Below are 56919 nucleotides of genomic sequence, written 5' to 3'. Positions count from 1 at the left end.
GCCAATTGTCTCGAATGGCGACAACTATGATGGCTCCGAAATTCCTGATAATGAAACGCGTCCCGAGTTCGAGGCACCGACCCAATTCTATCCGTCGGGTTTTGGCGGCCTCTATCGGATGATGTCATGGATAAGCTGTCGAGCCGTCGGGTTTGCGTGTGATCTTGCGTTCCCAATGGATGTAGTCGTCCTTAGCCAGGACCTCTTCATCGATCTCGATGCCCCAGCCAGGGCGATTGGGTCGCAGCTCCATATGACCGTCCACTGGCATGTAGGGGTCAAGCGCCCAAGGCGCATGGACATGCGGCTTGAATTCGAGAATCTTGAAGTTCGGCTGCGCGGCGCAGAAATGAACGTTCACTGCGGTTGCCAGCGGCCCCATCGGATTGTGCGGCGCCACCGTCACATAATGCGCTTCGGCCAGGGCTGCGATGCGGCGCATCTCCGTCACGCCGCCAACCACGCAGATGTCCGGCTGGATGATATCGGCACCACGCGCCGAAAGAAGCGACAGGAATTCGAAGCGATTGTACAGCGACTCGCCGGTGGCCAGCGGAACCGTGACCTTCGACTTCAGCTCGGTCCATGCCGGGATATGCTCCGGCCGTATAGGCTCCTCATAGAACAACGGATCGTTGGGTGCGAGCGCCGCTGCCAGTTGCACCGCCTGATACGGCTCGAAGATCTTCGCATGGGCATCGAAGGCAAATTCGTAATGCGACGGGGTGATTTCGCGGATCTTGCCGAAGTAGTCGCCCGTTTCCTTGACCACTTCGCCCCAACGGCTCCCGTGCAAATCGCGACGGTAGGGGCTGAGCTTGAAGGCCGTGTAGCCATAGTCTTCATTGAGCTTCAGCGTCTGGTCGAGCGCGTGCTGCGGATCGGGCGCGGTATAGACGCCGCAATAGACCTTGACGCGGTCGCGCACATGGCCACCAAGCAGCATGTAGACCGGCAGGCCCGCTGCCTTTCCGGCAATGTCCCACAACGCGTGATCAATGGCCGAAATCGCCGCCAGTCCGAGCGCACCCGGCGGGAACCGGCATTGCTGGTTGAGTTTCAGCACGAGATATTCGACCCGGCGAGGATCCTCGCCCTCGATCTGATGAAACAGGTAGTCAAGCAGCGGCGGCAGTGCCCAGTCAGGGCCATGGTTGTAGCATTCGCCCCAGCCGGAAATGCCTTCGCTTGTCTCGATCTTCAAAAGCAGGCGCGGCCGATCATCGACACGCTGCATGTAGGTCTTGATGCCAGTGATATGCACGTCAGTTCTCCTCAGGCAGCGCGTTGCTCGGTGGTCACCCGATCGACGACACTGCGCAGAATTGCGCGCTCGGCGTCGTTCAGCGCGACGACGCCCGGGAGGCGAACGGGGCCGACATCATTGCCGAGCATGCCGAGGGCTTCCTTGACGACGGTGACATTGGCGCCATTGTTGTATTTCGTGCGCAGAGCCTCGAACTCGGCGATGCCGTCGATCAGCTGGCGGGCAGCGCTATAATTGCCCTCCTGCAATGCGGAGAGGATCGCATGAGACCGCTGCGGGAAGACATTGACCAGTCCCGACGTGAACCCACGCGCGCCCAGTGCATAGAACGCAGGCGCCCAGCCTTCGGCCAAACCGCATACCCAGATTGCCGGGGCATCATGCGTCGAACGAATGACTTCCGCGAGCAGCATCAGGTTGGACGAGGCGAACTTGATGCCGGCGATATTCGGGTGAAGAGCGAGTTTACGGAAATCGTCAACGGAAAACCCGTCACTGCGCACATAGGCGATCACCGGCACTGTGCAGAAATCGGCGAGTTCCAGAAAATAGCGGGCCTGGTAGGAGGGGCCGGCAAACGGGTCCATCGGATGATGACCCATGATCGCGTCGGCACCTTCGGCAATTGCGTCCTTGGCAAGCGACTTGGCGTCGGCAAGCGAACGTCCCACTGCGGCGCTGACCAGCGACTTGCCGGCCGCGGCCTTGATCGTCGTGCGATGCACCAGACGGATTTCATCCATGGTCAGCGTGAAAAATTCGCCGGTATTGCCAGCAGCCATCAAGTTGTGCACGCGGGCTGCGGCCATCTCCTTGATCAGGGCATCAAGCTTCCCGACGTCGATGCTTCCGTCCTTGTGATAGGGAGTGACCGGCACGCCCGAAATCCCAATAAGTGCCTTTCTAACGGTTTCAAGCTTTTCACTCACCTTAAACATCCTCTTTGTTTCCGAAAACGATCGACAGGTAGGTCTCACCGGAGCGGACCACGTGATCGCGCATCTGCTTCTCCGCGCGCTCGGCATCCCCGTCGATGATTGCCGCAGCGATCGCGCTGTGTTCGTGCAGCGCCTTTTCCCGCTCGGCCGGATCCGAATGGATGATCCGGCGAATGCTTGCGTCATAGAACTGCTGGCGCTCGATAAGCCGCACCAGGTACTGACAGCGCGAGGCTCGATGGATCTGGTCGTGAAAGGTCTCATTGAGAGCGATCAGTTCATCGGCATTGCCGCTGGCCGTCGCCGCCTCCATCAGACCGACGGTCGCCTTCAGCGTCGGCTTGCTGTCCTCCGACATGCGGCGCGCAGCCAGTCGGCCGATCATCGACTCGAGAGCAGCACGCGCCAGGATCATTTCCTCGGCCCAGTTGATATTGAAGCGGATGAGAATGCCCCGCCGCGGCAGAGACTGGACGAGACCCTCCGCCTCCAGAAGCCGCAACGCCTCTTTGACCGGGGTCGTGCTAACGCCGAACTGCTCGGCCAGCTGGCGTTCGTTGACCTTTTCATCCGGCGTGAACCGGCCAGCCAGAATGGCGCCGCGCAGAATGCGATGGACGTGATCGCGGACCGTCAGCTGCAGCTGAGGGTCAAGTTTTTCAATGCGCCCCACTCCGCTCGAGAGGTTTGGTTTATCAGCCATTGCTGCAAAATCCTGTTGACGATTCATTTGACTTGTGAGATCTGATATACCAGATTTCAGATCGATGTCGATATGAAAATTGGTGAAAACTAGAGGTTGAGGAGCCTCATCAGGAGGAACATACAAATGCTTGGACGCCATTTCCTGACGCTCGCCTGTGCGGTCGCGATCGCGATCGCTGCGCCCTACACAGTGACTGCCGCCACGCCGCCCGATCAATTGGTGATCGCGGTCAACATGTCGTCGATGCGCGGCCTGGATCCCCACGAACTGAACCAGTTCGAATCCGCCGAAGTCGTTGCTAACCTCTATGAACGGCTGATCGTCCTGCCTGCTGACAAGATCAACGAGCCGCAGCCGGGCCTTGCCGAAAGCTGGACGATCTCTGAAGACGGCAAGACCTTCACCTTCAAAATCCGCAGCGGCGTGACATTCCATTCCGGCAACGCGCTTACGGCAAAGGACGTGGAATGGTCCCTGCGCCGTCTGGTCAAGCATGGCCTCGCGCCGTCTACCGACCTGCGCCAGTGGGGCTTCTCCGCCGACAACGTCGATAGCCTGATCCGTGCGACTGACGACCAGACGCTCGTGCTGGAAACGCCGGAAGTCTGGAATGCCGACTTGATTCTGCTGTCGCTTGCCAGCTTCTCGACGTCTATCCTCGACAGCACCTTCCTCGCCGACAAGGCGAAAAACGACGACATGGGACGCGAGTTCCTGCAGACGGCCGATGCGGGGTCCGGCCCCTATTCGCTGCGCTCCTGGCGCGCCAATGAACTACTGATCGCAGAAGCCTATGCCGACTACTGGCAGGGCGAGCCGGCGATGCGTCGCGTCATTCTCCGTCACCTGCCGGAATCCTCGGCTCAGCGCCTCCAGATCGAGGCCGGCGACATGGATGTCGCAACCCGGCTGTCGTCTACCGATCTGTCGGCACTTGAGGCAGGCGGAAACGTACAGATCCAGAAAACGCCGGGCTTCGGCTTCTACTATCTGGCGCTGAACCAGAAGGACGAGATCCTGTCGAACCCGAAGGTCCGTGAAGCCTTCCGCTATTTGATCGATTATGACGGCCTTTCGAGCACCGTCATGAAGTACTACGGGATCAAGCAGCAGACCATCATTCCAGGCGGCCTGGCCGGTGCCAGCACCGAGAACCCCTATAAGCTGGACATCGACAAGGCCAAGCAACTGCTGACGGAAGCCGGCTATGCCGACGGGTTTTCCAAGATCTACTTCGCCACGCCGGTTACCCCGGAATATGAAGTCGCCCAATCGCTGCAGGCCAATGCGGCAAAGGCTGGCATCAAGCTCGACCTTCAGGGTGGAGACCATATCGGCAAGTTCCGCGAACGGGCCTTCGAGATCTTCTCGGCCCGTTCCGGTGAACGCCTGCCCGATCCCCATGCCGTGCTGGCTTCCTATGCCACCAACGCCAACAATGCCGACGATGCGAAGCTGACCGGCCTTCTGGCATGGCGCTCCGCATGGGATGTGCCGAAGGAGATTCAGGATATGGTTTTGGCGGCGGCGCATGAAACGGACAAGGCCAAGCGCAACGATCTCTATGCCAAGATCAACAAGGTCTATCTGGAATCGTCACCGGCATTGATCACCTCCTTCCAGAGAACGGATGCCAAGGCTGTTCGCAATGACGTGAAGGGTTACACGGGCCATTCGACCTGGCTGACCCGTTGGGACACTGTGACCAAAGGCGACTGACCGTCTTCAGCAAGGACATCTGACTTGACCTCCTCCCAAGCGACCGCCGCGAAGGGCCCGGGCAGCAGCAAGAAGCTGCTGTCCGGTGCCCGCAAGATTGCGACCTCATTCGCCGTCATCCTGACCACGCTGCTTGGTCTTCTCATCATTACGTTCGTGATCGGACGACTGGTGCCGGCGGATCCGGTGATTGCCGCCATCGGCGACCAGGCGGACCAGGCGACCTACGAGCGCGTTTACAAGGAGATGGGCCTCGACCGCCCGCTCTATGTTCAGTTCGGGCACTATCTGTCGGATGTTGTGAGACTTGATTTCGGTCAGTCGCACATCACGAAAAACAGCGTCTCGAGCGATCTCGCCCGTGTGTTTCCCGCCACGATCGAGCTCGCGACGTTGGCGACGCTGATCGGTGCAGGGTTCGGCGTACCACTCGGGGTCATCTCCGCCGTACGCAAGGGCACGTGGGTGGATCACCTTGGGCGGGTCGTCGGGTTGCTCGGTTATTCCACACCGATCTTCTGGCTCGGGACGATCGTCATCCTCGTCTTCTATGCCAAATTCGGATTGATCCCGGGTGGCGGGCGCATCGATATCTATAACGAAGGCCTTGTCGAGGGACCGACGGGATCGCTGCTGGTGGATTCGATCATCGCCGGCGAATGGGAAGTCTTCTGGAGCGCAATCCACCATGTGATCGCCCCGGCACTGATCCTCGGTTATGCCGCCATGGCTTATCTCAGCCGTATGAGCCGCAGCTTCATGCTGGAACAGCTGCGCCAGGAGTACATCCTGACGGCGAGAGCCAAGGGGCTCGGGCAACGTGCCGTCGTCTGGCGCCACGCCTTCCGCAATATCCGCGTTCAGCTTCTCACAGTGGTCGCGCTCGCCTATTGCGGCCTGCTCGACGGCACCGTGCTGATCGAAACGGTCTTTGCCTGGCCCGGCCTCGGCCAGTATCTCACCTCGGCTCTGTTTTTCGCCGACATGAATGCCGTTCTTGGAAGCGTCCTGCTGATCGGCATCATCTCCATCGCGATCAATCTCCTTTCGGACATTGTCTATCGCTTCATAGATCCAAGGACGCGGTGACAGTCATGACAAAACAAGGGTCCCTGACCACTCTGCACGACTGGCTGATCAACGAGGACTTTACCTCGACACGCCAGGCGCGGCTGCACAAGATATATGTCGCCTGGCTCAGCCTGCTCGCCAACCCGCTGGCCTTCACCGGCTTTCTCGTGGTCCTGTTTCTGATCATCGTCGCCATTCTGGCGCCCGCGATCACCAGCTACGATCCTTACGCGCAGGACCTCTCCAACGCGTTGCAGCCACTGTCATGGCACCACTGGTTCGGAACCGACGAATTCGGCCGCGACGTTTACACGCGGCTAGTCTTTGGCGCCCGCACGACGCTCTATATTAGCATTCTGGTGACGATCATCGTCGCGCCCATCGGGTTTGTCATCGGGGCGACGGCTGGCTATCTCGGTGGCTGGATCGACGTCATCCTGATGCGCATCACCGATATCTTCCTGTCTTTTCCGAGCCTGGTTCTCGCCCTCGCCTTCTCCGCGAGCCTGGGACCTGGCATCGAAAACGCCGTCATTGCCATCGCTCTCACAGTCTGGCCGCCGATTGCTCGTCTTGCCCGGGCAGAGACGCTGACCTTCCGCAACGCGGATTTCGTGATCGCCGCCGAATTGCAGGGCGCCGGCATGATCCGCATTCTCGTGCGCCATATCGTGCCGCTCTGCGCACCCTCTGTCGTCGTCCGCCTGACGCTCAACATGTCGAGCATCATCCTGACGGCAGCCGGTCTCGGCTTCCTTGGACTGGGCGCGCAACCACCAATGCCCGAATGGGGTGCGATGGCCGCTTCCGGCCGTCAGTACCTCCTGGACGCATGGTGGCTGACCACTATCCCCGGCATCGCGATCTTAACCGTGAGCCTCGCCTTCAACTTGCTCGGCGACGGCCTGCGCGACATTCTGGATCCTCGAAATGGATAAATTTTCAGACACAATTCTGACGGTCGAGAATATGTCGGTCGAGTTTCCGACCCTGTCCGGCGCGGTCATGGCCGTACGCGACGTGTCCTTCACGGTCGGTCGCGAAAAGGTGGGTATCATCGGCGAATCCGGATCGGGCAAGAGCACGACCGGCCGAGCGATCATGCGCCTCCAGCCTCCCAAGGCCAGGGTCCACGCGGAGCGTATGATTTTCGAGGACATCGATCTGATGAAGGCCAGCGAGCAGGACATGCTCTCCATTCGCGGCCGACGCATCGCCATGATCCTGCAGGACCCGAAATATTCGCTCAACCCGGTGATGAGTATCGGCGAGCAGATTGCCGAAACGGTTTTGCTGCACGAAGGCGTCTCCCGCAGGCAAGCCCATGCCCGGACGTTGGCCATGCTGGAACGCGTGCGCATCCGCGATCCGCAGCGGGTGTTCGACCTCTATCCGCACGAAGTCTCGGGCGGCATGGGCCAGCGCATTATGATCTCGATGATGCTGATCGCCTCGCCGTCGCTGATCATCGCCGACGAGCCGACCTCGGCTCTCGATGTTACAGTGCGCCAACAGGTTCTTTCGATCCTCGACGAGTTGGTCGTCGAACGAAATATCGGCCTGATCTTCATCTCTCACGATCTCAATCTGGTCCGCAGCTTCTGCGACCGCGTCATCATCATGTATGCCGGGCGCATTGTGGAGACCATCGCGGCTTCCGACCTGGACAACGCCCAGCACCCCTATACCCGTGGCCTGCTCAATGCGCTGCCCAGCCTCGACCATCCACGCGATCGGTTGGAAGTGTTGCGGCGCGACCCGGCCTGGCTGGAGAATATGTGATGTCGATGATCAAAGTCGAAAAACTCGCCGTTTCCTATGGCAAAGCCGACAACGAAGTGCGCGTGGTGAAGGATGTCTGCTTTGCCGTTGCGAAAGGCGAAGCCTTCGGGCTTGTCGGTGAAAGCGGTTGCGGCAAATCCACGATCCTCGGCGCCCTTGCCGGGCGCAACAAGCAGTGGACCGGCACCATTGAGGTTGATGGAGAGGCGATTGGCCAGAAACGCTCCAAGGCCCAGTTGGCGAAGCAACAGATGGTGTTCCAGGACCCGTTCGGTTCCATCCACCCGCGGCACACGATCGGTCGCACGCTTCTCGAGCCACTGGAGATCCATGGGCTGGATCGGCGCCAGGAACGGGTGCAAAAGGCACTCGAAGATGTTGGTTTGCCGCAGAATTTTCGATACCGATTCCCGCATCAGCTGTCCGGCGGCCAGCGCCAGCGCGTGGCCATTGCCCGGGCGCTTATCCTGTCACCCCGCATTCTACTGCTCGATGAACCAACGTCGGCGCTCGACGTGTCCATCCAGGCCGAGATACTGAACCTTTTGAAAGATCTGCGCGAGCGAGAAGGGCTGACATATATCCTCGTCAGCCACGATCTCGCCGTGGTCGCCCACCTGTGCGACCGCGTTGCCGTGATGCAGGATGGTGGCTTCGTCGAATTTGCGGAAAAGCGACAGCTGATCGAGCGGGCCGTTACCCACCCCTACACCCGCACCCTGATCAACGGCAGTCGTGGCTACGTTCCTCTGTGGCGATGATCTCATCGTTAGCCTGCCATGATTCTGCTTGCTTATAACTGGCGACGATTATCCAACCCCTGTCAGCTACAGGCGCCATCGTTTTCCACCATCTGTCACCGCCTACGCCATCTGGCCTTGTTACCGATTTCCGCTGAGTCTGCGCGCCTGGTGGAAGAAATGCTGCTGGAGCGTGAGAGTGCAGTTCCTATGAGATGATCCGCTGACGCGTTCAGATACATCATGACGCGCTTTTGCTCGGCTTGGGGTAAGGCTTGTTACCCTCCAAAATAGGCATGATGCACTTCGGTTAGGTTCTCCATAAGGGGAACATCATGTGAACCGGCAAAGCGGTGAATTGACCTGCGCCCGACCGGTCTCAAACCGGCATAAAAAGGGAATGCTTGCGTTTCCGATCACAGCCTCCAACACTTAGGTAAAGGAGGGTTGTTCTGGTTGATGGCCGCAACGGTGTTCCAGCGCCCAACCAAAGCCCCAATCAATGCGCCACCCAAACCGGCTAACGCAACCACGCCCGACTGGAGCAATTTATCCCACCAGGGACTCCCGGGCACCCTCTCCATTTCAGCTGCGTTGAGCTGCTCAACAGTCGCCCCTAGAGGCGCCGGCATAGTAGCCGGCTTACCGGGATCCTGCTCAGATTTCTTGACAGCTTCAGCTTGCACTGGCGCTGCGAGCGGCGCATTTTTGTCGGTATTCGGCGTCTGGGCGGACTGAGCGAATGTTGGCCCTGCCAGAGACAGCAAAGTCGCGAGGACCAGTGCTGTTAGTTTCATTCAAACTCCCCCTCAACCGAACCGTTGCGCCTTGCGACACAGCTAATCCATTTATCGGCATCGCGACGTGTAGGATCTTGTCCCGTTATCCGCAGGTGCAAGACAGCGAATCCCGCCTTTTCGAGCCGGACTCTCCATTCATTTTGCCCATAGTAGGTAAATAGCCGACCGTCGGCATCTCGAGAGCTACCCCGCCCCGCTTTGACAGAGCTGAAGAAAACCCGGAGCGGCCTTACAATCCGCGCCACTGGTGTCGAAGATGATCTCAAGTTTTTCGGGCATGGGGCTGTTCCTTCCTCTATTCCGAGGATGGTCCAGCCCGACGACGCAAGGCACAAAGGTAGCCGACGGCTACGGGGTCGGATATGCAGGAAGGGAGTAGAAAGGAAGAAGGGCATGGCTGACGAATTGAGCGCCCCTGAACCGATCATCGATCTCGTAAGGGAGCTGCACGCAGCCGAGATCGGGTCTGAGGATCATGAGAAGCTGCACGATATAGTCAGGCAGGCCAACGGCGTTCTATTTCGGATGTCTGCAAACAGGATCGCCGCAGATTTGCCACCCGGCGCGTTCGCGGACGAAGAGGACGAGCTGGAGGAGCCGATCGAGGGGCTGCCACCTATCGACTTTAGGATCGGACTACGCGGCAAAAAGAACCCCGCAGTGTGAGCCGCCGGGTTAAGGTAGAGATAGGAACGGAAGATGCCCGAGGGCTTCAAGGCCGTCTCTCGCGGCCTGTTGCATCCCGTGTTGCCGTCGGCGGAACCTGGCATAAGCCGAAATTTGCAGCCGACGGCCGAAAGCATTATGTTGAAGGCAGGAATAGGAGATCGACGATGCTCTTGCAGAAGTACCGCGAGAACAAGGAAGCCTTGAAGCAGATCGGCCGGGAAGCCCTTGCCGAGAGCCGTCGCATGGGCCTGACGATTTCCGCAAAGGATCGCCAGAACGAAGCCAAGGATCGGACGAAGCACGAGCGCAAGGATCACGCTCCGGCCACGGTAAGGTAGCGATCGCTGTATGCCGGAATTGTCGTGCATCCTCCTTGCCGGGCCAAACGGCTCCGGCAAGTCTTCCGCGTTCGCGAAGCTCGATCTCGAAGGTGTCTGGATCAACGCAGACGAAATCGCCAACGCGATGCCCGCGATCGGCGATGGCAAATCGACCGACATTCAAGCTGGTCGAGCTGCCCTCCGATACATTGCCGAGATGATCGAAACCCGGCAGTCTTTCATTTTCGAAACCACACTGAGCAGCCAGCAATCGATCCGATTGATGCGAGAAGCCAAAGCGGCCGGGTTTATGGTGGGCCTCTATTATGTCGCCCTGGATTCCGTTGAGAGGAATGTCGAGCGTGTCCGACAGCGCGTGTTGAAGGGCGGCCACAGCATCCCGGAAGAGAACATCCGCAGGCGGCATAAGGGATCGTTCGCGAACCTGACCGCAGCCTTGATGGTCGCGGATGAAGTCGTCCTGATCGATAATAGCGGCCTCGAGCCTCATGAGGCGTTCGTAATTAGCTCTGGCGAGATCCTGTCATTCGACATCGACGACAGCCAGGAGCTGCACGGCATATTCTCCGACAAGGTGTGCGAGGCCTACGATCTCGTGCGGACTGAGGACGGCTTCAGGAAGGCGCCTAAGCTGGCAGCTCGTCGAGGCGGCGACGGGGCTTCCACCCCGAAGCCGTCACCTGGACATGGGCCGAAGCCTCCGGTCATGAAGTGAGAGTGGCATGTTCGAACTGATCAACCTGCTCGAAACCGTGTACCGGACCAAAGCGCGACGTGTATCCGGCAATATTGATATTCAGCGATGTTGCGATATTGCTGAAGACCTTCGACGTAAGGTTGGATTCGGTATTGATCGCAGAGCCTAGCTGTAACCTTGCCGTATTCTCCAATTCCGACCGGATAAAATCGAAAGCGTCGATGTTTGCGAGAGACTGGCGAGATGCAGCCAGCGTTTGGAGCTTCGACTTCAGCCCAAATACGGAGAAACAGGACTTCAGCTCGCTGTATTTAAGTCCGCGGCTGTCCACAAATTTCAGGTACATTTCGGAGGAGGCTTTGATGAAGCCTTCCCAATGCGCGCGTATAGGAGAGCAACTCCGGCCCTGATAAAATATCGGCGCTCTGGGCCATTACCTTTCGATGCGACGCTGAGGTTGACCTTAACTGGATCTGGTGATTTACTGGTAATACCAGTGGAGACCAGCTGTGAATACGTTGATAAGTGCCGAGTCCGACTCAGTCGCCGGGACCGAAAGGGTCCTGTCGTTCTTTCGCGAACAATTGCTGTCCGGCGCCCTGAAGGAGGGCGACAGGCTACTCGGCGAGCGTGAGCTGTGCCTGGCTCTCGGGGTTTCGAGACCCGTGCTTCGGGAGGCGCTTCGGTCGCTCGCAAACTACGGTTTTCTAGATATTCGCCACGGCAAGGGCGCCTTCGTGCGCAAGGCCGATATTGCCGTCCTGGGTGATTTCCTGACCTTCTGCCTGGCCCAGCAGCCCGACATGGTCGACGATATCATGCAGGCGCGAATTGCCATCGAGTGCCAGGCAATCCGCCTGGCATGTAGCCGCGCAACCGACGGAGATCTCTCGCGGATCGGAGGTCTGCTTTCGACACTCATGGAAACGCTTGATGATGCCGAGGACGGCGGCGCTGCAGACTTCGCGTTCCACCTGGCGCTCGTGGAGGCTAGCCGCAGCCCGGCGCTGATCACGATCTATCACTCGATAGCCACCTTGCTGAAGCGCAGCCATGTCCAGCGGCGCATCGAAACCAGCGATACGACCGGCATCCGCGATTACCTCGTTGAGGCCCACCGGGAGGTCTACCTTTCCGTACTCGCGCGCGATCCCGACGAGGCCGAGACCAAATTGCGCCAACACTTTGCCATCGGCGATGAGCTTCGGCGCAAGAGCTACATAGCCGCATTCGCCAGGAAGGGTCTGCCGGAGGAGAAATAACAGGCAGATCAGTCTTTTTTATCCAAGGGAGGAGAAGAAAATGCTGAACATTCTCAAAACACGCGGCCTGGCCGCATTCGCACTCGGGGCAGCGCTCGTGGCCGGGCCGGTTTCGGCTGCGGAATTGCGATACGCCCATGTCGGCGCCGAAGGCGATATCCAGACGATTTATGCCGCCGCCGCCGCGGAAGGCATCAAGACCGCCACCAATGGCGAAGTGACCGTCACGGTCTATCCCGCCAGCCAGCTTGGGGGCGTCGCCGAAATGGTCGATGGCGTTCGCATGGGGTCGATCTCCATGGGCCATCACGATTTCGCGTCGCTGGCCCGCCTGGTGCCGGAAGTGGCCGTGTTCAACGCGCCTTTCATTTATCGCGACGGCGCCCACGCACTGGCTGCGACAGATCCCGCGACTTCGCCGGCCCTTCAGGCCGTCAACGAGAAGCTGGTCGCCCAGGGCATCCGCATCATCGGCCGCATCTATCGCGGTGACCGGCATATTTCGTCGAATTTCCCGGTCAAGACTCCGGCCGACCTTGCCGGCAAACCCTTCCGCGCGGTGCCGCTTGAACTCTGGGTCTCGATGGTCAAGGGCTTTGGCGCAATCCCGACCCCGGTCGAGGTAGCCGAACTGCCAACGGCTCTGATGACCGGCGTCGTGGTCGGCCAGGAAAATCCGCTGACGATGATCGCCTCTAACAATCTCAACGAGGTGCAGACCCATCTGTCCATGACCGGCCACATGCGGGCCGTGCTGGCGGTCTTCATCAACGAGGAAATCTGGCAGGGGCTGACCGAGGCGCAGCGGACGGCCATCACCAAGGTACTGGACGACGAGGCTAAGAAATCGCTGCAGATGGCAACCGAGTCCGAAGTCAAACTCGTTGCCGACCTCAAGGGTCGCGGCATGACTGTTCTCACCGAAGCCGACGGGCTTGATGTGGCGGCCTTTCGCGAGAAGGTGAGCGCCCAGATCAAGGAGGACTTCCCGGCCTTCGACCCGCTCTTGGCTCAGATCGCTGCCGTCAAGTAAGCCGCTCAAAGGCATCGGGACGGCCACATGCCGTCCCCACACCCAATAATCCGAACATATGAACGGAGCAAACAAGATGCGCCTGCTGGAACGTGTCCTGACCGTTATCTGCGTCTGCCTGATGGCAGGCATCGTGATCGTCCCGACAACTCAGGTCGTTCTGCGAAACGTCTTCACGCTGCCTTTCATCGGAGCGGAAGAATTGACGCGGTTCCTCCTGATCTGCCTCGTATTCGTGTCCTACCCACTCGTGGTGCAGAACGGCGAAAACATCGTCATGGGCGAGATTAAGGCTGCACTACCAAAAAAGCTGCGCGGCATTATCAACGTCTGCATCTCCATCACGGCGGTTGCTATCGGCTTATTCCTGGCCTGGGTCACTGTCACCAACATTTCCAAGAACCTGTTGAACGCGACGCCCACCCTCGGAATCCCCTTCTGGATCTTCCTAGGAGCTACGTTCTTCGGCTTCGCCGGGGCAGCCGTCGTGCATCTTCTGCATTTGCGCAAGCCGCCCCAAGCGGACACGAATATTGCTGTGTAAGGAAAAAATCCCATGGGATTTCTAGTTGTTGTCGCGTTTCTCAGCCTTTTCGTGCTGGGCTTTCCAGTGGTTTATGCCATCCTGCTGCCGTCGATCCTCTATGTTCTGGTGGAGGGATTGCCGTTCGGCCTGCTCGCACAGCGCATCACCTATGCGCTTGATTCCTTTCCGCTGGTTGCCGTGCCGTTGTTCATCTTCGTCGGCAACCTGATGAACCTGTCCGGCATTACCGACCGCATCTTCCATTTCGCCTATACGCTGGTCGGCCGCGTTCCCGGCGGATTGGCGCAGGTCAACGTCTTCGGCAGCCTGGTGTTTTCCGGCATGTCGGGGGCCGCGCTGGCCGATATCGGCGGCCTCGGCCGCATCGAGATCGACGCCATGAAGAAGCGCGGGTTCGATCCCGCCTTTGCCGGCGCGGTGACAGCCGCGTCCGCGACCTTGGGACCAATCTTTCCGCCATCCATCCCGCTGATCGTCTATGGCTCGGTAACCAGCGTCTCCATTGTCCAGTTGCTGATCGCTGGCATCATGCCCGCGCTCGTCTGCACAGTGCTTCTGATGCTAACGGTACTTGTCGTCGCTACCCGCCATCGTCATCCCCGCGCCGAGCGCTGGCCGGCGCCGATGGAAATCGTCAAGGCTCTGCTGCCGGCACTTCCCGCCATCATTGCCCCGGCGCTGATGGTTGGAGGCATGACCGCAGGCGCCTTCACCCCAACGGAAGCCGCCGCCATCACCGCCGTCTACGTCATCTTCATCAGCGGCGCGCTCTACCGTGAACTGACCTTCGCGCACCTCTGGAATTCGGCATTGCTGACAGCCCGCAGCTGCAGTGCGATCCTCATCATCGTTGCGGCGGCAGCCCTGTTCGGCTGGATCCTCGCAGTCGAACAGGTCCCCCAGACTTTCGCAGCGTCTCTGCTCGGCTTGTCCAAGGATCCGCTGACGCTGCTGCTCATTGCAAACTTGATTTTCTTCATCGCCGGCATGTTCCTGGATTCGACGACGGCCACCCTGCTGCTGGTGCCTATCATCGCACCGCCGCTCGTGCTGGCCGGCGTCGATCCGGTGCAGCTCGGCATCGTCACGATCTTCAACCTGATGATGGGCCTGCTGACACCGCCGATGGGCCTCTCGCTGTTCCTCGTATCCGACATCGCCAAGGTGTCGATTAGAAGTCTGCTACGGGCACTCCTGCCCTTCTATGTACCCTTGCTCGCCACGCTGGTCATCCTGACTTTCGCAAAGGACTTCACGCTTTGGCTGCCTCGACTGATTGCTCAATAATCTCAACTGGGAGAAATGACATGCGCATCGTTATCGGCTCGGATCACGCCGGATTTCCGCTTAAGGCTACGATCATCGACTATATCAAATCGCTCGGCCATGAGGTGAATGACGTCGGATCCTACAACCCCGATCCTGTCGATTTTCCCGACATCGCGAAAAACGTCACCTCCTCGCTCACCGCCGGCACCGCGGACCGCGGACTGCTGGTCTGCGGTACCGGCGTGGGAGCATCGATCGCGGCAAACAAGGTCAAGGGTATCCGCGCAGCGGTCTGCCACGACGTCCATTCGGCTCACCAGTCAGTGGAACACGACGACGTCAACGTCATGTGCATTGGCGCCCAGATCGTCGGCGCATGGCTCGCCAAGGATTTGGTCGAAGCCTACCTCAAGGCCGAGTTCTCGACCGACGAAGACTTCAGGCGCCGCGTGCGCAAGCTCGCCGAAATGGACGACCAGCGGTAGTTCGCTTTCGTCGGCGGTCAGATCCTCCTGAAACCTCTCCCACGAGCCGGGACACGGTCGCCCTCCCCGCGAGGGCTGCCTGTTGTATTCCTGGGCGATTGGGCCCACGCCGGCAAGAGCGGCCGCAGCGTCGGCCTTCATCGCCACCGCTTTCGCTCAGGAGACACCCGAGGCAGCGTCCCTACAATGGCGAGCCGTGCCGAGCCCGACGTCCAGCGCGCCAAATACATGACGCTGGAAACGATCAGCCAGATGAGAGATGATCCGATGATCGGCCTGCTAGCAGTGGCGCGCTGATCAGCCCGGCCCGCAGCTTTCATGGTGCCTGCCCGATCGATACAATGCCTGGAGAATGCAACGCCTGCCCAGTTGGCGGAAGTCGAGCTTTTGGGCGAAACTGGCTTGCATTGGGAAACCTTAGACGTGGATTTCACCATCCTCGGTTTAATGAAGGGCATATTCGGAACTGCGAAGTTCATGGAGGCTCAACGCCGAGGCGGGCAATCTCGGTCCGCCGCGAAGATCGAGGCAAGCCGAGCCAACGGCGCGAAGGGCGGGCGTCCCCGGACGATCCGCTAGGCTGGCCAATCGCCGCAGCGCGCTGTTTCAGTCGATACATTATGCGATCCTCGTGTGCCGCAACGCCCGCCTTCGCCAGTGACCTACCGATGTTGGCGATGTTGTCGCGGGCGGCCTTCGGATTGTCCTTCGACGAGGCGAGCCCGAGCCCGAAGTCGACGCCCCTCACCCAGCCAAACTCGAAATTGCGGTGGGGTAATCCAGTGCCCGTTCCGGCGCAAAGCCGATGCCAAGACCGGCGGATACCAGTCACACCACCGAGAAGGTGTCGTCACACGCGTAGGCGACGATCTGCGACAGATCGTGCCGCGAGAACGAGAGGAACTTCTCGGATCCTCGATACCGATCTCGCTACGGCCAAGCCGCCCTCACTTTAAGGCTGCCTTAAGGTGGCGACTGGATTGGTCGCGCGACGATGAAGGACGAGGACCCAACAAAGATGCTGAAAGCAAACCTCCTGGCACTGGTTTGGGCTTTGATGGTGGCAATCTTGCCGGCCCGGGCGCTCGAAGCGCCCCTGCCGATGGATGAAGCCTTCGTGCCCGCTGTCGTTAGGAATGAGGACGGGCGCCTGACGATCACCTGGAAAATCGCCGACGGTTATTATCTCTAAAGAGACTTTCTTTCGGCAGAAGGCGACACCAATCAGCCGCTAACCCTTGAGACGAGGCCAGGCAGGATCAAGGACGACCCGGGCTTTGGCACAACGGAAGTGTATTCCCAAAAGGCATCAGCCTGGATCGCCGACGCACCCCAGACCATTCGCCTGACGTACCAGGGCTGCCAAGATGGAGGGTTGTGCTATCCGCCGGCAACGCGGACGATCGATACCATCGCGATGACCATCAGCAAGCCAGACAGCGGCTTTGCGTTCGCGCCTGCCAAGGACACACCCCCGGTGGAAACGCCGGACACAGCGTTTTCCATCGCAGCTGTCAGCGGCGAAACGGCGGTCGACCGGCTCATGACCGGTGGCGGCCTTGCCCTGCTACTTGCCGGCTTCCTCGGCTTCGGCCTGCTGCTCGCCTTCACGCCCTGCGTCTTCCCAATGTATCCGATCGTCGCCGCGATGCTCACACATGAGAGAGAAGGACTGACGGCAGGACGCGGCTTTTTGCTGGCATCCGCCTATGTGCTGGCGCTTGCGGCAGCCTTCGGCCTCCTCGGCATCGCCGCCGCCGTTACTTCCGGAAATTCCGGGTTGCACCGCGCCAAACACGGCGCATAATTATTTGCGCTGGGACTGACATGTCCTCCTTATCGGTTGGGAGCTATGTGTGATGAACAAAACCGCTGCATCTCGCCAAGAGATAATAGAGCCTGACTACTTCAACAAAATTGAAAGCGTGTTTCGCGAACTAGTGCGCCAAAAGGGCATCGCATTGGAAAGCGAAGAGGCTGACGCGCTTGCCGCCCGACTTATCGGGCTGTACCAAAGCGGCATCCAAGACGCTGACGCCCTCAAGCAGGTCATGAGCTACTAGCGCTCATCGACATAACTCCCGCAAAAAAAGCGGCCCCTCTGCTGTGGAGGCCGCAATCGCTGTACGTACCCAGTACCTAACTTTACAACGATCCCAGCTGCGGCGGAATACTCGCCGAGTTTTGCCGCATCAATTGCCCGCCCTCGATCCGCTGCAGGATCTCGCGCTTGACGCGCGTGTCAACGGATCGGCTATGAGCCCGCCCTACCTGCGCATGCCGTCGGCAGGGCGCACCAGAACCAGCGACGAGGTGAAAAGTTCCGGCATGGGACTTCAGTCCCGGCCAGCCTTTGGCAAACCTCTGAGATCGATTGTTACGCCCCCGTCGCGCTAAATTTCTCAATCAGCCCATGTCGCTGAAGACCCTCACAAGAAAAAGTCATGGGTGGGTAACGGCTCCAGAGCGGCTCTTCCGTCCCTGCGGGCTGCTCTGCGGCTGTCAAGTTCGGACGCTCGGGACCGACTTCAACCTCGTCCCGCCGCTCGGTTTCTAGCAATTCGCGGCCACGTAAACCGAATGCCGAACTTCTGCAGCTACTTCGACAGAATTGAAATTCTACCGAACTCGTATTTGTTGTAGTGCCGACCCCAGAGGTCCACGCCAGCCTGAGGTTGCGCTTTGCCGGAAAGAACCTCTTCCGACGCCGCCAACGCGATCGGCAACAGGCCTTTGTGCTGACATGGCGCATTGTGACCAGGCATCAGAACGTCAAATTCATCGTAGTGGCGCATCAAAAGCTCATAGCTCTTCTGCAATTCGCTAACGTCGCCGCCATCCAAATGAGACCATACCGGGCCATTCAGCAAGATATCGCCGCTGAACAGGATTCGATGCGTTTGATCGAGCAGGCAGATATGGTCCGGTGCTTCACCCGGCGTGTAGAGCACCCTCAAGTGAATATCGCCTATCTCCAGCACATCATCCTGCTTGAGCCACCGTGATACCTTGAAAGGCGGGAGTGCCGCTTCCTCATGTCGAAAGCCATGCGGCCAGGGTGGCGTCACGAGTTCTTTCCTGAGAAGCTCCCAAACCAGAACTTCCTGCGGCGCTCCTTCGCTTGAGATGTTGCGCGAGCGCGGATGATCGAACATCAATATCTCGGAAAACTGATGGTTGCTGCCGAGATGATCCAGATGCGTGTGCGTGTTGACGACTGTAACCGGTAATGTTGTCAGTTGCTCTACAACACGGCGCAAGTTTCCAATGCCGCAGCCGGTATCGATGAGGATGGCACGGTTGCTGCCAAGTAGCAGATAAATGACGGTGTGCTCATAGTGACGCGGCTCTGAAATGGCGAAAAGATAATCCGAAATTATCAGAACTTCGAACCAGTCATCGTCGCTCGTAAAGCGCTGAGGCACAGTGGTTTGGAAGTCACGCGCGTCGATCATTTTTGTCCGTCACTCGCCTCATGCGGAGGTTCCAGGATATCCGTCAAGCAGGCGGGCAGCAACCAGCCGATCGAGATTCCTCATTTTAGCTTGGTAGTGGTCTAGCAAAGCTGCAGGAATTGCTCCCTTGGAACTGGCAGCCGAGCAGGCCCGGGCCGCGTTGGTGGATCGTCATCGCACAGACCGAATCGTATTCCTTGAGATGCCATATGATTTGTCATTGGGTCATCGGATAAGGTCCTTCGTGCGCAGCCGGGGCGACAAACCGCCCGAGATGTTCGGGCATATCGGCGGACACTTCGATGCCAGTTCGCGTGACAGGGCCTCGCGCGGCGTTTCGCCCGCCTCGATTTTTCCACCTGCCTGCATGAAACTTCTGGTCCCACGCTTGCGTACCAGTAGAGTGTTGCCCGCGGCATTCATGATAATGGCGGCAGCGATCCGGATTGTTCGTCTGGCTGCGTCCTCCTCCATCAGAACGTTCCCCTTTCCTTCGGAGCAGCCCGCGGAGCCGCTTGCAACAGGATTAACAGAAGCGGGACGATCACGACCATACCGGCGGCTAGCATCACTCCCGATACGCTGGAGACAGTCAAAATCCGGGCACCGAAAATGGCTCCGAAGCCGATGGCCGAATTGATCACCGCCGAGTGTATTGCAGCGGCGGACATGACTGTCGCACCGGCCGCGCGCAAGATCCAGGTCTGCAGTCCCGCGAACAGCGCAGCGATGGCGGCGCCCCAGATGACTAATAAGACAAGGACGCGACCTGTTCCCAGCTGGGGACCGAACCATCCAAGGCCGACGAGCGCCAGGCACAGGGCAACCAGCCCCGCAGTGATGATGGACTTCATGAAACGGTCGATGAGTAAGCCGGTCAGGATATTCCCAAGGAATCCTGCTCCACCAAAACCGAACAACAACGCGCCGATCATGACATGAGGAAGATTCGGAACCTCTCTGAGGAATGGTTCGATAAAAGTGTAGGCTGCGAAATTCGCCGCCGCCATAAATGCCGTTACAGCATAGATTCCCAGCAGATCAGGTCTGCGGAACACCGATCCAAGCTCTCTCCATCCCGCTGGCGATCCCGGCTGCATTTTCGGAAGAACTACGCCCATCAGGACTGAGGTAAGCAGTCCGACTGCGCCAATTGAGCCGAACGCTGTACGCCATCCGCTCGCCTGCCCGACGAGGTTTGCGAGCGGCACGCCGACAACGGTCGCCATCGAGATCCCGCCGAATACGATCGCGGTCGCGACACCCATACGGTGGGACGGTGCAATCTGTGATGCGACCGCCGCGGCCATGGCCCAGAAGAAGCCGTGAACGATAGCGCCCACCGTGCGTGCCAGCAACAGCCCGTCGAAACTGTGGGAAATCATCGCCGCAAGATTGGTCGCGGAAAGAACGAGCATCAAGACGATGAGCAGCGGCTTGCGAGGAAACTTCTGAAGCAAAACAGCCGACAAAAGGCCGCTCGCAGCGCCGATCCAGGCGTAGAGCGTCATCGTAAGCCCGACCGCCGCCTGATCTTTTCCGAGATCTAGAGCGATCTGGGACAACAGCCCGATCGGCGCGAACTCGGTAGTAACCATAATGAACGAGGCAATGCCGAGCATGATTACGGCAAGCCAGATACGGATCGGAGAATCTTTATCTTCAGCTCTCATTGTGGGGAGCCCGCTGTCAGACCTACCGGCCTCATCTCCCCGATAACGTTTCGGTTCGATCTGCGCCTGTCCTCATCCATGAACGCGGCCCTGAGGCTATTGTCTGCCAGCGTCAGTTGCTCGTCTTCGGTCAGGCTCAATGCCTCGGTTGAGCGGATGAAATTTTCGTTCACATGTCCTCCGAAATATGCCGGGTCGTCGGAGTTGATTGTGACGCAGATGCCAGCACGCAGGAGCCGACGAAGATTGTGCTCTTCAAGCGAAGGAAACACCTTCAGTGCGACATTCGAGAGCGGGCAAACCGTGAGGGGAATGTCCTTCTCGGCAATGCGTCGCATCAACTCCGGATCGGCCTCGCACTGGACACCATGATCGATGCGGTCGACGTGTAGCCTGTCGATCGCCTCAGCGACATAGTCTGACGGGCCTTCTTCGCCGGCATGCGCCGTCGTCTTCCATCCGAGCGCGCGTGCCTGGGCGAAGACGTCCACGAAGGGCGAAGGAGGATATCCTTTTTCTGGTCCACCAAGCCCAAGTGCCAATATCCTGCCTTGCCAAGGCCGAGCCATCTCGATAGCGGCGAAAGCCTCGTCCACGTCTTTATGCCTGCGAACGCAAGGGATCATACCGCCGGTGATATCGAGCCGCGATCGGGCGTCCGCATACGCGGCGCTGATGCCATTCATCACTGCTTCGAACGGCACACCCCGCTCGGTGTGATCGGATGGGGTGATGTAGATTTCTGCATGAACGACATTGTCCTGCCGAACGCGAGACAGATAGGCAAGCGTCAACTCATAGAAATCACGCTCGGTTCGAAGAACGGTCAGGCCAGCCCAGTAAATCTCCAGAAATGACTGAAGATCACAGAAGCGATATGCCGCCAGGACATCTGCCATTGATTTGTACGGGATGGCCACATCATTGCGGCGGGCGAAATCTAGTAGCATGCCCGGTTCTAATGTTCCCTCCACGTGCACGTGAAGCTCGGCCTTGGGAACGGCCTTAATGTCAAACCACGGAACGGCATTCATCGATCGCAACCTCTTCGTGCGTCTGTTTTGTTTGGCGGCTTCAGGCGATGCACCCCGCCGCACTGCGCGTGGAATAACAGTTCGAGGCGAAGCCGGCCGCGCATAAAATATGCGGAGATTGTCGAGACGATCTCGACATCGATTTCAGGCGATAGTGGTGACCAGCCGCGCGGGGGCGCCGTCAGCAAGCATGATGCGTTCCCAAAGCATCCGGCCTTGGAAGATCGGCAGTTTCACGTCCGCATTGGGACCTGTATCGATCTCCAGAGAGTCCAGCTGCCCGTCATGCCATCCGAGTCCTTGGAGCGTTACATCAGCCGCGAGGATTTCGGGAGAGGCATAGACAAGTAACGATTTGCCCAGGAACTCTGATAGGCCAGTTCGCCACTCCGCCTGCCGTGGCGCCGACGCGGCAAGCAGACAATGCGTCCGGTCGCAAACCAGATGAACCTTGCGCATGGACGATTCCACAAGGCGTTTCAGCGCGACATCCTGTGCCGAGCCTAAAGGGCCGGCGAGCAACCGACAAACGGCGGTCCACTGTGCTTCAGAGAGATCGAGAATTCCGCGCTCCCAGCGCGACACGGTCGCCTGATCCACGCCCATCAACTCCCCGAGGTGGCTTTGCTTCATCTGGCGCAGCAAGCGCATTCTCCGCAGCCTGCGGCCGTGATCATTCGTCAACATTTCTCGACCCTTCAACGTGTCCCTTAACAAGCGCCCTCTTCGCCAATCCATCGACAATCACCGCGAGTCCCTGCTCGAACGCCGCATCCGGACCAGCTTCGTCGAGGGCGTCTATCGCGGCTCGCAACATCGGCGGGAGTGGTGCCTGTTCAATGGTGCCGCCGCGCTCGCCGGTATCGCTGTCGCCGGCCTGCTGCTCGAGCACGGCCCCAACAGTGAAGTAGCTGATCGTCATCAGCGCATAGACCGCCTCCCCGACCGAGAAACCCGCCTCGCAAAGAAAGCGAAGCTGCGCCTCGGCCGTCTCCATCTGCGGTGCGCCCGGCCGCGTGCCGGCATGGATGCGGGCGCCATCGCGATAGGCGAGTAGCGACTGCCTGAAGCTGTGAGCATTCCCGATTAGAAATGAGCGCCAGTCGTCGTCGGCCTTCGGCACTGAATACGTATGTCTTTCCGCCAGCATGGCTTCGGCCAGTGCATCGAGTAGCGCCCGCTTGTTTCTGAAATGCCAGTAAAGCGCCGGCTGCTGGACCCCCAGCCGTTCCGCCAGTTTTCGTGTCGTCAGACCGTCTACGCCGACTTCGTTCAACAGATCCAGGGCGGCGCGGATCACTGTATTTGGCTGCAACTTTGTCATAGTTGACATTCTATCAATGATAAATTATCCCGTCTATCAACTTATCAACGATAAATAATCCGCGTTCATCGGAACGGTGGAGACCGGACCGGAGTTCAGACGTGAAAACCGATAAAGCCCTGATCATTATTCTGAGCACCGTCGCGCTCGACGCAATCGGCATCGGACTTATTATGCCGGTGCTGCCGGGCCTCCTGCGCGATCTGGTTCAGTCGAACGACGTCACCGCCCACTATGGCATTCTGCTAGCGCTATATGCGTTGATGCAATTTGCCTGCGCACCTGTACTGGGGGCGCTGTCGGATCGTTTCGGCCGGCGTCCGGTCTTGCTCGCCTCACTGGCGGGCGCCGCTGTCGATTACGCCATTATGGCGACGGCGCCCTTTCTTTGGGTTCTCTATATCGGGCGCATCGTGGCCGGCATCACCGGGGCGACCGGCGCGGTAGCCGGCGCCTATATCGCCGATATCACCGATGGCGACGATCGCGCGCGGCACTTCGGCTTCATGAGCGCCTGTTTCGGATTTGGCATGGTCGCGGGGCCAGGGCTTGGCGGGCTGATGGGCGGCATTTCCCCCCATGCTCCGTTCTTTGCAGCCGCAGCCTTGAACGGCCTCAATTTCCTGATGGGCTGCTTCCTTTTGCCGGAGTCGCACAAAGGCGACCGCCGACCGCTGCCCCGGGAGGCTTTCAACCCGCTCGCTTCGTTCCGGTGGGCCCGGGGCATGACCATCGTCGCCGCCCTGATGGCCGTCTTCTTCACCATGCAACTCGTCGGCCAGGTGCCAGCCGCGCTTTGGGTCATCTTCGGCGAGGATCGCTTTCATTGGGACGCGACCCGGATCGGCATTTCGCTCGCCGCATTCGGTATTCTGCATTCACTCGCCCAGGCAATAGTCACCGGCCCTGTTGCCGCCCGCCTCGGTGAAAAGTGGGCACTTATCCTCGGAATGGTTGCGGACGGCACGGGGTACATCCTGCTTGCCTTTGCGACACAGGGCTGGATGGCGTTCCCGATCATGATCCTGCTTGCGTCAGGTGGCATTGGAATGCCGGCGCTGCAGGCAATTTTGTCCAGACAGGTGGACACGGAACATCAGGGACAGCTTCAAGGATCGCTCGCTGCGCTCACTAGCCTGAGCTCGATCGCCGGGCCCCTCATCTTCACGGCGATCTATGCGGCTTCCATAACAACGTGGAACGGGTGGGTATGGATTGCCGGCGCCGCGCTCTACTTGATCTGCCTGCCAGCCCTGCGTCGCGGACTCTGGAGCGACGTAAGGCAACGAGCCAATTGATCACGGCGATGCATCGCCGTCAGTCTTGCGAACCGAGCGCTAGCGGAGAGTTATGCATGCCCAAACCCACCCTTTCCCGATCATCGCTGATCGCCACTATTACGCGTGCGCTGGGTGAGATTTCGCATCTTACTCAGATCACCGAGGGAGAAGAATCTCGAGCCTTCAGCTTTCGGACGAATGGCGAAAACTTTATCGTGCGGATCAACCAGACACCCGACGGCTTCAACAAGGATGCCTACGCTTATCAACAGTTTGCGACGGCAGCATTGCCGATTCCCGAAATCGTAACGCTTGGCGAACTTGATGGCGGACATGTCTATTGCGTATCACGACGGGTCCCTGGTGTGACTCTGCAGGATTTGAAGCGCGCGGAACTTCCAGTTGTCGTCGGCCCGGTAGCGTGCGTGCTGGACGCGATTGCTGCATCGAACATCGGGGCAACAGGCGGTTACGGCCCTTTCGACCCGCAAGGAAAGGGCGCCTACGCGACTTGGCGAGATTTCCTGACAGCTATCGCAAGTCCGCGTCAATATGATTGGGCTGCTGCTGGGCATCGGGCCGATCTGGACCGTGTCCAGCCCTTGCTGAACGAGGTTCTCGCTTTGGCCGAATATTGCCCGGAAGCTCGCCAGCTCATTCATGGAGACTTTGGGTCAAACAACGTGCTGACAGATGGCCACCGCATCACCGGTGTCATCGACTGGTCCGAGGCCATGTTCGGCGACCCGCTCTATGACGTCGCCAATATCTTATTCTGGCGTAGTTGGCTGATGTGCATGGAACAGCAGGCTCGCTTCTTCGAAGCCCAGTGTGTCGATCGTCTTCGCCATGCAGAAAGGCTCCGTTGCTATCAGCTCCGGATCGGGTTGGAAGAAATCTTTGAGAATGCCCTTCACGGCACAGCGGAGAATGTCGCATGGGCCATCGATCGATGTGAGGAACTGTGATGCCGACGACCGAAGAAACTAGAGATGCCCTTGGCGAAGTTTCCATCATTAGCCCAGATGAAGCGTGGCCCGCTCAGTTCGAGGCCGAGCGACGGCGCTTGCTTTCCTTACTGGGCAAGTCGGGTCAAAGCCTTCAGCACTTCGGCAGCACTGCTGTCCCAAATTTGAAGGCGAAACCCATCATTGACATGATGGCGCCAATTGCCTCGCTTCCAATCGACTGTCATCTCTCCGGCCGACTGGCTGAGGTCGGCTATATCGCGGTCGATGCCGGCTTTTTCAAGCGCGCTTTCTTCCGCCGTCCAGCCAGTGGCGTCGATCCTGCCTTTCACCTCCATCTCGTGTTTGCGCCATCTTGGCCAATGAAAAACGAGCTGCTCTTGAGAGACTGGCTGATAGCAAATCCGGATGTGGCACGGGCCTACGAGGCTCTCAAGCTCGAATTGGCACGGCAGTTTCCGGATAACATGCCCCGCTATACATCGGGCAAAACCGCCTTCCTACGTGCCGCGGTCAATGACGCGCGCGCAAGCATCGGTTTACCACCTGAAACAGACTGGGACGAGTAGGGAAACACTTTTCACTCCTCAACGATGTTTAGTTGTCGTGGATGGAACGGGAAGCGTTCATCAGAATGCCGGCATGCCGACCGTCAACGCGGCTCTGGACCAACTACAGAGACTTGGGATCGTCGAGGAAACCACGGGCCGGCGGTGTGGTCGGGTGTTCGTCTATTACGCATACATCGAAATTCTCAGCGACGGTGCAGGCGCCTAATACGGTCCCGTCGATACGCGATCTGACGCTGCGCGAGCGCGCGGTGAGTGCCGGTACAAGCGCCTCAACCTGGACAACCCTGCCCGCTCAACGGCAAGCGCGGCGGCGAAAGTCGGTAGCGATTTATTTCCAGATCCCGCTCGACTTAAGCACGTCTTTCCAGACAGCAAAACGCGCTGACAATGTGATCGAGTGTCGCTGCGACGGAATTTATGCCCTGGCTCTGCGGAGAGCGAGCTAGGAGCTCGATGACATTGAGCCCCCTTTCGAACGCGGAAACGACGCTCGCGTCCCGGGCCGTCACGATCTCCGCCGTGTTCAAGTCACTGGTTTGCAAGCGCTGCGCGAACCTTGCTCACGAGGTTCGGCGTCCATTTCGGGAATGCCTTCTCGATACCCTCTGCGCCCTTGGCGAAGGCGGCGCGGTCAACGTCCTCGACGATGGTCATGCCCTTGTCCTTGAGAACCTGGACGCTGGCGTCGTAGGCCTTGGCCGTGTCTTCGCTGATCCAGTCGCAGGCCTTCTGGCTTTCCTCGGCCACGACGGCTTGCTCTTCCTTGGAGAGACCATTGAAGGCCGACAGGCTCATCACGATCGGCGATACGTCGACGATGTGGTTCGTCTTCATGTACATCTTGGCGTGTTCGTAGTGCTTCTGGTCGACGATGGCGTTCGGTGGCGCCTCGGCGGCATCGATGACGCCCTGAGCCAGGGCGCTATAGATTTCCGGCCACGGCATCGGTGTCGGCGTCGCGCCCATCGACTTGGCAAGCTCGGTGTACATGGTCGCTGGCTGCACCCGGAACTTAAGGCCGGTCATATCGGTCGGAACGCGGACTGCCTTGTCGCGGGTGTAGAGATCACGCGTACCGAAATTGATATGACACAGCACTTTGAGATTGCTCTTCTCCAGCTCCTCGGCCCACAGCTTCGGCATGTCCGATGCAAGGAATGCCTTGATCTGCCCGAAATCCTTGAAGAGAAACGGGTAGACGAGCACTGAATAGTCGGGGACGTAGTCGGACAGTACGCCGGTGCTGAGCTGGCCGATCAAGGCGCCCCCGAGGCTGATCTGCTCGCCCACAGCGGTGCTTTCGCCGAGCTGACCGCTGGGGAACACGCCGACTTGCACCCGACCGTTGGTCCGGGCCTCGACGGCTTCCTTGAACTTCAGGGCGCCGAGATTGACCGAGTGCTGTGGTCCGTTCATGTGCGCGAGGCGCAGCTCGGTGACTTGAGCCTGCGCCGCGGATGTCGCGAGCATTCCCAGCGCAACGGCTGCCATGGTTTTCAGTAGGATTTTCACGATGTCTCCTCCCGTGATTGTGGTGATTTGGCGCAGGTGTCCCCAGGCGGCTACATGTAGGCTAGCCAGGTAGCGGTCTGCGGTACGAAGATAATGAGCAGGCCGGTGACAACGATCGCGATCAGGAAAGGTAGGCATTCCCGGAAAAACGGGCCCATCGGCACCTTGGTGATTGCGCATGTCGTCGCCATCAGCGTGCCGACTGGTGGGGTGATGCCGCCAAGCAGCGAAACCAGCACGAAGACGACGCCGTAATGTACCGGGTCGATTCCGGCCGCCGTCACGGCAGGTAGGAACATTGGTGCCAGGATCAGGATCATCGGCAGGCCCTCGATGAAGATGCCGACAATGAAGACCAGCACGCAGATCATCATGAGCAGCAGATGCGGCTCGGAGGTGATCGCGACGAGCTGCTCGGCGACTGCCTGCGGGATGCGGTCGAAGGTCAGGACGAAACTGAGTGCACCGGTTGCGGAGAGCACGAGCATGATGGCGCCGGTCGTCGCCGCTGTGGTGCGCATCGCGGCATAAATTTCCGACCAGCTCGCTTCTCGTGTCACGGCGCAGAAGAGGAGCGCATAGACGACCGCAACAGCGCCGGCCTCAGAGGGCGTGAACATGCCGAGGCGAATACCGAAGGCGATGACGAGCGGCAGCAGTAGCGCTGGCAGGGAACTGATGAAAGTGCGTCCAACAACGCCCCAGCCGCGCCAGGCAGTATCGCCACCATAGTTGCGGCGTTTGGCGATGATGTGAGTTGTCGCCATGAAGGCCAGCGTCAGCAGGATGGACGGAACAATGCCGGCCAGGAACAGTGCCCCGATCGAGGTGTCGGTGACGAAGCCGAACATCAGAAGGCTGATGGAGGGCGGCAGCATCGCCGCTGTGAAGGCCGATGTCGCGGTGACTGCAGAGGAGAACGCGACATCGTAGCCGCGCCGGGTCATCTCGGGCACAAGCATCTTGGCGTCCATGGCTGCATCGGCGTTGGCCGAGCCACTCATGCCGCCCTTCAGCGTGCTGACGACGACATTCACCTGGGCGAGGCCGCCCGGCATATGTCCGGTCAGTGAAGTGGCGAAATCCATCAGGCGCCGCGAAATGCCGCTGACATTCATCAGTTCGCCCGCCAGCAGGAAGAGTGGAATGGTGATGAGCGGAAAGGGCTGAGTCGCGTTGACCAGGGCCTGGATGACGCCGAGCGGCATTAGACCGGGCTCGAACATGACGAACAGGATGGCAGCTCCAAGGATCACGAGAGCAATCGGCATGCCCGTGATCATCAGACCGGAGAAGACGGTGAAGAGGCCAGCACTTCCCATCTCAAACCTCGACAGTCTTGCGGGCGGGGTTGGCGAGGAGGCGTGCGAGGTCCCAGAAAATCCAGCCGATATAGATGGTGCAGCCTACCGGCACGGCCGCATACATCCAGGCCATCGACAGACCGATGGTCGGCATTTCCACGCGCGTCCGACCGGCAAGTGCATAGGCGTACCAGACGATGTAGCTGAGCACCGCGAGCGACAGGAAATGCGCGACGATTTGCAGTAGCCGCAATGATGCCGGGCCGAGATACGGCGTCAGAACGTCCGCACCGAGATGGGCCGCCTGCGCCGCGCCGCCGGCGAGCGACAGGAATACCAGCCAGACAAAAAGCAGCGAGGCGAGCTCATAGGAATAGAGGATCGGCTCCCCAAGGACATAGCGAAAGAACACCCCAGTGGCGATCAGTAGCGTAATGGCGATCAAAAGGGCGACCAAAACGGCCTGGTAAAGACCGATCAGTGTGCCCAGGCCGCCTTTGGAAGTGCCTCGCATCATATACCTCCTCAATTTTCATATATGAAAACGACTTTCCTATGTTAAATATCACTGGAGTGGTCGCCGCGTCAAGCGCCCGCGCAGGTGACCTGGCGAAGTCTGGCGGGAGTGCTGAAGTTCTTGGTGCTTGCTCGCTTGTCGCCGCAGCATCTCTCCGGCCGAAGGCACCAGCAGATCGAGACTTGAAAGGTCTCGGCCCATCAGTTCGAAAGCGTAGAGACGCCATCGCTCTCGTCGCGGCGCATGCTTAGGTCGTCGCCCGAACGGGCGAGGATGACTTCGCTCTGCCACACGAATATCGGCACTGGTGGCGCCACCGCTCTTCGGGCTGCCGTAAGCGCCAGCGTCGCTAGATGCCCGGATCGCTGCGCCTGTCATCTGGCCGCGCAGGGCCGCGTCGCGGACATCGGCGCCGGTCATGGTTTCGACCTTAAGACCGCGATCAGAGAGGGCCCTGCCAATGGCTTCAGGCTCGCGTGGCGGGTAGCGGCTTACTGCCAAACTTCAACCCATAAACTCGCTTTCATTTTTTCATATAGGCAATCTACTTGCACAAATGAAAAATTCAAGCTATTGAATGTGTACTCAAGGGACGCACCAGGAGGAACGCTGGAAGTGATAAAATTGCGTGGATTGGCGTGGGATCATCGCCGCTGCTGGGGACCACTGGACGCCAGCGTGATCCCCTATGGCGAGGCAAATCCCGACCTTCGGATCGAGTGGGATCGCCGCAGCCTCTACGAGTTTGGCGAAGGCGCGCTGGCCGATGTTTTGTCGTCTTATGACCTTGTGATCTTCGACCATCCCTTCATAGGCGACATTGCCGCAGAGCATCTGATGGTGCCGTTCGACGGATATATCGCGCCGGAACAGCTCAACACATTCGCTGCCGATACAGTGGGAAAATCCTGGGAATCCTACGCAAAGGCCGGACGGCAATGGGCGCTGCCGATTGATGCGGCGTGCCAGGTGGCCAGCTATCGGCCGGACCTTCTTGCCGCTTATGGTGCGCCGCCAGAAAACTATGTCGACCTGCTCGAGCTGGCGCGAAAGGTGCGGCAGGACGGAAAATGGATAGGCCTGCCATCGGTGCCAACCGACGCCATGTGCCTGCTGCTGACTTTCTGCGCCCAAAAGACCGGCAATGACGTCTACGGCTTCACCGACAGCAAGGTCGTCGAGAGCGCCATAGCCGATCTTAGGGAACTGGCTGCCCTTGCGCATCCGCTTTCGCGCCAGTGGAATCCGATCCGCTGCTACGACCACATGATTGCAAATGACGATGTGGTCTATGTGCCCTATGCGTTTGGCTACGTGAATTATGCCGCAGCAACCGAAGGGCGCCATCTAAGCTTTGCCGACATTCCGGCCAAAAATTGCGCCGGTGCACTACTCGGCGGCGCGGGTATCGGTGTAAGCGCTCGATCGCGACATCGTGATGCGGCGATGGCCTATGCGATCCACCTTTCGTCACCCGACTATCAGCGCAGTTTCTACGTAGATGCGGGCGGCCAGCCCGGTTCGCTGTCGGCCTGGCAGGACGAGCGCGTGAATGCCGAGACGCGGAATTTCTTCAAAGATACGCTCAAAACGATGCAGGCATCCTACCTGCGCCCCACCGATCAGGGGTTCATTGCGTTTTTCCGTGAGGCAGCACCGAATGTCGCCAAGGCGATCCACGGCGACATGGCGCCGGATGATTTGTGCAGTGTGCTCGGGCGGCTCTATGCCGAAGCTCGCAACCGATCGATGCACGGTGAGGCGGCGCAATGACCCCTTCCAAGCAAGAGACCACGACCGGCGAGGACAACGGCAAGGGCGAATACCGCGCCCCCGCCGCAGAAAAAGTGCTCGACATCCTGGAGTTCATGGCCAGTCAGCCCGACGGCCTGACGCAAACCGAGATCTCAACGGGCCTCGGCCGATCGATCCATGAGATCTACCGCATTCTGCTGCTACTGGAAAAACGCGGTTATCTGGTGCGCACCCAATCAGACCGCATCCGGCTCTCGCTCAAACTGTTCGAACTGGCTCATATGCATCCGCCGGTGAACCGGCTGATCGAAAGCGCTCTGCCGATCATGCGTGACCTCGCGGACAATTCGGACCAGAGCTGCCACCTTGTCGTGCTCGACGAGCTCAAGGTGCTAATCGTCCTGCAGGTCGATTCACCTTTGCCGATGCGCTACTCGGTGGCGCTCGGTTCCCGCTTCCCGGCGATGGAGACAAGTTCCGGCGCGGTCCTGCTGGCTGGGCTCCCCCGCTCCGACCGTGACGCCGTCATCGCGCGCATTGTCGAAGCTGGCGACGCTTATGGCTCGCAGACTGAAATCGAGGCGCGCCTTGAGGCGATTGCCGACCTTGGCTACGAGGTGCGCCCCTCACTGGTCGTCGATGCCTGTACCAACATCTCGCTTCCGGTGCACGACCACACAGGTGTGGTGATCGCAGCGCTGACCGTGCCTTTCCTGCCGCAAAGACAGGCCCGTTTCAACCGGGACACGGTGTTGCAGACAACGGTTGAGGCGGCGGCGAGAATTTCGGCAGCCCTCGGGGCGCCACAGCATTTGCTCCAAGCCTAGGGGCGCATGCAGATCCGGGACGGCGGTTTCCGTCCAGATGAGCGGCAGCGGAGGCTGCTCCAAAGGGAGAGAAGACAATGGCATTGATCAAGACGTTACTGCTGACATCGGCCGCCACCTTGATGACGGTTTCGGTGCAAGCCCAGGATATGCCGAAGAAGATCGGCTATGTGACCAACTACGCAACGCATGAATGGTATCAGAACGTTATCAAGGGCATGCAGGCTCGCGGCAAGGAACTGGGTATCGAAGTCGAGGTCCAGGACGCCAATCTCGACATTGCCAAGCAGGTTGCCGCCGCCGAGGACTTCATTGCCAAGGGCGTTGACGTCCTCATCGTCACACCTGTCAACGAAGAAGGTGTCGTTCCGCTCTTGCGTCAGGCCAAGGCTGCCAACGTCCCGGTTGTTCTGGAGGGTAACCCGGTCAAGGGCATGACCACCATGGTCGCGATCTGTGATTACGACACCGGCTATCATTCTGGCGTGGCTGCCGGCAAATATGCCAAGGAAAAGCTCGGTAGCGTTGCGAAGGTGATGAATGTCGGTCTGCCGCTGCTTTCGGCGACTGTTCTGCGCTCGCAGGGCTTCATGGATGGTATCAAGACTGAAATCCCCGATGCCGTAATGGTCCATGACCTCGACGGCGGCGGCAATCCGGACCGTGCGCTCGAAGTGTCGTCGGCTGCTCTGGCAAAGAACGCCGACATCAACATTATCTACGGCATCAACGATTCCTCGGCGCTCGGCGGCCTCCAGGCCTGGAAAGCGGCGGGCAAGTCGCAGGACGGGCTCCTGACCGTCGGTACCGGCGGCGAAGGCCTCGCCTTCATCAACGCGATCGAAAAGGAACCATCTTATCGAATCGAGGCGGCCATGTTCCCGGAAAAGGAAGGCTTCACCGCTATCGACGCAGCAGTGAAACTATTCAATGGTGAAGAGGTTCCCGAGCACATCGTCAGCCCGACTGCGCCCATGTTCGGCGACGAATGGAAGAAGTACTATGACTACGATGGCACCAGCCGGGCGATCAAATGGGATGCCGTCAATGCACTGCAGGCTCCGGCTAAGTGCATGAAAACTTCGGCCGACCTCAAGAAGTAAGCCGCAAGGAACCGGCCCTGCCAACGTCCGGCGGGGCCAAATTGCTGTCGCGCCCGCGACCCCTGATGCCCCGCCAGTTCGGGCGCATCGCCTGACACTGTGAGATGGATAAGAAATGAGTGACATTTCTCAACCCGCACGGTCTGGCCGGCCTTCGCTTGGCCAGGTCGCCGGTAGTGGCCAGATCGTGCTTGGCGCAATCCTCTTGGCGTTGTGTGTGGCGATCTCACTTGCTGCGCCGCAGTTCTATTCAGAAGCCAACGTCATCGCGATCCTGCGGCAATGCGCATTGGTCCTCATCGTGGCTTCGGGAATGACGATGCTGGTCATTACCGCCGAAGTTGACCTCTCTGTGGGGGCGTCGGTGGCCTTTGTCGGTTGCATCGCAATGGCAGTGCTGAACGCTACCAGCAGTCTCACTCTCGGCATACTTGTCGCACTTGCGTTTGCCGGCGGCGTTGGACTGGTCAACGGCCTGGTTGTGACGCGGCTCAGGGTCAATTCGCTGATTGGCACAATCGGCATGATGATGATGCTTCAGGGCGGCGTGTATTTGTTCACCCGCGAGGCGGTTCAAAACCATCACCAGCTGCCGTCGTTTACTGCACTGGGAGCCGGCTATGTCGGGCCCTTCCCGATCCCTGTAATCTTTGCCGCCGCGATCTTTGCAGTCGCCTATGTCACGCTACGCTTTACGACACTCGGTCGCTATCTCTACGCCGTCGGCGCCAATGAAAAAGCGGTCCGGCTGTCGGGTATACGATCTGAGCGCTTGAAGCTCTTCGGCTTTGTCGTCACCGGTTTGTGCGTCGGCGTCGCCGGCCTCATTCTGGCGTCCCTGATGAATGCCGGCCAGCCGACGGCGGGCCGCGGCTTCGAACTCACGGTCATCGCAGCTGTCATCCTTGGCGGCACCAGTCTGACCGGCGGACGGGGATCGCTGTTCGGCACGCTTCTCGGCGTCCTTGTCCTCAAGGTCATCGACAACGGCATCATCATCCTGGGCTGGAACCAGGATCTTCAGATGGTCGTGCCGGGCATCGTTATCGTACTGGCAACCTATCTCGATTTGGTGCGGAGCAAGCACAATGACCGTTGATTTTCCACACCTTAGCGGGCAGTCCAACCAGACGGTCCCTGCTCTTGAAATGCGCGGCATCGGCAAACGGTTTCCAGGTGTGCTGGCGCTCGAAAATGTCGACCTGACACTGGAGCCTGGCAAGGTCCACGCGCTGATGGGCGAAAACGGCGCCGGCAAATCGACGTTAATCAAGATCATGGCCGGCGTCTACCAGCGAGACACTGGCACCATCCAGATCCATGGCCGCGATGCTGCCATAAAGTCGCCGCGCGACAGCCTGCGCGAAGGCATCAAGGTGGTGTTCCAGGAGATCGCCTTGATCTCCGAATTCACTGTCGCCGAGAACATCTTCCTCGAGGGTTATCCCACCGGCAAAACCGGGTCGATAGACTGGAAGAAAGTCAGGGCGGATTCGGCGGCGCTGTTCAACCGGATCGGTTTCAACGTAGATCCTGCAGCACGCACCGGCTCGCTACCGGTCAGCCAGCAGCAGATGGTCGAGATTGCCCGGGCGCTCGCCCATGAAGCGAGCGTCGTTGTCATGGACGAGCCAACCTCTTCGCTGACGCCGAACGAGGTGGCGCTCTTGTTCACGGTGATCCGCCGGCTCACCTCGCTGGGCATTGCGGTCGTCTATGTCAGTCACAAGCTGGACGAGGTGTTCGAGATCGCCGACACCGTGACGGTGCTGCGCGATGGACGCCATATCTCGACCAAACCGATCGGCGAGCACACGCACGACACGCTGGTTCACGACATGATTGGTCGGCGCATCGAGAACCTGTTTCCGCGGCAACGCGGCGCAGTTGGAACCAAGGTCGCGTTGTCTGTGCAGGGACTGTCCACCCCGCGTAAGCTAAAGGACGTCACCTTCGAGGCTCGCGCCGGCGAAGTGCTCGGCTTCTTCGGGCTGATGGGCGCCGGACGCACGGAACTGGCCAAGGCCATCGTCGGTTTCGACCCGATCAGCGCCGGCACCATCGTGGTTGACGGCAAGGTACTTGCGCCACACAATACTAGTCGAGGCGTCAAGCTGGGCATCGGCCTTTTATCTGAGGATCGCAAGACCGAAGGCCTGATGGGCGAGCTGCCAGTCTATCAGAACGCCAGCCTGGCGTCCTTGCAAGGCTTTGCCTCGGGCGGCTTCGTCGATGCGGCGCGGGAAAAGAAGGCGGTCCAGGAATATGTCGACCTCTTCCGGATCAAGACGCCCAGCCTGTTCCAGCAGATAAAGAACCTGTCGGGCGGAAACCAACAGAAGGTTCTGATCGCACGCTGGCTGATGCGCGGGCTCAAGGTGATCGTTGTCGACGAACCGACGCGCGGCATCGACGTTGGCGCGAAGTCCGAAATCTTCACGCTCATCGACCGGCTTGCCAGCGAAGGGTTGGCGGTCGTGATGATGACGTCCGAGATGCCGGAACTACTCGGACTGTCCGATCGCATCGTCGTCATGTGCGAAGGCCGCATCACCGCAACTATGTCGCGCGACGATGCCACCCAGGAAAATATCCTGAACGCCGCAATCGGCTCCAAGGGAAAGGACGTCGCATGACCATCGCCCTTCAATCTACTAGCCATCCATCATCCACGCTGGAACGCATCTTCCACCGCCAGGAAGTTGCGTTGCTGGTGTGCCTCATCGTCGTTCTGGTATTCTTCTCGCTGACGGCGGATAATTTCCTTTCCGCTCGCAACATCACCAACGTGCTCGGCCAGGCCTCCCTGCCTTTGATCGCCGGCATCGGCTGTGCCGTCGTCTTCATTTCGGGCGAGGTCGACATTTCGATCGGATCGCTTCTCGCCGCAATCGCAGTGCCGCTGATCGTCATCATGAACGACAGCAACTCCTTGGCGCTTGGCATTGCTGGGGCGCTGGCGATCGGCTTGGCCGTCGGCATCGTCAACGGTTACCTGACGGCCTATGTCGGCATCAATTCGCTGATCGTGACGCTGGGCATGATGTTTGTCCTGCGCGGCGGGGTGTATCTTTATACCGGCCAGCGCGCTATCCCCGACAACGCTGCGCTCGACAGCTTCATCGCACTCTCCGACGGCCGCCTGTTCGGCGTCCTCCCCTATTCGGCGGCCATTGCCATCATCCTGCTTGCGGTTTTCGGCTATGTGATGCGTCACCGGCCATTCGGACGGCAGATCTATGCGGTCGGCGGCAATCCAGAGGTCGCCCGCCTGGCCGGCTATGACGTCCGCCGCGTCAAGTTCATCTGCTTCATCATCAGTTCGCTTCTAGCCACCATTGCAGGCATCATTCTGGCCGCCCGCGTCGGTTCGGCACAGCACACCGCCGGCCTGACCTTCGAGTTCCAGGTCGTTGCCGCAACTGTCCTTGGCGGCGTCAGCCTTGCCGGCGGTATCGGCAGTCTGACCGGGATGGCGCTTGGTGTTCTCATCCTGCAATTCCTGTCCAACGGCCTGCGCGGTCTTGGCCTGCCGACCGAATGGCAGTTGGTCATCACCGGCATGATTATCATTGCCGCGGTCAGCTTCGACGAACTGAAGCGCCGCCGGGCGCAGGGAGCCTGACATGGCACGACTTGAAGGAAAAACAGCTGTTGTAACTGGCGCTGCCGACGGCATCGGCTTTGCTATTTCTGAGGCTATGGCGCGTGAGGGTGCACACGTATTCCTCGGCGACATAGCAGCAGATAAAGGCTCCAAGGCCGCCGATCAACTGCGCGCCGAGGGACTGAACGCGGACTTTCTGCATTGCGACGTGTCGATCGAAGCCGACATTGCCGGTCTCATCGATGCTGCAGTCAAGAAGACCGGCCGGCTTGACGTGCTAGTCAACAATGCGGCAATCGCCATTGGCGGCATGCCGGTTTACGAAATGAGCGACGAGCAGTGGCACCGCCTGATCGCGGTCAACCTCACCAGCGTTTTTCGTGGCTGCAAGTATGCATTGCCGCACATGATCGCGCAGAAGTCGGGCTCGATCATCAACATGGCATCCGCCCAGGGACATATCGGCCTCGACGGCTGGACGGCCTATGCCGGCGCGAAGGGCGCTGTGATGTCAATGAGCCGCCAGATGGCGGTCGAGTTCGGCCCGCACAATATCCGCGTCAACTCGATCTCGCCGGGCACGATCAACACGCCGATGAACGAACAGGTGATCGAACAACTCGGGCCTGGGCTCATGCAGTCCTGGATCGGCATGCATCCGATCGGTCGCATCGGCAAACCGTCGGAAGTCGCCGAGGCCGCGGTCTATTTGGCCAGCGATGCGGCCGGCTTCACCACCGGCATCGACCTGCGCGTCGACGGCGGACTTACCGCCATGCCCCACTTCATCCCCCATAACTCCAAACCTGTGTGAGACTGAAAATGACCAAAGCACTTGAAGGTGTCCGCATCCTCGATCTCAGCCATTTGTTGCAGGGTCCGTTCGCGACGCAGATGCTCGGCGACATGGGTGCCGACGTTATCAAGATCGAACGTGCCGGATCAGGTGACATGTTCCGTGGCATGACCTTCTTCGCCAAATGGGTCGGCGGTTCCGAAAGCCCGAACTTCCTCGCCTGGAATCGCAATAAGCGCTCCATCGCGCTGAACCTCAAAAGCTGCAAAGTGCACGCCATCATCATGGACATGGCGAAGAACGCCGACGTCGTGGTGCAGAATTTCCGGCCCGGCGTGCTGGCCAAACTTGGCTACGGCTACGAGGACTTCAAGGCGATCAATCCGCGTATCATTTATTGCTCCGGCTCCGGCTATGGCGAAGAGGGCCCCTACGTCGACCGCCCCGGTCAGGACATGCTGATCCAGGGGCTAGCCGGCGTAGCCGCCAACACAGGTCGTGGCGATCAGCCGCCTGTTCCCGCCGGCGCTGGCCTTGCCGATCAGATCGGCGCTATGAACATGGTTTATGGCATCCTCACTGCACTTTATTATCGCGAGAAGACCGGCAAAGGGCAGAAGATCGAGGTGAATTTGCTCGCTGGCATGCTTGCGCATCTCAACCAGGAATATGTCGCGGTGCTCAATCTCGGCGAGGATTTCGTCCGCCCAAATTCCGGCATTGGCCATCCCGGCATGCAGGCACCGTTCGGCATCTATGAAGCCTCTGACGGCGGCTACGTTTCAATCGCCATGAGCCCGTTCAAGACGCTCTATACAATGCTCGAGGCACCGCAGCTCGCCGTCTATGATGATCTGAAGACCTTGTTCGACAAACGCGACGAGGTGTTTGACAAGGTCAACGCCGAGACGAAGAAATTCTCGACCGATGAGTTGCTCGCACGGCTGCTGGGTGCCGACATATGGTGTGCCGAGGTCAAAGACATCCGTCGCGCGGCCGAAGATCCGCAGGTTACGCACATGGGCATGATCACCAGCTACGATCATCCGCGCGGCGGCAAGGTCAAGGTGGTTGCTCCGGCGGTCCGCATGAGCGAGACGCCTGCAAGCATCGACCGCCCGGCCCCGCTGGTTGGCCAGCACGGCCGCGAGATCCTGGCCGAACTCGGCCTGTCCAAGGACGAGATCGCTGATCTGGAAGCTGCCGGCGACATGACGGTGCAGGAGGCATGACCGTGGTCGACTACCAGACGCTTACAGTCGAGAAGAAGGGCCGCACGGCGCTTGTCACCTTGCGCCGTGCCGACCAACTCAACGCCATGAACAAGCTGATGCAGGCCGAGATCACGACAGCCTTCGAAAGCCTGTCGAAGGACGATACGATCGGCGCCATAGTCCTCACCGGCGAGGGCCGCGGCTTCATGGCCGGGGCCGATATCAAGGAATATGCCGAGCAGACGGACGCAGAGTTCGATGCGTTCCAGGCCGCAGGCACGCGTATGTATGCGGCGATCGAGAACAACGTCAAACCGGTGATCGCCGCTGTCAACGGCTTCGCGCTCGGCGGTGGCATGGAACTCGTTCTATGCTGCGACATCGTACTCGCCAATCAGTTCGCCAAGCTCGGCCTGCCGGAGATAAAGCTCGGACTTATCCCGGGCGGCGGCGGTACCCAACGCAGCGTCGCCAAGCTCGGCCGCAACCGCGCCAACATGCTTTTGCTCACCGGCGCGATCGTGCCTGCTTCCGAATTCGTCGCCGCCGGGCTGGTCAATGAAATCGTCGATGCTGCCGCCTTGCTGCCGCGCGCCATGGAACTCGCCGACGCGATTGCCGCTGAACCGGCGACGGCAATTGAGGGCGCGAAGCGTTTGACCGCGCATGCCTTGACGGGCGATCTGGCCTGGGGGCTTGCCATGGAGCGCGACCTGGTCGGCCAGCTCTACCGCAGCGAAATCGGCCAGGCGCGCGTGCGCGAATTTGCCGAAAGAAGCTCTGCGAAAGCGAAGCAATGACCGACGCCGAACGCTCCCTCGACTGGGCTCATGGCTCGTTGACGGTCCAGCGGCTCGGCGCCATGATGGCGCCGGTCCATTTCAGGCTGGCAGACGGCAAGACGGCTTCTCCGTTGCACGTGGCAGCTTGGGCGGACATGCCTGCGACGCCTGAATTGCCTGGCATCTTGCGCCGTCTGCGTGGTGAGTGGCCCTGCGTTCCCTTTGGCTATTCGGTTCCCAGCGATGGCTGGCCGCGCGAATGGGCCGACGTCATGTGGTCACCGGCCGGTGACGAGGAGGTGCACGGCCACAGTTCGAACCACGATTGGGACTGGCAGGACGCAGACGATGCATCCTTGCGGCTCGCGTTGGACTACCCGGCAAACAGTCCGGTGGCTCGCGTCGAGCGCGTGGTGACGCCAGATCCCAGCGCGCCGGCTGTCGACCTGATCTTCAGGGTTTTCGTCAGGCGGAAGTGCAGTCTGCCGATCGGTCTGCACCCGGTGTTCCGTCTCCCGACGCAACCAGGATCGGCCCGGCTTGAGCTCGGCGCCTTCCGTATCGGACGCACCTATCCCGAAACTGTCGAACCCGGCAAGGCGATCTTCCGCGCCAACGCAGCGTTCCAAGACATCACCGCCGTGCCGGCCCGCAATAGCGGCGCGGCCATCGACGCCTCAGCGCTGCCTTTCATAGCCGATGCAGAGGAGCTTCTGCAGATAGAGGGGCTGGACGGTCAGGTCGCGCTGGCCAACTTCGCCGACGGCTACCGGGCCAGATTATCGTGGAACCCGAACGATTTCCCGAGCCTGCTTTTATGGATGTCGAACCGCGGCCGCACTGCCGAACCCTGGAATGGCGACCATCTCGCCATCGGCATCGAACCGGTCTGTTCGCCCTATGGGCTTGGGCCCGCAACCGCGCTGGCCGACAACCCGATTGCCTTGTCTGGTGTGCCGACGGCGCTGGAATTCTCGCCGGAAAGCCCCTTCGAAACGCACTATCGCATATCGGTGGAATCCCTATGAGCGGAGCCTCGCAATGACCGGCATATCCCTAACCAAACCCAACAGGCCGCATTTCACAGACGTGGATGGACTTGCGGCAAGGGTAGGCGCCAACGACGTCTTCGGCGTCGGCGGCCATCACTTCGCCCGCCTGCCGATCGCCCTGCTCAATGCCGTAACGAAGCGTGGCGTGAAGGGCCTCCGTTACGTTTCCTGGGCGGGCGGCCTGCCGCTGGAATTGCTGTTGGAGGCGGACGCGGTCGCCGAGATCGACCTCTGTTTTTCAAGCCTCGACATTTTCGGCCTGCCGCCTCGGTTCCGCAAGATTGCGGAAACCAAGGCCCTGCCCGTTCGCGATTGGATGGCCCTGGCCATGATCCAGGCCCTGCGTGCTGCCCAGCAGAACCTGCCCTCCTTGCTTTTCCAGCCGCCAACCGGGTCGGACATGCTGGGACGCGTTCCGGGCGCCAAGCTGGTTGCTGATCCGATCAGTGGCGAACAGATCGCTGCCATTCCCGCCTTGCGCCTCGACACGCTCGTCCTGCATGCCCAGCGGGCCGACGAGAGCGGCAACGTCCAAATCCTGGGGCCGAGGGCTCTGGATCTAGCCATGGTGGGCGCTGCCCGGCAGGTCCTCGTTACCGTCGAAGAGATTGTGCCTGTCGGCAGTCTTGCTGAGGCAGGACGCCAGACCGTGCTGACACGCAATCAGGTGACGGCCATAGCCTTGGCGCCTGGGGCTGCCTATCCGACATCGTGCCTGCCGTTCTACGTCACCGACTATGCGCTGCTCTCGCAGGCCTTCGCCGATACGCAAAAGTGCTTGTGCGACAGCCTTCTATCCTCCGAGGGAGTACCTCCACAAATCGTCAAGGCCGCGAAGATCGACGCTGTTGCCGTCGACAAGGTGGTTTCAGAAATCGCCATGCCGACTGTTCTATCGGCTGCCGCGCCCGCGTCCATCGATGAGATTCTCGCAGCGCGCATCGCGGCGGAACTTAGCAACGACAGTTTCGCCAGCGCCGGCGCTGTCTCGCCGCTGGCCAATGTCGCCTACCGACTGGCCAAGGCCACCCATGCGCCTGACATGATCTTGGCAACAATGAGCTGCGGCCATCTCGACGTCGCGCCAAGCCCGATGATCCTGTCACTGCTCGAAACGCTCGACGGCGAAACGGCCGCGGCACATGCGGGCGGCGATGATACCTACTCGACCTACTACCAGGCCGGAGCGGTGACGCATGAAATTGTCGCCGCCGCAAAAGTGGACCGCCGCGGCCGGGTCAACACGATCGCTATCAACAAACCGTCCGGCGGCGTCATCCGGCTCCCAGGCCAAGGCGGCATGGCCGATGTTGCCAACATGCATCGCGACTACCTTCTTTACGTTCCGCGTCACTCACCACTGTCGGTCGTCGACGAAGTTGAGATCGCCAGTTCGGCGCGCGGCCTGCTGACCGAAGCCGAGCGCGCGCCACGTGGCTATCGCACCGGCCGTGCGCTTGTCTTCACCGACCTTTGCGTTTTCCGGATCGACGCTGAAGCGCGCCAGCTCATTGTTGCCGAGACCATGCCCGGCGTTTCGCATCAGCGTATCCGCGAGGCGACAGGTTTCGATGTGTCGTTCGATCCAGATTGTCGCGAAGTTGCGGCACCCGATCCCGAAGTCCTATCGGTCTTGCGAAACCGCATCGACCCGCTTGGCCTGCGCCGCCTCGAGTTTGTCAGCGCCAAGGAGCGAACGGCGCTTCTTAACGAGATATTGGCGCTAGACCGCGACATCGTCGAGCGCTGCATGGATGACCACAACGGGCTGGCCACCAGAAGCCACGCAGGGTGACACCATGGAACCATTGTTGCCCATATCCGCGGCCCGCGTCTTCTTCGACGGCATTTTCACCGAGCCGCGCGTGGCGCACCCGGAAGGCGTAGCGGTCCACGCCGACGGTTCGATTTGGTGCGGCACAGAGACCGGCGACCTGCTGCGCATAGACGCGGAAGGCAAATCGGTCGAGCTGATGGCTGCGACCGGCGGCTTCCTGCTCGGCATCGCCTTCGACAGCGTCGGCAACTGCTTCGCATGCGATCTGAGACACGCGGCGATTTTCCGCTTCGATATCGCGACACGTGAGTTCACGCGTTTTGCCGACGCTGGCATCAAGGTGCCGAACTATCCCGTTGTCGACGCGGAAAACGGTTGGCTCTACGTCTCCGACAGTACCGGTGATGCCGGTGGCATTTTCCGTTTCGACCTGAAGACAGGCGAAGGCTCCCCATGGTGCCGCGAAAAGTTTGCCTTCGCAAACGGCATGCTCATGGATCATGACGGCGCGGGACTTTACGTTGTCGAATCTGACGCGCCATGTGTGAGCTATGTGCCGATTGAGCCGGACGGTACAGCGGGTCGTAAACGGGTCGTCGTCGATGGGGTGCACAACGTGCCCGACGGGTTGGCTTTCGCGCCGGACGGTGCTCTGTTGATCTCTTGCTACGAGCCAAGCCGAATTTACAGCTGGCGTCAGGATCGGGGACTCAGCCTTCTTATCGAAGATCCGGCCGCAACGACGTTGGCACACCCAACCAATGTGGCGTTGAAGGGTCGAAGGCTCTACACCGCCAATCTTGGCCGCTGGCATATAACCGAAATCGATCTTGGTTCAGTGTTTGCGTAAGCGCCTTCGCTTCGGCTCACCGAACGGCGCTATACCAACCCTCATTGATCAGAACCTATTGGCCCATTTTCTTCGTCCGATGGACATGATCTTCCAGGGCTGGTCCTGCAGTGTTCGCCATGCGCGGCAGCAGTGGTCGACAATGTCGTCGTAGGATTTGAAGACGCGGTCGGACAACCAGTTATCGCGCATGAACTGCCAGATGTTTTCAACTGGATTGAGTTCGGGCGCTGCCGCGCCAGCCGGTGTAGCGCGGCTTGACCGGTTAAAAGCCTCGTCTCGGAGGATCAGCATCGCGACGACCAACGGCCGGGATCCCGGAAGCCCAGGCCCGGCAAGCCGCTCCGTTTGATCGAGGGATCGTAGACAACGAGGTTTTCGGGACCTAGCCCCCCACTGCCCCGATCTCACCAGCGACCGGGCGCGGGGACGCACGAACCTCCTCGTCATCGGTGCCTACAGGATGGGCTTCGAGATCAGCGGATCGGGTGCGATCTCACTGTTGCGCGTGTTCATCACCTACGACCATCCGGCGGCGTTCGCATGGAACCTCTCGGTCCGCTTGGTGATCTGCGTTTGCGAACTTCAAGCTGAAAGGGGCGGTCGCTGCCCCTTCATCGCGATCTCGGGACACCGAACCTAGGCCGGCGTTTCCAGAGTAGTGTCGGACCTCCTTCGCTGCCTCGCGGCTGATCGCCAGGCGGCGGACAATGACATAGAACACTGGCGTCAGCACCAGACCGAACAGGGTGACGCCGAGCATGCCTGCGAAGACGGCTATGCCCATGACGTGACGCATCTCGGCACCAGCGCCCGTCGCGATCACAAGCGGCACGACACCGGCGATGAAGGCGAGTGAGGTCATCAGGATCGGCCGCAGGCGAAGCCGGGCTGCTTCGAGTACGGCGTTCAGGGGATCGACGCCTTCGTCTTCCTTTGCTCTGGCGAACTCGACGATCAGGATGGCATTCTTGGCAGCGAGACCCACGAGCACGACGAAGCCGATTTGCGTGAAAATGTTGTTGTCGCCTCCGGTAAACCAGACGCCTGCGATCGCGGAAAGCAACGCCATCGGAGCGATGAGCAACACAGCGAACGGCAAAGACCAACTGTTGTACTGCGCCGCGAGGATCAGAAACGCGAGCAGAACAGACAATGGGAAGACATACAGGGCCGTGTTACCGGCTTGTTTTTCCTGATAGGCGAGTTCGGTCCACTCGAAGGCCATGCCGGGCGGCAACGTTTCCGATGCAACCCGTTCTATGGCTGCGGTCGCTTGCCCGAACGAGTATCCGGACGCCGGGCTGCCGCTGATATCGGCCGACGGGAACCCATTATAATGCATGACGCGATCCGGCCCCGAACTGTGCTTGATGGTCAGCAGGGCCGACAACGGAATCATGTCGCCCGCCGCGTTACGCACCTTCAGCCGGCCAATATCCTCCGGCTGCATGCGGAATGGCGCATCCGCCTGGACCATTACGCGGTAGGTGCGGCCAAAGCGATTGAAGTCGTTCGCGTAGAGCGAGCCAAGGTTGACCTGCAAGGTCTCAAAGATCGTATTGAGCGGCACTCCTTGCGACTTCGCCTTCACCCGGTCGATGTCCACCTGCACCTGTGGAGCATTCACCTGGAAGCTCGCGAGCATGCCAGCCAGTTCAGGCGTTTGCATCGCTTTGCCCATGATCGCGCCTTGTGCCTGCGCAAGGGCCCCGAAGCCAAGTCCCGCGCGATCCTCGATCTGGATCTTGAAACCGCCGGTCGAACCAAGGCCCGGAACAGGGGGCGGCGGGAAGATGCCGGCAAAACCATCGGGTATTTGACTGAACTTGCCCATAAGGCGACCAGCTATGGCAAAGGCCGATAGAGAAGCATCCTTTCGCTGGTCAAAGGGCTTGAGCATCGTGAATATCACCGCGGCGTTCGGAATATTGACCATGCCGTTGACCGAAAGACCTGGAAACGCAACGACACTTTCAACGCCCGGTTCGGCAAGCGCGATCTCCGACAATTTTTTGACGACCGCCTCGGTCCGATCGAGCGAGGCTCCGGTCGGAAGCTGGGCGATGCCGACAAGGTAATATTTGTCCTGCGCCGGCACGAACCCGTTGGGCACAGTCTGGAAACCCATCCATGTGATTCCGACCAAGCCGGCATAGACAAGCAGAACGAGCGCGCTGAGCCTCACGGCGCGGCGCACCGACCAGACATAGGCATTCGAGGCCCTGTCGAAGAAGCGATTGAACAACCGGAAGAACCACCCGAACAGGGTGTCGATCACGATCGTCAGCCGGTCGCGCTTTACGTCGCCGTGGTGCGGCTTCAGAAGCACGCCTGCAAGCGCAGGAGAAAGCGTGAGAGAGTTGACCGCTGACAGGATCGTCGAGATCGCGATCGTGAGAGCGAACTGCCGATAGAATTCCCCTTGCAGGCCGGACAGGAATGCCGAGGGAATGAACACAGCCGACAGCACCGAAGTAATGGCAATAATCGGCCCGGTCACTTCGTCCATGGCCTTACGCGCCGCCTCCTTCGGCGTTTCGCCGAGTGCGATGTGACGCTCGACGTTCTCGACGACGACGATGGCGTCGTCGACCACGATCCCGATCGACAGCACGAGCCCGAACAGCGACAGCGTGTTCAGCGAGAAGCCGAACATGTACATAAAGGCGAATGTGCCGACTAACGACACTGGCACGGCAACCAGCGGGATGATCGAGGCGCGCCAGGTCTGAAGGAAGAGCACGACCACGATCACGACAAGCGCGGTGGCTTCGAGCAGTGTCATCACCACGGCTTCAAGAGAAGACTTGACGAAGACGGTAGGGTCGTAGGCGATGCGATACTCGATGCCTTCGGGAAAACCCTTCTGTAGTTCTTCCATGGTGCCGCGAATGGCACTCGACACGTCTAGCGCGTTGGCGCCGGGGCTCTGGATGATCTGCAACGCCAGCGCCGGCTTGCCGTCAAGAAGACTGCGCAGCGCGTAGGAGTCCGCACCAAGTTCGATACGGGCAACATCCCGCAGGCGGGTGACCTGGCCATCGGCACCCGTCTTGACGACGATGTCGCCGAACTGTTCCTCGTTCGAAAGCCGGCCAAGGGTGTTGACCGTGACCTGGAGCGCCGCCGAGGCGTCCGGCTGCTGGCCGACCGAGCCGGCGGCCACCTGGACGTTCTGCTCCTGGATTGCCGCCACCACGTCGGAGGCGGTCAGGCCACGCGCCGCCACCTTGGTCGGGTCGAGCCAGATCCGCATCGAGTATTCGCCGGCACCCCAGACCAGAACGTCACCCACACCTGACAGGCGTGCAAGCTGATCGCGCACCTGCAAAGTGGCGAAGTTCGACAGGTAGAGAGGATCGTAGCGATCATCGGGCGAGACGAGATGCACGACCATCAGGATGTCGGGCGAGGTCTTCTGTGTCACGACGCCGATACGCTGCACTTCCTGCGGCAGACGCGGAAGCGCGCGGGAGACGCGGTTTTGCACCTGGATCTGCGCCATGTCGGGATCGGTGCCTTGCTGAAAGGTCACCGTCAGCGTCATCCGCCCGTCGGTCGCGGCCTGCGAGCTCATATAGAGCATGTTCTCGACGCCGTTGATCACCTGTTCCAGCGGTGCTGCAACCGTTTCGGCGATCACCTCGGGATTGGCGCCCGGATAGCTTGCGGTGACCTGTACCGTTGGCGGGGTCACCTGAGGATATTCGCTCAATGGCAACTTCAGGAGCGTCAGGCCGCCGGCAATCAGCATCAGGACCGAGAGAACAACCGCAAAAATCGGGCGATCGACGAAGAAGCGCGGGATGTTCATCGACGCGCCTCCTGCGTTTCAGCCGCTGCCCGATCGCGATTGACTGCGTTGCCGGGGAGCATCGAAATCATCTGCGGATCCACTTGCATGCCGGGACGAACAAGCCCCTTGATAATGATCTTCTCGCCGGGCTCGAGGCCGGTCGAGACAACCCGTAACCCATCGATCATCGGCCCGAGTTCAACCGCGCGGTACTCCGCCTTGTTCTCGGGCCCGAGCGCCAGCACGTAGCGGCGGCCCTGATCGATACCGATCGCTTGGTCGTCGATGAGCACGGTGCTTGCGGGCTCCGCGGTAACCAGGTTCACCCGCGCGAAGAGGCCAGGTGCCAACCGACCATCGGGGTTCTGGACGACAGCTCGGGCTCGGATAGTGCCAGTGCCGCGGTCGACCCGGTTTCCGAGGAAGTCGAGGACGCCCTTATGTGGAAAGCCGGAATCGGTCATAAGACCGACCTGCACGGGCAGTTTCTCGGTCGCTTTTTCACTCTCGTCGGGGCGGGCACGGGCAACGAAATCAAGAAAGGTGGCCTCGTCTATATCGAAATAGACGTAGACGGGGTCCGTGGAGACAATCGTGGTGAGAAGCGTAGCAGCTCCCGCATTGCCGCCGGCAACCAGGTTGCCCTCGGTGACGAGCACCCGATCGACGCGCCCGCCTATCGGGGCTGTGACGCGCGTGAACGACAGATCGAGATCGGCGGCCGCCACGGCTGCCTTGGCGATTTCGACCTGCGCCTGGCGCTGGCGACGTGTGGCCTGCGCATCGTCATAGGTCTTGCGCGACACAGTACCGTTCGGAGCCAACGATTCAGCTCGCCCGAAAGAGATATCGGCGTGATCGAGCAGAACGGCCGCTTGCGCCAACTGAGCCTTGGCGGCATCCAGGGCGACCCGGAATGGCCTGCGGTCGATCTGGAACAGGAGCTGGCCCGGGCGCACGAGACCGCCTTCAGGAACACTCACGGCGTCGATGGCGCCGCCGACGCGCGGTCGCAGGTCAATGGCTTTCGCTGCTTCGAGATGGCCCGTGAACTCCACCGAAGGCGCGACCTCGCGCGTGATAACCTCTGCGACCGGAACCTGGGGTGTGGGCATTCCCCCGGCTCCGGCCGCGACTGCCTCGGGCGCACTGGCCGATGAGGCAAGCCCAAGGAGGCGGCTGACATAGGCTCCCGCCTCGTCGCTATAGACAAAGGCAAAAGTGCCCCCGGTGACGACGACACCGGCTAAGAACAGGATGGCGGCTTTTTTACTCATTCTCGTTCACCTTCATTTATGCCCGCACCGGGCCCGAAGGCGGCGGCAGCGGTCACTTCTTTGAGGAAGGTGCGGTTTCCAACGGTGGAAAGGTCAAGGCCCTTGGAAAGTTTTACTGAAGGACGCCAAGGTCGTGGCGCTCTACTCTGACCGAGGGCAAGCCAGCCCTGACCGCTCCGGACCGATCGCAGGCTTCGACCGGCAAAACGTCTTGGGTCTTGTTGCCGCTGTGTGGGCCAAGTCGGAGCATGCGATTGCCAGTGCGATCGTGAACGCCGCCGGGGAAGGCATCTCGCTGCCAGCGATGTAGGGCTTCGAATCGGTGACGCGCTTCGGCGTCAAGGCACGTCCACACGCAAAGACGGCTAAGCGGCGTTGACATTTCCCTCGACCGACCCGGTTCAGACCTGATCTTACCGATGCAGCTTACGCAATCTCCCGTCTGCGTTTCAGCAGGACGCCGCCACCCACCCTCGCGTTCTGACAGTTGGTAACGGGCTGAGATCCCCTGCCCGGAAAAGTCATCGAAATGCAAAACAGCCCTTGACCTTACAAGCGCTGGAAGCCGCAGCCTGGCGGCCATGCTCCTCAGTCCGGCCGTTCCGGAACGGCCGACCGCGAGAGAAATCATGTCGAATTCAAAAAAGGGCCAGATCATGACCGAAGCCAGTGCACCACACATCCTCATCTACACGACCCCGACCTGCCCGGACTGTCATGCGCTCAAGCGTTGGCTCTCCCAGCGTGGAATGGCCTACGAAGAACGTGATCTCACCGACCCACGGATCGCCGAGGAGGCAAAGGCGCGCACGGGCGTACGGGTGGCGCCGATCACGATCATCAGCGACGAGGTTTTCTACGGCACCTTCGAAAGCCAGAAGCCGGCGCTGGTAGCAGCGCTTCGTCTGGCAAAAGACGCTTGAGGGGCCCTTTGATATGACCGTAAAACTCGTCGATATCCGGCCGGCCCAGGCCAGCCTTGAAGTCCAGGTCGGGCAGACCATCCTCGACGCGGCACTCGCCGCTGGAATTCCGTACCCCCATGGCTGCAAGTCCGGGCGCTGCGGCGCCTGCAAGTCTCGGCTGATCGAGGGAGAGGTGGAACTGTTCCAGCATTCGCCTTTCGCCCTCACCGATGTGGAGAAAGCCGATGGCCTTATTCTTGCGTGCCGGGCGCTTCCGCTAACGGCTACAGCCGTGGCATGGCTTGGCAGCGACGACGAAGATGCCGTCCAGCCACTGCGACGACTTGAGGGCGTAGTGACCAACATCGATGACCTCACCCATGACATCAAGCTCGTCCGGATTGCGACGCAGGACGGGCTGCCGTTGCTGTTTGCCGCGGGGCAATTTGCACAGGTCAGCTTTGGTGGGGTCCCTACCCGCAGCTACTCCATGGCCAATCGGCCTGGCGATACCAGCCTCGAGTTCCACATTCGCCGGGTGCCGGGTGGGGTCACCTCGCAACACGTGCACAGCAGACTGAAGTCCGGCGACAAGGCAACACTCGAATTTCCGCTGGGGTCTTCCTACCTGCGCCAGCACCATTCCGGCCCGATCGTGTGCGTGGCAGGCGGCTCTGGGCTGGCGCCGATCAAGGCAATCGTGGAAACCGCACTCGCCCACGGTAAGAATCATCCGATCCACATCTACTTCGGTGTCCGGGGCGAACGCGACCTCTATCTGTTCGACCACTTTCAGGCGCTCGCCAAACGGCATCCCAATCTCAGCTTCACGCCGGTTCTGTCCGAGGCGCAGACCACTCAGTATCGAACTGGTTTCGTGACGCAGGTCGTAGGAAAGGATCTTTCGGATTTGAGCGGCTGGAAAGCCTATGTCGCCGGCCCGCCGCTGATGGTCGACGCAGCGATGGAGGCGACTTTTGCCCGCGGACTGCGCCAGGAAGACATGCACGCCGACGTGTTCTTTACTCCGGAAGCAGAGCCCACACCGGGCGCAATCGGATGAAGTAGCGAGGAGCCGGTCACCTCGATGGATGGGCCGCCCATCCACCGAGTTTTCAAACCGGAATGCGGATTTTCTAAACCCGCATGTATTTGCGTGCGGGTCTAGGAAGCCGTCAAGGAGAGTGCAATTATGGAGCTCCAGCGTGAGGTTCTTCGAACGTTGGATGCCAAGGCGCAACTCTACTCGTCGGGGCGGTTAACACGGCCAAGCTTGGCAACTTTCCAGCCCGTGCCCGAAAATTGTCGCGCTTGCGCCTCCTCAGTCGACGAAACGCGCAATTCTCCTCGCCGTTACACCAGTCGTTAGCAGCAAATTCGCCCAATGTTTGTTGCGTTCTGCACATCCTTCCAGTCGATACATTATGCGATCATTTTGGCCCAAAAGGTGAACAACCTAGCAACACGCCAGGGCTCGTGATGAACAGCTCCCTTCGACCCGAAGCGGACTGTCCATTCGTTGCTCGCGGACGGCAGGTTGGCGCCTTCAATCCTCTCGTTCAAGCGACAGCCGCGACCCCGAAAGCTGCCACTTCTCGAGCTCGTCGGCTAGCGGGTGTCACTGGTGATTAGCGGTCGTTGCTGAGCCAAACACTTTCGACGGAATTTCACCCAACGGGACACGCGGTGTTTCGCTGAGATAGGTTCAGTCTGGTCGTATCGCGCTAATGGCCCAATGCGTCCGAATCGGCTAACCAATCGCGATGACGACCAGCCACATCGACGCGCACGAAGTAAATTTTGCCTGGACGCGACACTGGATTCCAGAAGGTGGCGCGACGGGTGGCAAGCCCGTTGAGGCGAATCGTTCGGACGCGACGACGGAAACCGCCCCTGTGGTGTTGACCGAAATCGCGGAAACACAGTGCCTTGTGCTCTTGGGCGACCCCGGAATGGGCAAGACTCACGAGATAGAAGGACTCGCGGCCTGGCTAGGGGACAAGGGCGAGCAGGTCGATCTGCTCCGCGGCGGGGACACCAAGTTCCCCACCGAACTCGACGCGCTGATCACGTCCGAACATCAACGCCGCTGGGCTGACGATGAGCGGCCATGGCATATTCTGATCGATGGCATCGACGAGATCGCCGGACCGCCGTCGTCGGCTGAACAAATCCTGAGCCATTTTCTTGATCAGCTTTTTGGCAGCAATCGCAAGAGAGCGTTGCTGCGGATCGCGTTGACATGCAGAACAGCGGCTTGGACCGAGGAGCTTGACCGGGTAATTGAACAGCGCTGGCCGATCGGAAGCTTCAAGAAGCTGACGCTGGCACCGCTCGAAGAAGAAGACATCCTCGCAGCAGTCGAGGGCACGGAGCCTCAGGTCGCCGAACGCGAGCGTCTTTCCGAACGTCTGCTGGGTGAACAGTTGCGGGCGATGGCGAGCCGTCCGTTGTTGCTAAGACTGCTGCTTCGAAGCCATCTTGGAAGTGAAACGCTGCCGGCGAGGCAGGCGGATCTGCTCGAGCGCGTCGTCGAACGCGCGTTGGCGGGGCCAGCGGTCGCGAATGCCGCGACCCGCGTGGTTGTCGCCGGCCGCCTTGCTGTCGCAACGACCTTCTCCGGTATCATGCGGTTCACTTCCGGCGTCGCCGCAGTCAGCCCGCACCTTCTGCCGATCGCTCGGATTGCGGGGGGCATCGAACCCTCCACGGCTGGGAGCGTCGTTGCAACACCTGCGCTGCTCACCGAAATTCTGCGCACGCCGCTTTTCGCCGAAGTCGAACCCGGCATCTTTGAATGGACCCACAGGACGTTCGTCGATTATCTGACAGCTCGATATCTGGCCGATCATCGCCTGTCGGCTGATCAGATCCTGTCGTTACTAAATGTACCCGAGGTCGGCGGACCCGGCGGGATCGCGCCACAGCTTGTTGAGGTGGCGGGCTGGGCTGCAGCGATGGTCCCGCCATTTTTCGATATTCTCCTCGAGCGGCAGCCCGATGTATTGCTGCGCGCGCAGGCCGCCGTCCTTGAGCCTGCGGACCAGTTCAGGCTGACGGCGGCGATACTGAAGCGATTTGCGGCGGGCGATCTGCGCGACCAGTACGATCAGCTGGTTCCGTTGTTCAGCTCCTTGCGACACCCGGAACTCGCCGAGCAATTGCGGCCCGTCATCGCCGGCGCTCTGACGCCACCCTTCGAGCGGCGTGCTGCGATCGATATCGCCGCTGAGGCAAGAGAAATTGGTTTGACGCCGGAGCTAATAGAGGTAGCTGTTGATCCCAAAGCCGACGGGCTGATCAGATCGATGGCTGCACGCACGGTTGCGCGCTTGAACGGGGACGACGCACCCGAACTCCTCGCGCCGATTCTGGCGAGCAATCTCGATAGTGACACAAAAGATCGCTTACGCGGCATCCTGCTATCGATTTGCTGGCCGCACGCGTTGCCGTTTCGCCAATTGCTTGGGGCACTGACAGTTCCTCGCCAGCAGAATTTCATCGGGAGCTACCAGCTCTTTCTCTACCGCTTCGCAGCGCCCGATCTGACCTCACGCCAAGCGCTCGACGCCATTGCCTGGCTGCAGCGCCGGCTCGACACCGACCAAGGCGAGCATGATCGGCTCCAGCCGGTAATTGCCAAACTGTTTCGCGCGATCATTGCCCGGATTGCGGATCCCGAAGTACGGAAGGCGCTGGCGGCCTTTGTCGTCACCGCTGACCTCAAAATTTATCAGATTGTCCTGAATGACGCAGCCGCATCGCTGCCGTGGCCGGATAATTCCGAAGCGCGATCCGCATTCGTGCTGGAGACCCTTCGGCAGGCGGACGATTCGCCTCGCGCCGTAGCACTGCTTGTACATCACTTGGCCGGTCTAGTCAGACCGGACGATCTCGACGCGTATCTCGCGATGATGCTGGCGGAGCGCGCAGACCTACGCGCGCCGCTTGCGCAGATCATTGCCGACCTCACACAATCGCTTCCGATCAACACACTCGATCGTGTCTGGGAGGCAGCATCACACGTTCCCGAGCTGCAGCGCGCGCTCGCAGCCCGCTACTCGATCGATCTGGAGTCGACTGCTGCCGAGTACATGCGTAAAAGTGCCGAACGGCAACGCGAGAGGCACGAAGCCGAGGAACGAGAAACCAAAGTCAAGACGTCTCGGCGGTCGTCAGTGATCGTTCTTCTCGACCGGATCGAAGCGGGCGAAGCGGCACTGTGGTGGCAACTCAACCTCGAACTCTTCCACGAGCCGAACGGCGACTATGATGGGCATTTCGAGTTCGAGACCGACCTGACCGCGACGCCGGGCTGGCGGGCGCTCGACGGCCGAGAGCACGAGCGAATTCGGCGGACGGCGCTCGTCTATCTTCGCGACGCCCCGCTGACCGATCTCAGCTGGCTGGGCACGAGCACCAGTCACCGGCCGGCCAATGCCGGCCTCCGGGCGCTGCGCCTACTGCGCGATGAGGAGCGGAATACCTTCGAAGGACTGTCCGCCGAAACCTGGGCTGTCTGGGCACCGGCGGTGCTTGGCTTCTTGGGGAACGACTTTTACACCGACGGAAATCCACAGCGGGACCTGATGCATGTCGCCTATCGCCTTGCGCCGGAATCGGTGCTGGCCGCGGTCCGGCAGATCGCCACCGGCCCTGCATCCGAGGGGTTGAGCACGCGGGTGTTCGAACTCCTGGACGGCTTGCTCGACCGATCGCTTTCGGAACTCCTGCACGAGTTGCGCGGTGCCGGAGATCTCAAGAGCAATGACGCGGCGTCTGAGATTCTCGCGTATCTGGTACGCAACAGTGACGAACGCGCGATGCGGCTCGTCCATGATGCCCTGACGTCGTCTGCCACCAATCTAGCACGTGCGGCGACGGAAGGCCCGCGTATTGAAAAGGGTGTCATTGAGCTCCTTGGCAAAAACCCGACAGAGACGTGGTTCGAGCTGCTTGCGGTGCGAGAGCGAAACGAGGTACTCGCCCGCTCGATCTGGACCAGCTTCGCTCGCGACGTTGCATTCGATCGCTCGTTCGATTTCGACGCGCTGCCCGAATATGCCTTGGCTCAGGCCTATATTGATCTGGTCGCCCTGCTGCCCGAGCGCCCGCCGACCGAGTCTGGCGCGCGCGTTCTTGGCGTGCCCGATTATGTCGAGCAATTGCGCAGCGTGCTGCTGTCGCGGCTAGTTGCGGCAGGGACAAACGCCGCGCTCGAGCAGATGTACCGAATGCGCGATGCGTTGCCCGAACTGTACGATACTCTGGACTGGTCGATCGAGCAGGCCCGCCACGGCGTCCGTGCGAAGGCGACGCGTCGTGAGGATCCCGCCGATATTCTGGCGAGGATCGGCGACATGGGCGCTCGGACCGAGGCGCCCGAACCGGCCGCTGAGGAAAAGCCCAAGGCCAAGACTAGTGACACCGACGACGTCCCTATCCAAATGAACATCGCGGTGCCCGCACCGGCGCCGTCGGGCCTCCTACCATTGGCCGATCGTCGTACGGTACTTGCAGTGGCGACTGAATGGGCCTCGAATCACGGCGGGATATCCACGCTTAACCGTGAGCTGTGCGTCGCGCTCGCTGCACTTGGGCACACCGTTCTGTGTCTCGTCCCCAATGCGTCCGACGCCGACATCCTCAATGCAAAAACGGCCCGGGTTGAGCTCGTTCGATGCCCGGACTCGGTCCAGATCGGTGGGCAGGCGCGCTTCCTTTTGTGCGAGGCGGCACACCTCAGGACCCAGCCGGACTTGCTGATCGGTCACGATCATATCACAGGCCCCGCCGCGCGGGCTTTGGCCACGCGGTTCGACGCCAAATATGTCCATTTTCTGCACACCATTCCGCACGAAAATGAAGGGTTGAAAACGCCTCACGGAGATGCCCTTTTCGATCCACTACGAGGCGAGGCGAAACTCGACGATCAGATCGCACTCGCGGAGCTGGCCGATTTGGTCGTCGCTGTGGGGCCACGGATCAAGAGAAGCTTTCTGTGGCAAGCGCCTTTGCCTACCATGACCATGCTCGTGCCGGGGCTCAGCCCGCTATTGCTGAAGTTGGCCCCAGACCCCCAAAATCTTCAAATGAATGCCTGCCTGATGTCGGGCCGCATGGAGGACGCCGGCGTCAAGGGAGGTCTGCTAGCGTGCGACGTAATCAAGCGGGTTGCGACCGACCGGCTCTGGGATTCCGGGCAGACGCCGAAGCTGGTGATGCGCGGTTTCACGAAAGAAAAGGCGCTGGCCGAGTTCAAGAACATCGGAGAGTTCAATGACTATGCGCAATTTGTGCAGCTACGGTCGTTCTCGACTGAACCGGGGAAGCTCTCACAGGACTATCTCGGCTCGGCGCTGATCATCATGCCGTCGGTCGCGGAAGGATTCGGGTTGACTGGCCTCGAAGCGATTGCGGCCGGCGTGCCCGCCATCATTTCGGCGGAAAGCGGCCTTGCAGAATACCTACGTGATCCTGCGTTGAATCAAGGGCTCGACCCCGACCTTTTTGAGTCCAGCATTGCACCTGTAGCGCTCGCTGACGCGGCAAATCGCGAAGCGTGGGCAGCGAAAGTTGGCGCAGCGCTGTCGGACCACGAAGCCACATTCGCTCGGGCGGCCAAGTTGCGCGCGGAGCTTGAGATTCGACTGACCTGGGAAAAGGCTGCACGCGGCCTGTCGCTTGACTTCTTGAAGCTATAGCGCCGTCAAGACCGGCTTAAGTATGCAAAAGAAGAATGGTACGGCTCGATGCTAGGTCCCGCGATGGACCTGCCGATGGATGAACCAGAGGTTCAAGGTCGCTCCCTGCGGAGTTTGCTGCAGGAAGGAAATGAGGGGATGGCTCATGTCCACGGCGCTGGGCTCTAGCGTCTTCCGTGAAGGTATCAAGGTTCGCGGACACGTTCTGCATATGGAAGCCAATGCCAGCCTCGGTTTCTATAATCACGTCTGATGAAGCCGCCGAGCTCAGCATGAAGTCGAGCGCCCCCTTTGCTACAACAGCCCCACGCTGCGTAGCAGGTCGCGCAGTTCGGCCTCTACGCTTGCCGCACGAAGGACGCCATCTAGATCGAGTCGGCGCGCCAGGTCCGCGCGCGACATGGGTTTTCGGTACTCCGGCCATTCCTTTTCGAGCGCCCTGATCGCGGCCGCAGAGTCTGGCGGGCGATTGGCCGTCTTGCCCATCAGGTGGCGTAGAATCACCGCCTCAAAGCAGGGTCGTTGCCAGACGATGACGATGTCATGATCAGCCGCCAGCTTGCGCGCAAGCCTGGCGCGCTCCGGATCTTGCTCAGCCTGATCAGAGTCGAGAAGCGCAAAGCGCTCATCGAAGGCAGTGCGTGTCTTCTCTAGTCGCTTCAGACGTAGCACCGCCATTTGGATACGCGACAGGGGATCACCAGTTCCTGGCCCGAACTCGTCGATCTGCAAATGCACGGCGAGATTGGCTTCGCGGATCAGGTCTTGCAAAAGACTTGCATAACCGACTTCTGACGCGCCTTCGCAGCCGATATAGATCGGTCGGCGAAGCATGATATGTGGTGGGCGTCGGCGGCTCATCCGAGGTGCGGGACCCCGCCATATGCACCACTCAGGTACTTGCGGTAGTGGTTCTCGTCGCGACGCACCTTTACATCCATGAGACTGTAAAGATGGCTGCGACCCTGCCTGTCCTTCTCGCAAATTACGATTTCCTCCTTGTTGAGGTAATCGAGCAGCGAGGCCGAATGGCAAGTAAGCCAGAGCTGTGCGTTCAGCATGTTGCGCCCGGAAACCGAATAGAACCAGCGCACCAGTTCCGGCAGCATGTTCGGATGGATGGCCGTGTCCATTTCGTCAATGGCCGCAAGACCGCCCGTGTCGAGGGCAGTTGCGATGAACGGGAACATCTTGATGAAAGCCCGCGTACCGTGGCTTTCCATCATCCAGGGCATCTCGACTTCGAGACCTGCATGCTTGAACAACAAGATCGGCCCGTTCTCCGTTTGCTGAAAGCGGACCCCTTCGACGCCAACGTCGATACGGCTCAGCTCATCCTTCAGAAGCGAAACGACATTCGGCTTGCTTTTCAGGTAGTCAATCACTTCGCGATCAGCGAAGGAATGCACGGGCTCAATCTGAAAGAAGGCCTGGCGCGCCGCATCCACGAAAAGCTGCGCGCTGGGATGCTGAAATTTTGCGAAGGACGACAGCACCGTGTGATTG

At 60.1% G+C, this 56919-nt stretch carries 51 protein-coding genes and 7 pseudogenes (2 of these 58 running past the window's edge); 38 read left to right on the top strand and 20 right to left on the bottom strand.

Features of this window, described 5'->3' with window-relative positions; genetic code table 11:
- Positions 1 to 37: pseudogene (locus C6558_RS41640) on the top strand (PQQ-dependent sugar dehydrogenase); its annotated part reaches 98 nt to the left of the window's first position; the annotation flags it as partial.
- Positions 38 to 124: 87 nt separating this feature from the next.
- Here C6558_RS41640 and C6558_RS13700 read toward each other — a convergent pair.
- Genes C6558_RS13700 through C6558_RS13690 form a run of 3 tightly spaced genes read right to left on the bottom strand, consistent with a single transcriptional unit; the run spans position 125 to position 2908 of the window.
- Positions 125 to 1264 (bottom strand): mandelate racemase/muconate lactonizing enzyme family protein, encoded by a 1140-nt coding sequence (locus C6558_RS13700; RefSeq protein ID WP_107027384.1) that lies wholly within the window; start codon positions 1262 to 1264, stop codon positions 125 to 127.
- An 11-nt stretch (positions 1265 to 1275) separates the two neighbouring features.
- Positions 1276 to 2205, bottom strand: a complete 930-nt coding sequence (locus C6558_RS13695) for a dihydrodipicolinate synthase family protein (protein WP_107027383.1) — start codon at positions 2203 to 2205, stop codon at positions 1276 to 1278.
- Positions 2198 to 2908 carry a GntR family transcriptional regulator gene (locus tag C6558_RS13690; RefSeq protein WP_107027404.1) on the bottom strand — a complete coding sequence of 237 codons (711 nt, stop codon included), beginning with the start codon at positions 2906 to 2908 and terminating at the stop codon, positions 2198 to 2200. The genes C6558_RS13695 and C6558_RS13690 overlap by 8 nt, the downstream gene beginning before the upstream one ends.
- A 126-nt stretch (positions 2909 to 3034) precedes the next feature.
- On the opposite strand from C6558_RS13690, the gene C6558_RS13685 reads away from it, so the two are divergent.
- From C6558_RS13685 to C6558_RS13665, 5 genes are read left to right on the top strand one after another with little or no spacing between them, the layout of a single operon-like run.
- Positions 3035 to 4630, top strand: coding sequence for an ABC transporter substrate-binding protein (locus C6558_RS13685; RefSeq protein ID WP_107027382.1), 1596 nt, complete (start codon positions 3035 to 3037; stop codon positions 4628 to 4630).
- Between the two features lie 24 nt (positions 4631 to 4654).
- The gene (locus C6558_RS13680; RefSeq protein ID WP_107027381.1) at positions 4655 to 5719 is read left to right on the top strand and encodes an ABC transporter permease; all 1065 of its coding nucleotides are present in this window, start codon (positions 4655 to 4657) and stop codon (positions 5717 to 5719) included.
- Between the two features lie 5 nt (positions 5720 to 5724).
- Entirely contained in the window at positions 5725 to 6639 is a 915-nt protein-coding gene (locus C6558_RS13675) for an ABC transporter permease (protein ID WP_107027380.1), read from the top strand.
- Positions 6632 to 7483: an ABC transporter ATP-binding protein gene (locus C6558_RS13670; protein ID WP_107027379.1), complete on the top strand. Its 852-nt coding sequence runs from the start codon at positions 6632 to 6634 to the stop codon at positions 7481 to 7483. The genes C6558_RS13675 and C6558_RS13670 overlap by 8 nt, the downstream gene beginning before the upstream one ends.
- Before the next feature lie 5 nt (positions 7484 to 7488).
- Entirely contained in the window at positions 7489 to 8244 is a 756-nt protein-coding gene (locus tag C6558_RS13665) for an ABC transporter ATP-binding protein (protein WP_199197021.1), read from the top strand.
- A gap of 395 nt (positions 8245 to 8639) precedes the next feature.
- On the opposite strand, the gene C6558_RS13660 is transcribed toward C6558_RS13665, so the two are convergent.
- On the bottom strand, positions 8640 to 9020 hold the full coding sequence (locus C6558_RS13660) for a hypothetical protein (RefSeq protein ID WP_057217434.1): 381 nt from the start codon (positions 9018 to 9020) through the stop codon (positions 8640 to 8642).
- A gap of 396 nt (positions 9021 to 9416) precedes the next feature.
- Here C6558_RS13660 and C6558_RS13655 point away from each other — a divergent pair, with 396 nt between their 5' ends.
- The 3 genes from C6558_RS13655 (at position 9417) to C6558_RS13650 (ending at position 10748) form a co-directional block, all read left to right on the top strand.
- Complete coding sequence (locus tag C6558_RS13655) at positions 9417 to 9689, top strand: hypothetical protein (protein WP_107027377.1); 273 nt, start codon at positions 9417 to 9419, stop codon at positions 9687 to 9689.
- 167 nt (positions 9690 to 9856) lie between these two features.
- A complete protein-coding gene (locus tag C6558_RS40330) occupies positions 9857 to 10030 on the top strand; it encodes a hypothetical protein (protein WP_199197013.1) in 174 nt (57 codons plus the stop codon).
- A gap of 10 nt (positions 10031 to 10040) precedes the next feature.
- Entirely contained in the window at positions 10041 to 10748 is a 708-nt protein-coding gene (locus C6558_RS13650; RefSeq protein ID WP_107027376.1) for a zeta toxin family protein, read from the top strand.
- Here C6558_RS13650 and C6558_RS41635 read toward each other — a convergent pair.
- The gene (locus C6558_RS41635) at positions 10738 to 11076 is read right to left on the bottom strand and encodes an MAE_28990/MAE_18760 family HEPN-like nuclease (RefSeq protein ID WP_107027375.1); all 339 of its coding nucleotides are present in this window, start codon (positions 11074 to 11076) and stop codon (positions 10738 to 10740) included. The two genes, C6558_RS13650 and C6558_RS41635, sit on opposite strands and share 11 nt — an antisense overlap.
- A gap of 163 nt (positions 11077 to 11239) precedes the next feature.
- Between C6558_RS41635 and C6558_RS13640 the strand changes: the two genes are divergently transcribed.
- The 6 genes and pseudogenes from C6558_RS13640 to C6558_RS13610 form a co-directional block, all read left to right on the top strand.
- Entirely contained in the window at positions 11240 to 11992 is a 753-nt protein-coding gene (locus C6558_RS13640) for a FadR/GntR family transcriptional regulator (protein WP_107027374.1), read from the top strand.
- A 40-nt stretch (positions 11993 to 12032) separates the two neighbouring features.
- Positions 12033 to 13025 (top strand): TRAP transporter substrate-binding protein, encoded by a 993-nt coding sequence (locus C6558_RS13635; RefSeq protein WP_057217425.1) that lies wholly within the window; start codon positions 12033 to 12035, stop codon positions 13023 to 13025.
- 76 nt (positions 13026 to 13101) lie between these two features.
- Positions 13102 to 13569 carry a TRAP transporter small permease gene (locus tag C6558_RS13630; RefSeq protein ID WP_107027403.1) on the top strand — a complete coding sequence of 156 codons (468 nt, stop codon included), beginning with the start codon at positions 13102 to 13104 and terminating at the stop codon, positions 13567 to 13569.
- Between the two features lie 12 nt (positions 13570 to 13581).
- Positions 13582 to 14859 (top strand): TRAP transporter large permease, encoded by a 1278-nt coding sequence (locus C6558_RS13625; protein ID WP_057217420.1) that lies wholly within the window; start codon positions 13582 to 13584, stop codon positions 14857 to 14859.
- 20 nt (positions 14860 to 14879) lie between these two features.
- Positions 14880 to 15326: a ribose 5-phosphate isomerase B gene (gene rpiB / locus C6558_RS13620; RefSeq protein ID WP_057217418.1), complete on the top strand. Its 447-nt coding sequence runs from the start codon at positions 14880 to 14882 to the stop codon at positions 15324 to 15326.
- Between the two features lie 309 nt (positions 15327 to 15635).
- A pseudogene (locus C6558_RS13610) lies at positions 15636 to 15905 on the top strand (DUF2442 domain-containing protein); the annotation flags it as partial.
- A gap of 64 nt (positions 15906 to 15969) precedes the next feature.
- On the opposite strand, the pseudogene C6558_RS41630 reads toward C6558_RS13610, so the two are convergent.
- A pseudogene (locus C6558_RS41630) lies at positions 15970 to 16220 on the bottom strand (LysR family transcriptional regulator); the annotation flags it as partial.
- Between the two features lie 124 nt (positions 16221 to 16344).
- Between C6558_RS41630 and C6558_RS39920 the strand changes: the two are divergent.
- From C6558_RS39920 to C6558_RS13595, 4 genes and pseudogenes are all read left to right on the top strand, one after another.
- The gene (locus C6558_RS39920; protein ID WP_158268936.1) at positions 16345 to 16518 is read left to right on the top strand and encodes a hypothetical protein; all 174 of its coding nucleotides are present in this window, start codon (positions 16345 to 16347) and stop codon (positions 16516 to 16518) included.
- 48 nt (positions 16519 to 16566) lie between these two features.
- Positions 16567 to 16725, top strand: a pseudogene (locus tag C6558_RS41625) (protein-disulfide reductase DsbD N-terminal domain-containing protein); the annotation flags it as partial.
- 18 nt (positions 16726 to 16743) lie between these two features.
- Entirely contained in the window at positions 16744 to 17133 is a 390-nt protein-coding gene (locus C6558_RS13600) for a hypothetical protein (protein ID WP_245449166.1), read from the top strand.
- Between the two features lie 52 nt (positions 17134 to 17185).
- Positions 17186 to 17389, top strand: a complete 204-nt coding sequence (locus C6558_RS13595) for a hypothetical protein (RefSeq protein WP_107027370.1) — start codon at positions 17186 to 17188, stop codon at positions 17387 to 17389.
- 534 nt (positions 17390 to 17923) lie between these two features.
- Here C6558_RS13595 and C6558_RS13590 read toward each other — a convergent pair.
- The 6 genes from C6558_RS13590 to tetR form a co-directional block, all read right to left on the bottom strand.
- Positions 17924 to 18781, bottom strand: coding sequence for an MBL fold metallo-hydrolase (locus C6558_RS13590; protein WP_107027369.1), 858 nt, complete (start codon positions 18779 to 18781; stop codon positions 17924 to 17926).
- A gap of 225 nt (positions 18782 to 19006) precedes the next feature.
- On the bottom strand, positions 19007 to 19204 hold the full coding sequence (locus C6558_RS13585) for an NUDIX domain-containing protein (RefSeq protein WP_245449171.1): 198 nt from the start codon (positions 19202 to 19204) through the stop codon (positions 19007 to 19009).
- A 50-nt stretch (positions 19205 to 19254) separates the two neighbouring features.
- Positions 19255 to 20454 carry an MFS transporter gene (locus tag C6558_RS13580; protein WP_107027367.1) on the bottom strand — a complete coding sequence of 400 codons (1200 nt, stop codon included), beginning with the start codon at positions 20452 to 20454 and terminating at the stop codon, positions 19255 to 19257.
- Positions 20451 to 21488 (bottom strand): adenosine deaminase, encoded by a 1038-nt coding sequence (locus tag C6558_RS13575; RefSeq protein ID WP_107027366.1) that lies wholly within the window; start codon positions 21486 to 21488, stop codon positions 20451 to 20453. Before C6558_RS13575 ends, C6558_RS13580 begins: the two co-directional genes overlap by 4 nt.
- Before the next feature lie 144 nt (positions 21489 to 21632).
- Positions 21633 to 22175: a helix-turn-helix transcriptional regulator gene (locus C6558_RS13570; protein WP_107027365.1), complete on the bottom strand. Its 543-nt coding sequence runs from the start codon at positions 22173 to 22175 to the stop codon at positions 21633 to 21635.
- Entirely contained in the window at positions 22162 to 22812 is a 651-nt protein-coding gene (tetR, locus tag C6558_RS13565) for a tetracycline resistance transcriptional repressor TetR (RefSeq protein WP_107027364.1), read from the bottom strand. Before tetR ends, C6558_RS13570 begins: the two co-directional genes overlap by 14 nt.
- Positions 22813 to 22913: 101 nt before the next feature.
- Here tetR and tet point away from each other — a divergent pair, with 101 nt between their 5' ends.
- The 4 genes and pseudogenes from tet to C6558_RS40755 all read left to right on the top strand — a co-directional run.
- The gene (gene tet, locus C6558_RS13560) at positions 22914 to 24110 is read left to right on the top strand and encodes a Tet(A)/Tet(B)/Tet(C) family tetracycline efflux MFS transporter (RefSeq protein WP_107027363.1); all 1197 of its coding nucleotides are present in this window, start codon (positions 22914 to 22916) and stop codon (positions 24108 to 24110) included.
- Positions 24111 to 24166: 56 nt separating this feature from the next.
- Positions 24167 to 25060, top strand: a complete 894-nt coding sequence (locus C6558_RS13555) for a phosphotransferase family protein (RefSeq protein ID WP_158268935.1) — start codon at positions 24167 to 24169, stop codon at positions 25058 to 25060.
- Positions 25060 to 25629, top strand: a complete 570-nt coding sequence (locus tag C6558_RS13550) for a GrpB family protein (RefSeq protein WP_107027361.1) — start codon at positions 25060 to 25062, stop codon at positions 25627 to 25629. The genes C6558_RS13555 and C6558_RS13550 overlap by 1 nt, the downstream gene beginning before the upstream one ends.
- A 73-nt stretch (positions 25630 to 25702) precedes the next feature.
- A pseudogene (locus C6558_RS40755) lies at positions 25703 to 25837 on the top strand (Fic family protein); the annotation flags it as partial.
- Positions 25838 to 26160: 323 nt separating this feature from the next.
- On the opposite strand, the gene C6558_RS13540 reads toward C6558_RS40755, so the two are convergent.
- From C6558_RS13540 to C6558_RS13530, 3 genes are read right to left on the bottom strand one after another with little or no spacing between them, the layout of a single operon-like run.
- Positions 26161 to 27144: a TRAP transporter substrate-binding protein gene (locus C6558_RS13540; protein WP_158268934.1), complete on the bottom strand. Its 984-nt coding sequence runs from the start codon at positions 27142 to 27144 to the stop codon at positions 26161 to 26163.
- Positions 27145 to 27194: 50 nt separating this feature from the next.
- Entirely contained in the window at positions 27195 to 28466 is a 1272-nt protein-coding gene (locus C6558_RS13535) for a TRAP transporter large permease (RefSeq protein ID WP_107027359.1), read from the bottom strand.
- A gap of 1 nt (position 28467) precedes the next feature.
- Complete coding sequence (locus C6558_RS13530; RefSeq protein WP_158268933.1) at positions 28468 to 28962, bottom strand: TRAP transporter small permease; 495 nt, start codon at positions 28960 to 28962, stop codon at positions 28468 to 28470.
- A 276-nt stretch (positions 28963 to 29238) separates the two neighbouring features.
- Between C6558_RS13530 and C6558_RS13525 the strand changes: the two genes are divergently transcribed.
- The 12 genes from C6558_RS13525 to C6558_RS13470 all read left to right on the top strand — a co-directional run bounded on the left by C6558_RS13525 (position 29239) and on the right by C6558_RS13470 (position 42728).
- A complete protein-coding gene (locus C6558_RS13525; protein ID WP_245449164.1) occupies positions 29239 to 30738 on the top strand; it encodes an ABC transporter substrate-binding protein in 1500 nt (499 codons plus the stop codon).
- Positions 30735 to 31547, top strand: coding sequence for an IclR family transcriptional regulator (locus tag C6558_RS13520; RefSeq protein WP_107027356.1), 813 nt, complete (start codon positions 30735 to 30737; stop codon positions 31545 to 31547). The genes C6558_RS13525 and C6558_RS13520 overlap by 4 nt, the downstream gene beginning before the upstream one ends.
- 77 nt (positions 31548 to 31624) lie before the next feature.
- Positions 31625 to 32650, top strand: coding sequence for a sugar ABC transporter substrate-binding protein (locus tag C6558_RS13515; RefSeq protein WP_107027355.1), 1026 nt, complete (start codon positions 31625 to 31627; stop codon positions 32648 to 32650).
- A 115-nt stretch (positions 32651 to 32765) separates the two neighbouring features.
- Positions 32766 to 33749 (top strand): ABC transporter permease, encoded by a 984-nt coding sequence (locus C6558_RS13510; RefSeq protein ID WP_107027354.1) that lies wholly within the window; start codon positions 32766 to 32768, stop codon positions 33747 to 33749.
- Positions 33739 to 35286 (top strand): sugar ABC transporter ATP-binding protein, encoded by a 1548-nt coding sequence (locus C6558_RS13505; protein ID WP_107027353.1) that lies wholly within the window; start codon positions 33739 to 33741, stop codon positions 35284 to 35286. Before C6558_RS13510 ends, C6558_RS13505 begins: the two co-directional genes overlap by 11 nt.
- Positions 35283 to 36275, top strand: coding sequence for an ABC transporter permease (locus C6558_RS13500; protein WP_107027352.1), 993 nt, complete (start codon positions 35283 to 35285; stop codon positions 36273 to 36275). The genes C6558_RS13505 and C6558_RS13500 overlap by 4 nt, the downstream gene beginning before the upstream one ends.
- A gap of 1 nt (position 36276) precedes the next feature.
- Complete coding sequence (locus tag C6558_RS13495; RefSeq protein WP_107027351.1) at positions 36277 to 37071, top strand: SDR family NAD(P)-dependent oxidoreductase; 795 nt, start codon at positions 36277 to 36279, stop codon at positions 37069 to 37071.
- A gap of 8 nt (positions 37072 to 37079) precedes the next feature.
- Positions 37080 to 38285: a CaiB/BaiF CoA-transferase family protein gene (locus tag C6558_RS13490; protein ID WP_107027350.1), complete on the top strand. Its 1206-nt coding sequence runs from the start codon at positions 37080 to 37082 to the stop codon at positions 38283 to 38285.
- Complete coding sequence (locus C6558_RS13485; protein WP_107027349.1) at positions 38282 to 39067, top strand: enoyl-CoA hydratase/isomerase family protein; 786 nt, start codon at positions 38282 to 38284, stop codon at positions 39065 to 39067. Before C6558_RS13490 ends, C6558_RS13485 begins: the two co-directional genes overlap by 4 nt.
- Positions 39064 to 40077, top strand: coding sequence for a hypothetical protein (locus C6558_RS13480; protein ID WP_107027348.1), 1014 nt, complete (start codon positions 39064 to 39066; stop codon positions 40075 to 40077). Before C6558_RS13485 ends, C6558_RS13480 begins: the two co-directional genes overlap by 4 nt.
- Positions 40078 to 40090: 13 nt before the next feature.
- Complete coding sequence (locus tag C6558_RS13475) at positions 40091 to 41896, top strand: CoA-transferase (RefSeq protein ID WP_107027347.1); 1806 nt, start codon at positions 40091 to 40093, stop codon at positions 41894 to 41896.
- A gap of 16 nt (positions 41897 to 41912) precedes the next feature.
- The gene (locus C6558_RS13470) at positions 41913 to 42728 is read left to right on the top strand and encodes an SMP-30/gluconolactonase/LRE family protein (RefSeq protein WP_245449163.1); all 816 of its coding nucleotides are present in this window, start codon (positions 41913 to 41915) and stop codon (positions 42726 to 42728) included.
- Positions 42729 to 42776: 48 nt separating this feature from the next.
- Here C6558_RS13470 and C6558_RS40750 read toward each other — a convergent pair.
- The 3 genes and pseudogenes from C6558_RS40750 to C6558_RS13450 all read right to left on the bottom strand — a co-directional run.
- Positions 42777 to 42959, bottom strand: a pseudogene (locus C6558_RS40750) (IS630 family transposase); the annotation flags it as partial.
- 439 nt (positions 42960 to 43398) lie between these two features.
- Positions 43399 to 46545 (bottom strand): annotated as a pseudogene (locus tag C6558_RS13455) (efflux RND transporter permease subunit); the annotation flags it as partial.
- Positions 46542 to 47804 carry an efflux RND transporter periplasmic adaptor subunit gene (locus tag C6558_RS13450; RefSeq protein ID WP_107027345.1) on the bottom strand — a complete coding sequence of 421 codons (1263 nt, stop codon included), beginning with the start codon at positions 47802 to 47804 and terminating at the stop codon, positions 46542 to 46544. The pseudogene C6558_RS13455 and the gene C6558_RS13450, both read right to left, overlap by 4 nt.
- Before the next feature lie 656 nt (positions 47805 to 48460).
- Between C6558_RS13450 and C6558_RS13445 the strand changes: the two genes are divergently transcribed.
- From C6558_RS13445 to C6558_RS13435, 3 genes are all read left to right on the top strand, one after another.
- On the top strand, positions 48461 to 48727 hold the full coding sequence (locus C6558_RS13445; RefSeq protein ID WP_107027402.1) for a glutaredoxin family protein: 267 nt from the start codon (positions 48461 to 48463) through the stop codon (positions 48725 to 48727).
- A gap of 13 nt (positions 48728 to 48740) precedes the next feature.
- The gene (locus C6558_RS13440; protein WP_107027344.1) at positions 48741 to 49772 is read left to right on the top strand and encodes a 2Fe-2S iron-sulfur cluster-binding protein; all 1032 of its coding nucleotides are present in this window, start codon (positions 48741 to 48743) and stop codon (positions 49770 to 49772) included.
- A gap of 700 nt (positions 49773 to 50472) precedes the next feature.
- The gene (locus C6558_RS13435; RefSeq protein WP_107027343.1) at positions 50473 to 55413 is read left to right on the top strand and encodes a glycosyltransferase; all 4941 of its coding nucleotides are present in this window, start codon (positions 50473 to 50475) and stop codon (positions 55411 to 55413) included.
- Between the two features lie 294 nt (positions 55414 to 55707).
- Here C6558_RS13435 and C6558_RS13430 read toward each other — a convergent pair whose 3' ends face one another.
- Together C6558_RS13430 and C6558_RS13425 are read right to left on the bottom strand one after the other, a co-directional pair.
- Positions 55708 to 56247: an RloB domain-containing protein gene (locus C6558_RS13430; protein WP_199197012.1), complete on the bottom strand. Its 540-nt coding sequence runs from the start codon at positions 56245 to 56247 to the stop codon at positions 55708 to 55710.
- Positions 56248 to 56270: 23 nt separating this feature from the next.
- Positions 56271 to 56919 carry the 3' portion of an ATP/GTP-binding protein gene (locus C6558_RS13425; protein ID WP_107027341.1) on the bottom strand. Its footprint extends 581 nt past the window's final position, so 649 of the gene's 1230 nt are visible here — the last part of the coding sequence; its start codon lies off the right edge, out of view — the gene reads right to left on this strand; its stop codon occupies positions 56271 to 56273.

It is taken from the genome of Ensifer sp. NM-2 (assembly GCF_003024455.1).
GTDB lineage: Bacteria > Pseudomonadota > Alphaproteobacteria > Rhizobiales > Rhizobiaceae > Ensifer > Ensifer canadensis.
This window is presented reverse-complemented; position numbering and strand designations above follow the sequence as displayed.

Excerpts from the sequence above, each read along its gene's own strand:
- C6558_RS13695 (WP_107027383.1), bottom strand. The coding sequence starts at position 2,205 with ATGTTTAAGGTGAGTGAAAAGCTTGAAACCGTTAGAAAGGCACTTATT.
- C6558_RS13690 (WP_107027404.1), bottom strand. The coding sequence starts at position 2,908 with ATGGCTGATAAACCAAACCTCTCGAGCGGAGTGGGGCGCATTGAAAAA.
- C6558_RS13685 (WP_107027382.1), top strand. The coding sequence starts at position 3,035 with ATGCTTGGACGCCATTTCCTGACGCTCGCCTGTGCGGTCGCGATCGCG.
- C6558_RS13675 (WP_107027380.1), top strand. The coding sequence starts at position 5,725 with ATGACAAAACAAGGGTCCCTGACCACTCTGCACGACTGGCTGATCAAC.
- C6558_RS13670 (WP_107027379.1), top strand. The coding sequence starts at position 6,632 with ATGGATAAATTTTCAGACACAATTCTGACGGTCGAGAATATGTCGGTC.
- C6558_RS13665 (WP_199197021.1), top strand. The coding sequence starts at position 7,489 with ATGATCAAAGTCGAAAAACTCGCCGTTTCCTATGGCAAAGCCGACAAC.
- C6558_RS13660 (WP_057217434.1), bottom strand. The coding sequence starts at position 9,020 with ATGAAACTAACAGCACTGGTCCTCGCGACTTTGCTGTCTCTGGCAGGG.
- C6558_RS13655 (WP_107027377.1), top strand. The coding sequence starts at position 9,417 with ATGGCTGACGAATTGAGCGCCCCTGAACCGATCATCGATCTCGTAAGG.
- C6558_RS40330 (WP_199197013.1), top strand. The coding sequence starts at position 9,857 with ATGCTCTTGCAGAAGTACCGCGAGAACAAGGAAGCCTTGAAGCAGATC.
- C6558_RS13650 (WP_107027376.1), top strand. The coding sequence starts at position 10,041 with ATGCCGGAATTGTCGTGCATCCTCCTTGCCGGGCCAAACGGCTCCGGC.
- C6558_RS41635 (WP_107027375.1), bottom strand. The coding sequence starts at position 11,076 with ATGTACCTGAAATTTGTGGACAGCCGCGGACTTAAATACAGCGAGCTG.
- C6558_RS13635 (WP_057217425.1), top strand. The coding sequence starts at position 12,033 with ATGCTGAACATTCTCAAAACACGCGGCCTGGCCGCATTCGCACTCGGG.
- C6558_RS13630 (WP_107027403.1), top strand. The coding sequence starts at position 13,102 with ATGCGCCTGCTGGAACGTGTCCTGACCGTTATCTGCGTCTGCCTGATG.
- C6558_RS13625 (WP_057217420.1), top strand. The coding sequence starts at position 13,582 with ATGGGATTTCTAGTTGTTGTCGCGTTTCTCAGCCTTTTCGTGCTGGGC.
- rpiB (WP_057217418.1), top strand. The coding sequence starts at position 14,880 with ATGCGCATCGTTATCGGCTCGGATCACGCCGGATTTCCGCTTAAGGCT.
- C6558_RS39920 (WP_158268936.1), top strand. The coding sequence starts at position 16,345 with ATGCTGAAAGCAAACCTCCTGGCACTGGTTTGGGCTTTGATGGTGGCA.
- C6558_RS13600 (WP_245449166.1), top strand. The coding sequence starts at position 16,744 with ATGACCATCAGCAAGCCAGACAGCGGCTTTGCGTTCGCGCCTGCCAAG.
- C6558_RS13595 (WP_107027370.1), top strand. The coding sequence starts at position 17,186 with ATGAACAAAACCGCTGCATCTCGCCAAGAGATAATAGAGCCTGACTAC.
- C6558_RS13590 (WP_107027369.1), bottom strand. The coding sequence starts at position 18,781 with ATGATCGACGCGCGTGACTTCCAAACCACTGTGCCTCAGCGCTTTACG.
- C6558_RS13585 (WP_245449171.1), bottom strand. The coding sequence starts at position 19,204 with ATGAATGCCGCGGGCAACACTCTACTGGTACGCAAGCGTGGGACCAGA.
- C6558_RS13580 (WP_107027367.1), bottom strand. The coding sequence starts at position 20,454 with ATGAGAGCTGAAGATAAAGATTCTCCGATCCGTATCTGGCTTGCCGTA.
- C6558_RS13575 (WP_107027366.1), bottom strand. The coding sequence starts at position 21,488 with ATGAATGCCGTTCCGTGGTTTGACATTAAGGCCGTTCCCAAGGCCGAG.
- C6558_RS13570 (WP_107027365.1), bottom strand. The coding sequence starts at position 22,175 with ATGTTGACGAATGATCACGGCCGCAGGCTGCGGAGAATGCGCTTGCTG.
- tetR (WP_107027364.1), bottom strand. The coding sequence starts at position 22,812 with ATGACAAAGTTGCAGCCAAATACAGTGATCCGCGCCGCCCTGGATCTG.
- C6558_RS13555 (WP_158268935.1), top strand. The coding sequence starts at position 24,167 with ATGCCCAAACCCACCCTTTCCCGATCATCGCTGATCGCCACTATTACG.
- C6558_RS13550 (WP_107027361.1), top strand. The coding sequence starts at position 25,060 with ATGCCGACGACCGAAGAAACTAGAGATGCCCTTGGCGAAGTTTCCATC.
- C6558_RS13535 (WP_107027359.1), bottom strand. The coding sequence starts at position 28,466 with ATGGGAAGTGCTGGCCTCTTCACCGTCTTCTCCGGTCTGATGATCACG.
- C6558_RS13530 (WP_158268933.1), bottom strand. The coding sequence starts at position 28,962 with ATGCGAGGCACTTCCAAAGGCGGCCTGGGCACACTGATCGGTCTTTAC.
- C6558_RS13525 (WP_245449164.1), top strand. The coding sequence starts at position 29,239 with ATGACTTCGCTCTGCCACACGAATATCGGCACTGGTGGCGCCACCGCT.
- C6558_RS13520 (WP_107027356.1), top strand. The coding sequence starts at position 30,735 with ATGACCCCTTCCAAGCAAGAGACCACGACCGGCGAGGACAACGGCAAG.
- C6558_RS13515 (WP_107027355.1), top strand. The coding sequence starts at position 31,625 with ATGGCATTGATCAAGACGTTACTGCTGACATCGGCCGCCACCTTGATG.
- C6558_RS13510 (WP_107027354.1), top strand. The coding sequence starts at position 32,766 with ATGAGTGACATTTCTCAACCCGCACGGTCTGGCCGGCCTTCGCTTGGC.
- C6558_RS13505 (WP_107027353.1), top strand. The coding sequence starts at position 33,739 with ATGACCGTTGATTTTCCACACCTTAGCGGGCAGTCCAACCAGACGGTC.
- C6558_RS13500 (WP_107027352.1), top strand. The coding sequence starts at position 35,283 with ATGACCATCGCCCTTCAATCTACTAGCCATCCATCATCCACGCTGGAA.
- C6558_RS13495 (WP_107027351.1), top strand. The coding sequence starts at position 36,277 with ATGGCACGACTTGAAGGAAAAACAGCTGTTGTAACTGGCGCTGCCGAC.
- C6558_RS13490 (WP_107027350.1), top strand. The coding sequence starts at position 37,080 with ATGACCAAAGCACTTGAAGGTGTCCGCATCCTCGATCTCAGCCATTTG.
- C6558_RS13485 (WP_107027349.1), top strand. The coding sequence starts at position 38,282 with ATGACCGTGGTCGACTACCAGACGCTTACAGTCGAGAAGAAGGGCCGC.
- C6558_RS13480 (WP_107027348.1), top strand. The coding sequence starts at position 39,064 with ATGACCGACGCCGAACGCTCCCTCGACTGGGCTCATGGCTCGTTGACG.
- C6558_RS13475 (WP_107027347.1), top strand. The coding sequence starts at position 40,091 with ATGACCGGCATATCCCTAACCAAACCCAACAGGCCGCATTTCACAGAC.
- C6558_RS13450 (WP_107027345.1), bottom strand. The coding sequence starts at position 47,804 with ATGAGTAAAAAAGCCGCCATCCTGTTCTTAGCCGGTGTCGTCGTCACC.
- C6558_RS13445 (WP_107027402.1), top strand. The coding sequence starts at position 48,461 with ATGACCGAAGCCAGTGCACCACACATCCTCATCTACACGACCCCGACC.
- C6558_RS13440 (WP_107027344.1), top strand. The coding sequence starts at position 48,741 with ATGACCGTAAAACTCGTCGATATCCGGCCGGCCCAGGCCAGCCTTGAA.
- C6558_RS13435 (WP_107027343.1), top strand. The coding sequence starts at position 50,473 with ATGACGACCAGCCACATCGACGCGCACGAAGTAAATTTTGCCTGGACG.
- C6558_RS13430 (WP_199197012.1), bottom strand. The coding sequence starts at position 56,247 with ATGCTTCGCCGACCGATCTATATCGGCTGCGAAGGCGCGTCAGAAGTC.